The organism is Bacillus sp. JCM 19034 (assembly GCF_001310635.1).
GTDB lineage: Bacteria > Bacillota > Bacilli > Bacillales > Bacillaceae_D > Halalkalibacter.
This window is the reverse complement of sequence record NZ_BAXR01000006.1, coordinates 173,015-230,685: the sequence shown is the minus strand read 5'-3', so window position 1 is coordinate 230,685 and position 57,671 is coordinate 173,015. Positions and strand designations below refer to the sequence as shown.

Annotated in this window: 59 protein-coding genes and 8 pseudogenes (1 of these 67 cut by a window edge); 17 read left to right on the top strand and 50 right to left on the bottom strand. The window is 36.8% G+C overall.

What is annotated here, in order from left to right:
* Nucleotides 1-544, top strand: the 3' portion of a protein-coding gene (locus JCM19034_RS12140; protein ID WP_062050058.1) for a Na/Pi symporter. 386 nt of this gene lie to the left of the window's left edge; only the last 544 of its 930 coding nucleotides appear in the window; its start codon lies beyond the left edge, outside the window; it ends in the stop codon at nt 542-544.
* A 99-nt stretch (nt 545-643) separates the two neighbouring features.
* On the opposite strand, the gene JCM19034_RS12135 is transcribed toward JCM19034_RS12140, so the two are convergent.
* On the bottom strand, nt 644-1,204 hold the full coding sequence (locus JCM19034_RS12135) for a hypothetical protein (protein WP_062050056.1): 561 nt from the start codon (nt 1,202-1,204) through the stop codon (nt 644-646).
* Nucleotides 1,205-1,353: 149 nt separating this feature from the next.
* Here JCM19034_RS12135 and JCM19034_RS12130 point away from each other — a divergent pair, with 149 nt between their 5' ends.
* Entirely contained in the window at nt 1,354-1,806 is a 453-nt protein-coding gene (locus JCM19034_RS12130) for a MarR family winged helix-turn-helix transcriptional regulator (RefSeq protein WP_370621925.1), read from the top strand.
* A 63-nt stretch (nt 1,807-1,869) separates the two neighbouring features.
* On the opposite strand, the gene deoC is transcribed toward JCM19034_RS12130, so the two are convergent.
* The 25 genes and pseudogenes from deoC to gpr form a co-directional block, all read right to left on the bottom strand.
* Nucleotides 1,870-2,544, bottom strand: coding sequence for a deoxyribose-phosphate aldolase (deoC, locus tag JCM19034_RS12125; RefSeq protein WP_062050052.1), 675 nt, complete (start codon nt 2,542-2,544; stop codon nt 1,870-1,872).
* A 156-nt stretch (nt 2,545-2,700) separates the two neighbouring features.
* Nucleotides 2,701-3,357: a YesL family protein gene (locus JCM19034_RS12120; protein ID WP_062050050.1), complete on the bottom strand. Its 657-nt coding sequence runs from the start codon at nt 3,355-3,357 to the stop codon at nt 2,701-2,703.
* 18 nt (nt 3,358-3,375) lie between these two features.
* Entirely contained in the window at nt 3,376-4,473 is a 1,098-nt protein-coding gene (locus JCM19034_RS12115) for a glycoside hydrolase family 105 protein (RefSeq protein ID WP_062050048.1), read from the bottom strand.
* The gene (locus JCM19034_RS12110) at nt 4,470-4,808 is read right to left on the bottom strand and encodes a cupin domain-containing protein (protein ID WP_062050046.1); all 339 of its coding nucleotides are present in this window, start codon (nt 4,806-4,808) and stop codon (nt 4,470-4,472) included. The genes JCM19034_RS12115 and JCM19034_RS12110 overlap by 4 nt, the downstream gene beginning before the upstream one ends.
* Nucleotides 4,809-4,810: 2 nt before the next feature.
* Nucleotides 4,811-6,019, bottom strand: a complete 1,209-nt coding sequence (locus JCM19034_RS12105) for an MFS transporter (RefSeq protein WP_062050044.1) — start codon at nt 6,017-6,019, stop codon at nt 4,811-4,813.
* Nucleotides 6,020-6,177: 158 nt separating this feature from the next.
* On the bottom strand, nt 6,178-6,834 hold the full coding sequence (locus JCM19034_RS25045; protein ID WP_370621922.1) for a hypothetical protein: 657 nt from the start codon (nt 6,832-6,834) through the stop codon (nt 6,178-6,180).
* A gap of 58 nt (nt 6,835-6,892) precedes the next feature.
* On the bottom strand, nt 6,893-7,168 hold the full coding sequence (locus JCM19034_RS25040) for a hypothetical protein (protein WP_370621921.1): 276 nt from the start codon (nt 7,166-7,168) through the stop codon (nt 6,893-6,895).
* 24 nt (nt 7,169-7,192) lie between these two features.
* Nucleotides 7,193-8,068 (bottom strand): carbohydrate ABC transporter permease, encoded by an 876-nt coding sequence (locus JCM19034_RS12095; RefSeq protein ID WP_062050042.1) that lies wholly within the window; start codon nt 8,066-8,068, stop codon nt 7,193-7,195.
* An 18-nt stretch (nt 8,069-8,086) separates the two neighbouring features.
* A complete protein-coding gene (locus JCM19034_RS12090) occupies nt 8,087-9,049 on the bottom strand; it encodes a sugar ABC transporter permease (RefSeq protein ID WP_062050040.1) in 963 nt (320 codons plus the stop codon).
* A gap of 289 nt (nt 9,050-9,338) precedes the next feature.
* Nucleotides 9,339-10,406 (bottom strand): extracellular solute-binding protein, encoded by a 1,068-nt coding sequence (locus tag JCM19034_RS12085; protein ID WP_370621920.1) that lies wholly within the window; start codon nt 10,404-10,406, stop codon nt 9,339-9,341.
* Nucleotides 10,342-10,896, bottom strand: a complete 555-nt coding sequence (locus JCM19034_RS25035) for an extracellular solute-binding protein (protein WP_370621919.1) — start codon at nt 10,894-10,896, stop codon at nt 10,342-10,344. Before JCM19034_RS25035 ends, JCM19034_RS12085 begins: the two co-directional genes overlap by 65 nt.
* Before the next feature lie 396 nt (nt 10,897-11,292).
* Nucleotides 11,293-13,590, bottom strand: coding sequence for a helix-turn-helix domain-containing protein (locus tag JCM19034_RS12080; protein WP_062050038.1), 2,298 nt, complete (start codon nt 13,588-13,590; stop codon nt 11,293-11,295).
* Nucleotides 13,591-13,781: 191 nt separating this feature from the next.
* On the bottom strand, nt 13,782-14,609 hold the full coding sequence (locus tag JCM19034_RS12075; protein WP_062050036.1) for a sugar phosphate isomerase/epimerase: 828 nt from the start codon (nt 14,607-14,609) through the stop codon (nt 13,782-13,784).
* 163 nt (nt 14,610-14,772) lie between these two features.
* A pseudogene (gene mtaB / locus JCM19034_RS12070) lies at nt 14,773-16,118 on the bottom strand (tRNA (N(6)-L-threonylcarbamoyladenosine(37)-C(2))-methylthiotransferase MtaB).
* A 5-nt stretch (nt 16,119-16,123) separates the two neighbouring features.
* Nucleotides 16,124-16,875: pseudogene (locus JCM19034_RS12065) on the bottom strand (16S rRNA (uracil(1498)-N(3))-methyltransferase).
* 17 nt (nt 16,876-16,892) lie between these two features.
* Entirely contained in the window at nt 16,893-17,831 is a 939-nt protein-coding gene (gene prmA / locus JCM19034_RS12060) for a 50S ribosomal protein L11 methyltransferase (protein ID WP_231686932.1), read from the bottom strand.
* Between the two features lie 45 nt (nt 17,832-17,876).
* A complete protein-coding gene (dnaJ, locus tag JCM19034_RS12055; RefSeq protein ID WP_062050032.1) occupies nt 17,877-18,989 on the bottom strand; it encodes a molecular chaperone DnaJ in 1,113 nt (370 codons plus the stop codon).
* Between the two features lie 338 nt (nt 18,990-19,327).
* A pseudogene (gene dnaK, locus JCM19034_RS12050) lies at nt 19,328-21,158 on the bottom strand (molecular chaperone DnaK).
* A 48-nt stretch (nt 21,159-21,206) separates the two neighbouring features.
* Nucleotides 21,207-21,776 (bottom strand): nucleotide exchange factor GrpE, encoded by a 570-nt coding sequence (grpE, locus tag JCM19034_RS12045; RefSeq protein ID WP_062050030.1) that lies wholly within the window; start codon nt 21,774-21,776, stop codon nt 21,207-21,209.
* Nucleotides 21,777-21,898: 122 nt separating this feature from the next.
* Entirely contained in the window at nt 21,899-22,924 is a 1,026-nt protein-coding gene (hrcA, locus tag JCM19034_RS12040) for a heat-inducible transcriptional repressor HrcA (protein ID WP_062050027.1), read from the bottom strand.
* 93 nt (nt 22,925-23,017) lie between these two features.
* Nucleotides 23,018-24,169: a radical SAM family heme chaperone HemW gene (gene hemW, locus JCM19034_RS12035; protein WP_062050025.1), complete on the bottom strand. Its 1,152-nt coding sequence runs from the start codon at nt 24,167-24,169 to the stop codon at nt 23,018-23,020.
* A gap of 89 nt (nt 24,170-24,258) precedes the next feature.
* Nucleotides 24,259-26,078 (bottom strand): annotated as a pseudogene (gene lepA / locus JCM19034_RS12030) (translation elongation factor 4).
* Nucleotides 26,079-26,265: 187 nt separating this feature from the next.
* On the bottom strand, nt 26,266-26,595 hold the full coding sequence (locus tag JCM19034_RS12025; protein ID WP_062050023.1) for a hypothetical protein: 330 nt from the start codon (nt 26,593-26,595) through the stop codon (nt 26,266-26,268).
* 120 nt (nt 26,596-26,715) lie between these two features.
* Complete coding sequence (spoIIP, locus tag JCM19034_RS12020) at nt 26,716-27,885, bottom strand: stage II sporulation protein P (RefSeq protein ID WP_062050021.1); 1,170 nt, start codon at nt 27,883-27,885, stop codon at nt 26,716-26,718.
* Nucleotides 27,886-28,087: 202 nt separating this feature from the next.
* The gene (gene gpr, locus JCM19034_RS12015; RefSeq protein WP_370621918.1) at nt 28,088-29,206 is read right to left on the bottom strand and encodes a GPR endopeptidase; all 1,119 of its coding nucleotides are present in this window, start codon (nt 29,204-29,206) and stop codon (nt 28,088-28,090) included.
* 177 nt (nt 29,207-29,383) lie between these two features.
* Here gpr and rpsT point away from each other — a divergent pair, with 177 nt between their 5' ends.
* Complete coding sequence (rpsT, locus tag JCM19034_RS12010) at nt 29,384-29,650, top strand: 30S ribosomal protein S20 (RefSeq protein WP_062050017.1); 267 nt, start codon at nt 29,384-29,386, stop codon at nt 29,648-29,650.
* Nucleotides 29,651-29,721: 71 nt separating this feature from the next.
* Here the strand turns inward: rpsT and holA are convergent, their stop codons facing one another.
* Nucleotides 29,722-30,735 (bottom strand): DNA polymerase III subunit delta, encoded by a 1,014-nt coding sequence (gene holA / locus JCM19034_RS12005; protein ID WP_062050015.1) that lies wholly within the window; start codon nt 30,733-30,735, stop codon nt 29,722-29,724.
* A gap of 463 nt (nt 30,736-31,198) precedes the next feature.
* Here holA and JCM19034_RS21035 point away from each other — a divergent pair, with 463 nt between their 5' ends.
* Complete coding sequence (locus tag JCM19034_RS21035) at nt 31,199-31,336, top strand: YqzM family protein (protein WP_082394020.1); 138 nt, start codon at nt 31,199-31,201, stop codon at nt 31,334-31,336.
* An 81-nt stretch (nt 31,337-31,417) separates the two neighbouring features.
* On the opposite strand, the gene JCM19034_RS21795 is transcribed toward JCM19034_RS21035, so the two are convergent.
* From JCM19034_RS21795 to JCM19034_RS11990, 4 genes are all read right to left on the bottom strand, one after another.
* Nucleotides 31,418-31,582: a hypothetical protein gene (locus tag JCM19034_RS21795; RefSeq protein WP_156323967.1), complete on the bottom strand. Its 165-nt coding sequence runs from the start codon at nt 31,580-31,582 to the stop codon at nt 31,418-31,420.
* Between the two features lie 20 nt (nt 31,583-31,602).
* Nucleotides 31,603-33,714: a DNA internalization-related competence protein ComEC/Rec2 gene (locus tag JCM19034_RS12000; protein WP_062050013.1), complete on the bottom strand. Its 2,112-nt coding sequence runs from the start codon at nt 33,712-33,714 to the stop codon at nt 31,603-31,605.
* Between the two features lie 5 nt (nt 33,715-33,719).
* On the bottom strand, nt 33,720-34,298 hold the full coding sequence (locus JCM19034_RS11995; protein ID WP_062050011.1) for a ComE operon protein 2: 579 nt from the start codon (nt 34,296-34,298) through the stop codon (nt 33,720-33,722).
* 71 nt (nt 34,299-34,369) lie between these two features.
* The gene (locus JCM19034_RS11990; protein ID WP_062050009.1) at nt 34,370-34,978 is read right to left on the bottom strand and encodes a helix-hairpin-helix domain-containing protein; all 609 of its coding nucleotides are present in this window, start codon (nt 34,976-34,978) and stop codon (nt 34,370-34,372) included.
* 65 nt (nt 34,979-35,043) lie between these two features.
* Here JCM19034_RS11990 and JCM19034_RS11985 point away from each other — a divergent pair, with 65 nt between their 5' ends.
* Nucleotides 35,044-35,298: a DUF2533 family protein gene (locus JCM19034_RS11985; RefSeq protein WP_062050007.1), complete on the top strand. Its 255-nt coding sequence runs from the start codon at nt 35,044-35,046 to the stop codon at nt 35,296-35,298.
* Between the two features lie 88 nt (nt 35,299-35,386).
* A complete protein-coding gene (gene comER / locus JCM19034_RS11980; RefSeq protein ID WP_062050005.1) occupies nt 35,387-36,223 on the top strand; it encodes a late competence protein ComER in 837 nt (278 codons plus the stop codon).
* A gap of 150 nt (nt 36,224-36,373) precedes the next feature.
* On the opposite strand, the gene JCM19034_RS11975 is transcribed toward comER, so the two are convergent.
* From JCM19034_RS11975 to JCM19034_RS11920, 14 genes and pseudogenes are all read right to left on the bottom strand, one after another.
* Nucleotides 36,374-37,165, bottom strand: coding sequence for an SDR family oxidoreductase (locus JCM19034_RS11975; protein ID WP_062050003.1), 792 nt, complete (start codon nt 37,163-37,165; stop codon nt 36,374-36,376).
* Between the two features lie 55 nt (nt 37,166-37,220).
* The gene (locus tag JCM19034_RS24115) at nt 37,221-37,754 is read right to left on the bottom strand and encodes an NAD-dependent epimerase/dehydratase family protein (protein WP_269431698.1); all 534 of its coding nucleotides are present in this window, start codon (nt 37,752-37,754) and stop codon (nt 37,221-37,223) included.
* Nucleotides 37,751-38,143, bottom strand: a complete 393-nt coding sequence (locus JCM19034_RS24110; RefSeq protein WP_269431697.1) for an SDR family NAD(P)-dependent oxidoreductase — start codon at nt 38,141-38,143, stop codon at nt 37,751-37,753. The genes JCM19034_RS24115 and JCM19034_RS24110 overlap by 4 nt, the downstream gene beginning before the upstream one ends.
* Before the next feature lie 87 nt (nt 38,144-38,230).
* Complete coding sequence (locus tag JCM19034_RS11965) at nt 38,231-38,812, bottom strand: TetR/AcrR family transcriptional regulator (RefSeq protein ID WP_062050001.1); 582 nt, start codon at nt 38,810-38,812, stop codon at nt 38,231-38,233.
* Between the two features lie 108 nt (nt 38,813-38,920).
* Nucleotides 38,921-39,673, bottom strand: coding sequence for a class I SAM-dependent methyltransferase (locus JCM19034_RS11960; RefSeq protein WP_062049999.1), 753 nt, complete (start codon nt 39,671-39,673; stop codon nt 38,921-38,923).
* Nucleotides 39,674-39,688: 15 nt separating this feature from the next.
* On the bottom strand, nt 39,689-40,546 hold the full coding sequence (locus JCM19034_RS11955) for a S1 RNA-binding domain-containing protein (RefSeq protein ID WP_062049997.1): 858 nt from the start codon (nt 40,544-40,546) through the stop codon (nt 39,689-39,691).
* Nucleotides 40,546-40,896: a ribosome silencing factor gene (gene rsfS, locus JCM19034_RS11950; protein ID WP_062049995.1), complete on the bottom strand. Its 351-nt coding sequence runs from the start codon at nt 40,894-40,896 to the stop codon at nt 40,546-40,548. Before rsfS ends, JCM19034_RS11955 begins: the two co-directional genes overlap by 1 nt.
* A gap of 7 nt (nt 40,897-40,903) precedes the next feature.
* On the bottom strand, nt 40,904-41,476 hold the full coding sequence (gene yqeK, locus JCM19034_RS11945; RefSeq protein WP_062049993.1) for a bis(5'-nucleosyl)-tetraphosphatase (symmetrical) YqeK: 573 nt from the start codon (nt 41,474-41,476) through the stop codon (nt 40,904-40,906).
* Nucleotides 41,445-41,717: a nicotinate-nicotinamide nucleotide adenylyltransferase gene (locus tag JCM19034_RS25030; RefSeq protein ID WP_370621917.1), complete on the bottom strand. Its 273-nt coding sequence runs from the start codon at nt 41,715-41,717 to the stop codon at nt 41,445-41,447. Before JCM19034_RS25030 ends, yqeK begins: the two co-directional genes overlap by 32 nt.
* Nucleotides 41,718-41,728: 11 nt before the next feature.
* The gene (locus JCM19034_RS25025) at nt 41,729-42,040 is read right to left on the bottom strand and encodes a nicotinate-nicotinamide nucleotide adenylyltransferase (protein ID WP_370621916.1); all 312 of its coding nucleotides are present in this window, start codon (nt 42,038-42,040) and stop codon (nt 41,729-41,731) included.
* A gap of 15 nt (nt 42,041-42,055) precedes the next feature.
* Entirely contained in the window at nt 42,056-42,346 is a 291-nt protein-coding gene (gene yhbY, locus JCM19034_RS11935) for a ribosome assembly RNA-binding protein YhbY (protein WP_062049991.1), read from the bottom strand.
* Nucleotides 42,346-43,182, bottom strand: a complete 837-nt coding sequence (gene aroE, locus JCM19034_RS11930) for a shikimate dehydrogenase (RefSeq protein ID WP_062049988.1) — start codon at nt 43,180-43,182, stop codon at nt 42,346-42,348. The genes yhbY and aroE overlap by 1 nt, the downstream gene beginning before the upstream one ends.
* Nucleotides 43,183-43,196: 14 nt before the next feature.
* The gene (gene yqeH / locus JCM19034_RS11925; RefSeq protein ID WP_062049986.1) at nt 43,197-44,306 is read right to left on the bottom strand and encodes a ribosome biogenesis GTPase YqeH; all 1,110 of its coding nucleotides are present in this window, start codon (nt 44,304-44,306) and stop codon (nt 43,197-43,199) included.
* A 3-nt stretch (nt 44,307-44,309) separates the two neighbouring features.
* Nucleotides 44,310-44,824, bottom strand: a pseudogene (locus JCM19034_RS11920) (YqeG family HAD IIIA-type phosphatase).
* A 448-nt stretch (nt 44,825-45,272) separates the two neighbouring features.
* On the opposite strand from JCM19034_RS11920, the gene JCM19034_RS11915 reads away from it, so the two are divergent.
* A complete protein-coding gene (locus tag JCM19034_RS11915; protein WP_062049984.1) occupies nt 45,273-45,413 on the top strand; it encodes a sporulation histidine kinase inhibitor Sda in 141 nt (46 codons plus the stop codon).
* A 240-nt stretch (nt 45,414-45,653) separates the two neighbouring features.
* Here JCM19034_RS11915 and JCM19034_RS11910 read toward each other — a convergent pair whose 3' ends face one another.
* The gene (locus tag JCM19034_RS11910) at nt 45,654-45,863 is read right to left on the bottom strand and encodes a hypothetical protein (RefSeq protein WP_062049982.1); all 210 of its coding nucleotides are present in this window, start codon (nt 45,861-45,863) and stop codon (nt 45,654-45,656) included.
* Nucleotides 45,864-46,205: 342 nt separating this feature from the next.
* Between JCM19034_RS11910 and JCM19034_RS11905 the strand changes: the two are divergent.
* From JCM19034_RS11905 to mnhG, 7 genes and pseudogenes are all read left to right on the top strand, one after another.
* A pseudogene (locus tag JCM19034_RS11905) lies at nt 46,206-48,622 on the top strand (Na+/H+ antiporter subunit A).
* Nucleotides 48,619-49,059: a Na(+)/H(+) antiporter subunit B gene (locus tag JCM19034_RS11900; RefSeq protein WP_062049980.1), complete on the top strand. Its 441-nt coding sequence runs from the start codon at nt 48,619-48,621 to the stop codon at nt 49,057-49,059. Before JCM19034_RS11905 ends, JCM19034_RS11900 begins: the two are co-directional and overlap by 4 nt.
* Nucleotides 49,059-49,397, top strand: a complete 339-nt coding sequence (locus tag JCM19034_RS11895) for a Na(+)/H(+) antiporter subunit C (RefSeq protein WP_035345628.1) — start codon at nt 49,059-49,061, stop codon at nt 49,395-49,397. The genes JCM19034_RS11900 and JCM19034_RS11895 overlap by 1 nt, the downstream gene beginning before the upstream one ends.
* A pseudogene (locus JCM19034_RS11890) lies at nt 49,390-50,869 on the top strand (Na+/H+ antiporter subunit D). The gene JCM19034_RS11895 and the pseudogene JCM19034_RS11890 overlap by 8 nt, the downstream one beginning before the upstream one ends.
* Nucleotides 50,870-50,874: 5 nt before the next feature.
* Nucleotides 50,875-51,351, top strand: a complete 477-nt coding sequence (locus JCM19034_RS11885) for a Na+/H+ antiporter subunit E (RefSeq protein ID WP_062049978.1) — start codon at nt 50,875-50,877, stop codon at nt 51,349-51,351.
* A complete protein-coding gene (locus JCM19034_RS11880; RefSeq protein ID WP_062049976.1) occupies nt 51,351-51,626 on the top strand; it encodes a Na(+)/H(+) antiporter subunit F1 in 276 nt (91 codons plus the stop codon). The genes JCM19034_RS11885 and JCM19034_RS11880 overlap by 1 nt, the downstream gene beginning before the upstream one ends.
* Nucleotides 51,613-51,957, top strand: coding sequence for a monovalent cation/H(+) antiporter subunit G (gene mnhG / locus JCM19034_RS11875; RefSeq protein ID WP_062049974.1), 345 nt, complete (start codon nt 51,613-51,615; stop codon nt 51,955-51,957). The genes JCM19034_RS11880 and mnhG overlap by 14 nt, the downstream gene beginning before the upstream one ends.
* A gap of 608 nt (nt 51,958-52,565) precedes the next feature.
* Here the strand turns inward: mnhG and JCM19034_RS11865 are convergent.
* Entirely contained in the window at nt 52,566-53,348 is a 783-nt protein-coding gene (locus JCM19034_RS11865) for a phosphatidylserine decarboxylase (RefSeq protein ID WP_062049970.1), read from the bottom strand.
* 104 nt (nt 53,349-53,452) lie between these two features.
* On the opposite strand from JCM19034_RS11865, the gene pssA reads away from it, so the two are divergent.
* From pssA to JCM19034_RS11850, 3 genes are all read left to right on the top strand, one after another.
* Entirely contained in the window at nt 53,453-53,992 is a 540-nt protein-coding gene (pssA, locus tag JCM19034_RS11860) for a CDP-diacylglycerol--serine O-phosphatidyltransferase (protein WP_062049968.1), read from the top strand.
* 268 nt (nt 53,993-54,260) lie between these two features.
* Nucleotides 54,261-54,536 (top strand): HU family DNA-binding protein, encoded by a 276-nt coding sequence (locus tag JCM19034_RS11855; protein WP_062049966.1) that lies wholly within the window; start codon nt 54,261-54,263, stop codon nt 54,534-54,536.
* A gap of 178 nt (nt 54,537-54,714) precedes the next feature.
* On the top strand, nt 54,715-55,578 hold the full coding sequence (locus JCM19034_RS11850) for an SDR family oxidoreductase (protein WP_062049964.1): 864 nt from the start codon (nt 54,715-54,717) through the stop codon (nt 55,576-55,578).
* 45 nt (nt 55,579-55,623) lie between these two features.
* On the opposite strand, the pseudogene JCM19034_RS23235 reads toward JCM19034_RS11850, so the two are convergent.
* The 3 genes and pseudogenes from JCM19034_RS23235 to sigK all read right to left on the bottom strand — a co-directional run.
* A pseudogene (locus JCM19034_RS23235) lies at nt 55,624-55,707 on the bottom strand (RNA polymerase subunit sigma-70); the annotation flags it as partial.
* Nucleotides 55,708-55,761: 54 nt separating this feature from the next.
* Nucleotides 55,762-56,259, bottom strand: coding sequence for an Ltp family lipoprotein (locus tag JCM19034_RS11845; RefSeq protein WP_062049962.1), 498 nt, complete (start codon nt 56,257-56,259; stop codon nt 55,762-55,764).
* A gap of 526 nt (nt 56,260-56,785) precedes the next feature.
* Entirely contained in the window at nt 56,786-57,493 is a 708-nt protein-coding gene (gene sigK / locus JCM19034_RS11840; protein ID WP_062049960.1) for an RNA polymerase sporulation sigma factor SigK, read from the bottom strand.
* Between the last annotated feature and the right edge of the window lie 178 nt (nt 57,494-57,671).

The window sequence follows — 57,671 nt, the reverse complement described above, 5'->3', positions numbered from 1 at the left end:
CTCATTGGGCTGCTTCGCATTTGGTCTTTCTTGTATTTTTATTGCAATGGATGGATTGAAATCTTTAGCTTTTCCGCTCTCTTCCATACCAAATATTCATTCTTTCTTTCATTTAACAAATGAACATCTTTTTTTGGGTGTTAGCTTAGGTGCGATTATGACAGCTCTAATTCAATCAAGTACAGCGACAACTGCTATTGCTATGGGATTTATGAATGACCACATTCTACATTTACCTGCAGGTATTGCCATCATGTTAGGAGCGAACATCGGAACGTGTATTACGGCCTATCTCGCTAGTTTAGGCTCAGGGAAAAGTGCTCGATTAGTAGCCTTTGCAAATATCTGGGTAAATGTTATCGGGGTCCTTCTCTTTTTACCAATTATTGATCTATTAAGCATGGTTACAGATTTTCTTACTCCAGACCCCATGACGCAGTTAGCCCATGCAAGTGTTATATTTAACACGATTTGCTCTCTCATTTTGTTACCAATAGCTAATCGATTCGCCTCACTAATCCAACGGATGCATAAAAGAGGATAACTGCTCGTCATATGGGATTTTAGCTTCAATAAAAATTTGGTTCTAATTAGCTGAACATGTATTGAATGAAGAGTCATTTATAAGTCGTAATCCAATTCATTATTTAGAAGACTGCTGTAACTGCTGTTCCGTTTGTTCTAATTGTTCAGTTAATGTAGTTAACGTTTCCATAGATTGAACAGACTCATCTATTGAATGGAGTAACTGCGTGGCTTGCTGAATCGTTCGCTGTAATTGTGTGTACAATTGCTTCTGCTGGCCCTTTGCTTCTCGATTCATTTGCTGAACTTGCTGTAACAGCATTTGTCGATTGTCATGTTTTGAGTACTGAATAGTTGATGGCTGGTGATTCGACTTCATCCTTAATTGTTGTAATGTTGATTGGAATGAATGTATTTGTTCGTCGATTTCTGGTGTTAGCTCCTCAGCTGTTTCTAATTCGACATCCTGTTGTTGTACATCTTCAAATTGTTGTTTTGCCATTTGATCATTACGTTTCACGGCATATGCACCTTCTAACTGTGGATTCATTTGTGTTTGAACGGGTACTTTAACTGGTGTTGGTTGTTTCTTCGGTAAGAATACAACTAGTCCGATAACTGCTACGAGAATTGCAACGAGAAAAATAGCCATAGATCCATCATTATAAGACCCCTTCATAAGAATTCACCTTATAATAGTATAAACAAGTAACAGGTTCCTATTATTTTTATGCAATTAATAAATTACCTTTTTTTAGAAAAAGTCTTGATCTTATTTCGCAACTAGAATATTATCTCTGTATAAGGTGTAGAAAGGAGTGAAATTCTATTAATATCGATACAAAAGACAAACATGATTTATCTTTAAAGCTCTTCATCGTCCTGTCGAGAGCTTCTATTTGGCTTAGCAAACATTCTGATCGTCAAATTAGCAATCATGGACTTACAACAACTGAGTTCGCTGTTTTAGAACTTCTTTATCATAAAGGAACGAAACCACTTCAACAAATAGGTGAGAAAATATTAACCTCTAACGCCAATACAACCTATGTCATTGATAAATTGGAAAAAAAAGAACTTATAACTAGAAGGCGTTGCCAAACAGATAGACGGACAATTTATGCTGAATTAACTGAAGCTGGGTACGCCTTTATCGAGGAAATTTTCCCAGAACACAAACAAATTATTACAGAGGCAACTGCGGGGTTAACAGAGGAAGAGATGAAACAAGCGATCACATTACTCAAAAAAGTTGGATTATACGCAAAAGAACATTTCTAATCAAACGCTATTCTAAGATACTATCCTTCAACTATAGCGAAAAAGGCGTCATTTCGCCTTTTTCTAATATGTCGTATTCGTTTTTTCGCCATTAACAATTGCGACACCAGCACTTGCCCCTATCCTTGTCGCTCCAGCTTCAATCATTGCTTTCGCCCCTTCAAGGTCTCGTACGCCGCCTGAAGCTTTTACTCCTGTTTTAGGTCCAACTGTTTGACGCATTAATTGAATATCACTAACCGTAGCCCCACCAGTTGAAAAGCCTGTTGATGTTTTTACATAGTCAGCACCAGCTCTAACAACTAATTCACAAGCACGACGCTTTTCTTCGGTTGTTAACAAGCAGGTTTCGATGATAACTTTAACTAAAGCTTTTCCATTCGCAGCTTCTACGACTGACCGTATATCTTTTTCTACAAAATCATTATCTTTTCTTTTTAAAGCAGCCACATTAATGACCATATCAACTTCGTTCGCACCATTTTCAATCGCATTTCGCGTTTCAAACGCTTTAACTTCAGATGTAGTTGCCCCTAACGGAAAGCCAATTACGGTGCATACCTTTACATCATCAACACCATTTAATAATTGTGATGCTCGTTTTACCCATGTCGGATTTATACAAACAGATGCAAAGGAATATTCCTTCGCTTCTTCACAAAGCTTGATAATTTCCTCCTCAGTCGTGTCAGCTTTCAATGCTGTATGATCAATATACCTTGCAATTGCTTTTTCCATCTGATTCATCCCCTCTATGTAAAGACTTTCCTTCATCATAACACAAAGATAAAGGTAGTATTTACATAATTCTCCGAATCATTCATGATTTTGTATTTTTCTTAGTTGAGACTTTTTTTGTATTTGTAATCTCCACATTGTTTCTCTCCACTATTTTTAATATACTTGCACATGCTCCTCATTCTTCGTGACATTTTGAAGATGCCGATCACTAACGACTTTAAATACGATATTTGCAATTTTAGTCAATATGAACGCAATCAAGCTACACGTAAAGAATGGAATTAAACCTGGAATATACATTACTAAATACTGAACAGCTACGACGCTTACTGCCATGAAAATGATATACTGCGGATAGGAGAGCGTCAGCAAGACCGCAACTTTAAACTTCTCGATAGGTTTTACGTCATAGTGAACGTATACAGGAAAAAACATTAGTAGAGTCAGAGAATAAACGACTGTTAGAACGAGCAAGAGATATCGAACGATTTGCATCCATACAATTTGTTCAGCCAATAATACAAAGTTCGCGTAAATGATATATCCGATAAATACGAAGAACACACCAAATAAATTCGCTTTAACAAACTCTTTTTTATAAGTTTGCCAAAACATCTTAAAAACAGATATATCATTTGCACCTCTAATCCCTTTCCTCGTTACAGCAAACATCGCAACCGTTGCAGGCATAAAACCGAATATGACTAAACCGAGCAATGTAAATAACACCCATAAAATGTTGATATAAGCAAGGCGTGAGACGAAGACACTTACCCGATAGAAACCGCCCATTAAACCGCTCATTTCCATATCACACCCACTCCTTCTCTACAAATCCTTTAATTGTAAGCTAGCCATTATAAATGTCCCTACTCCATGTAAATCGTTTACACTTGTTTGGCGATTGACGTAATAGTCATAAACACCTATAGAAGTTCCAATACAAATCCCTGTTAATGCTAGCTTTCCTTCTTCGTCTTCTTCAACATATTGCGATATTATGCCTTCATAGCCTTTTTTAGCGTACTTAGCATACGTTGAATCGATAAAACCACATTTAGCAGCTTTAGCAATCGTATAAACAAACAAGCTTGAACAAGAGCTCTCGAGCCAATTATCCGGTAAGTTCCCTTTATTTATGATTTGGTACCATAAACCTGACTCTTCATCTTGATATCGAACCAAGTTTTTAATTAAATCTTGTAATACACGAATTAATTCAGACCTTTTTTCATGGTCCTCAGGTAATAAAGTTATAAGGTCCACCACCGCTAATCCATACCATCCTAATGAGCGTCCCCAAATTTCTGGTGCGGTATTTGTTTTAGGTACACTCCAGGGAGTCATGCCACTTTCATCCCATCCATGAAAATAAAGCCCAGTTTCAGGATCAAACGTATTCTTTCTCATTAATGCCTCTTGCTTTAATACGAGATCCACGAGTTTAGGTTCATTAAACTGTTGTCCGTACTGTAATGTAAAAGGACCTGCCATATATAACCCATCTAACCACATTTGATACGGATATTTATCTTTATGCCAAAATCCACCCTCAGACGTTTGATTTATTGTCTTTAATAAATTACGTAATTTTGAAGCAGCAACCTTATAGCGATCATCTCCTGTTTGCTCATATAACGGTAGCAATAATAAACCTGGTTGAATCGCATCCAATTGATCGCGCTCAAAATAAAAGTTGCCGTTTTCATCAACTAACTTATCAACGTATTCTTTTACATAATGAAAATAAGCCTCGTTCGCCGTTTCTAAATAAAGCTGATACACTCCACAAAGAAATACCCCTTGATGATAATGCCAGCGGTTTGCGGGTGGTAGCATAATCGGTTCAAACTCATCCATCAAACTTTTTGCAGCATTTTCTGCCCATTCTAATGCACTTTTGCCTTGAATTAGCACTTGATTCATTTCGTTTCCCCCTTGCTTTGCTCTGAATTTAATAAATCTTTCCGCAATGGTGTGAACGTATCTAATAAAATGCCGTCCTCTAATGCAACCACGCTGTGAACTGCATTACTTGGAATGTGAAGTGTTTCACCTTCGTTTAAAACAATTGTGTTGTAATCAACTTTAAATTCGAAGACACCCTTAAGGCAATATGTTAACTGCTCATGCGGATGGCTGTGTTCTTGCCCAATACCACCTTTTTGAAATTGAACTTCCATCATCATTACCTGATCTCCAGGTGGATGAATCTTTCTTTTAACTAATTGATCTACTTCTTCCCATTTTCCAATAGCCACTATCAATCGCTCCTTTTATTTTTTATTAAAAATGGAACCAATAACTGAATTGCTAATACAAAAAATAGAACAAGAGGAACTGTTGTTGGATTTATCTCATTAGCAAATATCATAAAAATGACAACCCCTAACGCTCTGCCCCCATTTATAATGGCTTCTCGCAATACAACTGTTTCTACGCGAAAGTGCTTTTTCAATGGTATGTGATCTAACCATGTAAAGTAATAGACCCCATACGTATTTGCTTGTAATGGTTTAAATAATGAGTTTATCGACATAAATAACATTACCGTCCATATACTTAATTCCCAAAATAAGAAGCTGGCTGAAAGTAACATACCAATGGCTGACACAAATAAATATTTTCGTGAATGTACAGTGTTTGCCAAACGCGAAATAACATAACTAGCTATAATTGATAATGCTAGAAATAACGCATTGGTCATTCCGATAAAGCTCTCGTCAGGAAAGATGACAAATAAGAGAATAGGAGGAACATACATCATAATCCCTTGAGGAAACCCTAATAAAAACCAACCAAAGAGTGAATAACCAAAACGCCTTTCTCTCTTTATAATAAGCGGTAATAGTTTCATATAATATTGAGTATGATGTGTCTCTTCCTTTTCCATTCTAAAGCTTCCAATAGTCGCTAATATAAACATGGCAAACGCAAATGAAAAAACAATCGTATAACCAGCCAACCCCTCCTGAACACTAATGACATACCCCGCTACTGCCGGTCCGATCAAATTGGCAACGCCCATTAATGCTTGATTCCAGCCTAGATATCGATGGCGATTCTGATTATTTGATACTTCGTGAGCTAAAGTAAAATAGCTTAACCAATACGTAGATTGGGCAATCCCACGAATGATCGCAAACAAAACGAAATAATCAACCATACTTTCCCTTGTCGTAATAACACATAGGTAAAAAAATGCTGTCAAAAAGATTCCATATCGATACATAACTAGATGGCCTTTTCTCTTAGCTAATTTACCAATTAGAAGCGTTGTGAGACATTGAGCCATGATTGCGGTTACATTAAACATACCATTAATCATTAAACTTTCAGTTAAACGCCATAAATATAAATTTATAAAAATAAGTGACAATGAGTTACCAAACTGAAAAATAGTATGATTCAATAATGTTATTACAGCTTGCTTTGAGAGTCTTTTCTCTTTCGGTATTCGAAAAAATGTCATACCTCCATAACACTTCTCTCTTATTCTTGAAATAATATAAAACTACTGTACATTTGCTAGATACTCGCTAAAATATTCGGCTTCTTTTAGTGGAGATGGTGTAATACCGGCTAAATGATAGCATTGTTTCCGAATAAGTGTAGCTTGTGTGCTGGCATTCATATCCCTTCTACTAGACCGTTTCCTAGCATAACCGGTTCGGGCATATGGGGATAATATTCGCCTTCCTTTACTTGAGCAACATTAGGTGCTTTTGGTGAATGATTTAATTCTCGGGAAAATCCTCCATCAGCACGTTTTAATTTGCTAATATTGTTTGTCGTTATTTCAATGATTTCAAAAAGCTCTTTTTCCGGTATATCCATATCAAGATAAACTAGGAGATCAATCGGGTTACGAATATAACACATATCAATCGCTTTTTCTGTCCGCAAACAAGTCAAAATACTTTTGTATATGTTTTCTTTATTCGGGATTGGTATTTGGAACCTATTGTAAAATGTGTAAAGCTTAAACGTTCCAGAAATACGAACGTACATACTTCCTTCTCCCCATAACCCCGTCTGTTGATCTTGAATCGAAGCAAAATATTTTGTTGCTGCCTCAATATACGGCTGCCTACGTTCTCTATCCATTTCATTCAAATAAACACATGAAGTAGCTAACAAATCACATCCACGCCAGCTATTGCTTAAATCAATACTTTTCCATTTTTCTATATATGCTTCTACTGATTGTGTAAATGCTGGTGCTGATTTAGCCTTTAAAGGTAGTGGATACAAAGGTTTACTACCTAATCGCTTTAATGCATTCATCGAATAGCCAAGTGCCTTTGCACCATTACTTCATCCTTCTTCATCGCTGGATCGTCATCTAAAAATATCCTGTTTCTTTTACTTGCTTATTTTGAAAGAAGCGAATGAGTTTTTCTTTTATTTGCTTAGGTGAGTTATCTAGTGCCTCATTTCGAATAAGGATATTCATTGCTTGAGCCGTTGATTCTATATCAGGTGTAAAACGATCATCCTCCCTTGAGCTTTTCGCATAATAAAAACCCCCTGTTTTCGAATCGTACTGACCTGCTAACCATTTAAATAATTCATGATACTGTTCATCTAATTGTTGCAGTTGATTATGTTGAACGTTCATATTTCCACCCAATTTCTTTCAAATTTAACCTTTCATTGAGCCTAATAGAGCTCCTTTAGCAAAGTGTTTTTGTATAAATGGATACACGAGTAAAACCGGTAATGTAGCCACTACGATAACGGCCATCTTCACGGTAATTTCCGGAGGTGGAACATTCGTAAATTCTGCACCATCATAGTTTAATCCACTAGCTAATACAACAACCTGTCTTAACAGAACTTGCACTGGCCATTTCGAGGAATCACTAATATATAGAATCGCATGCATATACGTATTCCAATATGTCACAGCGTAAAATAATGAAATGGTCGCAATGGCAGGCATTGAACACGGAATAACAATGCGAAACAGTATGCCAAAGTCACTACAGCCATCAATTTTAGCAGACTCTTCAAGTCCAGATGGGAGGTTTTGGAAGAAACTTTTTAAAATGATCATGTTAAAGGCATTAATTGCGACTGGTATCACAAGAGCTGCCAATGTATTTAATAAACCTGTGTACTGAACTACTAAAAATGTTGGAATCATTCCTCCATTAAATAACAATGTAAATACAATAAAAAACATAATAAACCTTCTACCAACTAAATCCTTCCTTGATAATCCATAAGCAGTTAATGTCGATAGCAACATACTGAAAATTGTTCCTCCAACGGTGACACCAATCGATACTAACATTGCCTTCATGATCGTATCAGTTGAAAAGATATAACGATACGCGTCTAAGCTCCAAACAGTTGGAATTAATACAAAACGTTTATCAGCTAGTTCTGCACTCGTTGTGAACGAAGCAGCTATAACATGTAAAAACGGTAACACACATAATAAAGCAATAATAACTAATAACGTAATATTGGTTACATCGAATAATCGACTACCAATTGATCGATCTTTTACCATGATCCCACACCCCTTTTCTTAGTAAACTCCTTCTTCTCCAGCTTTTTTCGCTAACCAGTTAGCAAATATGACTAAAATTAAGCCGACAATCCCTTTAAAGAAGCCAACAGCAGTACTATAACTAAATTGACCTTGCCTTAAACCTGCTGTATACACATACGTATCGAAAATTTCACCAACTTCGCGGTTTGATGCATTTAGCAATAAATAAACATGTTCAAAACCTAATTCTAATACGTCTCCAATTTTCAATATTAGTAGTACAACAATGACGCTACGAATTGCTGGTAATGTAATATGCCACATTTGTCTAAATCGATTTGCTCCATCAATTCTTGCAGCTTCATACTGTTCCGGATCAACTGCCGCAACTGCTGCTAAAAAAATAATCGTCCCCCACCCAGCTTCACGCCAAATAACTTGAAGAATATACATCGGCCTAAACGTATCTGGATTCATTAAAAAGTTTATTTTTTGAAAGCCCATTGCCTCAATAATCGAATTAATGATCCCACCATCTAATGTCAGCATAACAAAGCTAATAGAAACAATGACAACCCATGACATGAAGTGAGGGATATAAATCAATGTTTGCACACTTCTTTTGAAAAATTGATTGCGAACCTCATTTAACATTAAAGCTAGTATGATTGGAATTGGAAAATACACAAAAATCTGCAATGCAAATAAAACTAGTGTATTTCGAAATATCATCCAAAAATCAGGACTCGAAAATAAACGTTCGAAATGCTGAAAACCAACCCACTCACTCCCCATAATCCCAAGAAAAGGCTTGTAATCTTGAAAAGCAATAACCAAACCATACATTGGAATGTACTTATAAATGAAGAAATAAAGAATACCAGGAGCGATCATTAAATATATCCATTTATTCTTTTTTAACCTCTTCATGAGTTCAGAACGCCTACTAAATTCCGGTTCCGGAACTGGTGTTTTTTCTACAGCTACTTGATTTTCCATTGTCATCTCCCTTTCAAGAAACTCTTTTGTAAACGCTTTCTAAAACAATCTTAATAGGAAATCAAAATTACAGCTATAATCATTTCACCATAACAGTGTAAAAAACGTTGATTAATCAAGGTTTTTTACTAAATCAAAGATAAAGATTATTCATTAATGCTAGATAAGATTATAATTAGTCCAACCGTTTCATTTTGCACAATGCTTTACATTAATCATATTGTAATGTCTATATAACTATTAAAAAAACAGAGGATTGACCCTAAATGAATCAATCCTCTTCTACTTATCAATTTAATGCTTTATACGATTCATTTATTTCTTCAATAATAGCGTCTCCACCTTGAGCACGCCAGTCTTCTATTGCCTTCTCAAATCCCTCTTTATCTGTTTGACCGAGTATATAACGAACTGTTACATCTTCAATCATTTGATTTAAACGCTCTCCATCACGAATAAATGTTTCCGAATCTAGTGTTACAGCTGGATTATGAATTAGATAATTATTGTTATCAATAACTAATTCGTCTGCTTTCTGGCGAACCTCATAATCTGTATATCCCTCATAACGTCCTGTCGTTTCTGGCTCACCAATTTCTAATGTTAAATATGGCCTAACCTCTGTATCAGTAATGCGTTGTTCTGCGATCGAATTATCAGCACGACCGTCTTTTAATTCATAATGTTCTCCTTCAATACCCCAGTATAAAGTATTGATCACTTCAGGGGATGCTAACTTATCATAAAATCCTAAAATTTTCTTTAAATCTTCTTCTGTTTCAATAGATGTTTTAGAAAATATAATTATCTCGCCAAATCCCGGTATTGCCCAAACACCAAATTCTCCATGCGGTCCTTCAACACGGTTTTGAACATCGAATTCTAAATCAGGGTTAAGGGCGATAGCATCATTATTTAACGATGTCACATCATGTAAAGAACCAACGTATACACCAGCAGTTCCATTTGTTACAAGGGCAATTTGATCGTCTTTACTCGTAACAGGGAAATCTTGGTTAATATAGCCGTTTGAGTGCATTTCTTTATAAAAGTCTAATGTATCCATATATTCATCAAACATAAATTCAGGAAGTAACTCCCCGTCTTTTTCTCCCCATTCATTTGGAGTCCCAAACCAAGAAGCAATCGTCTTAAACCCTCCATATATTAAATCACTACGATCGGCAAGTCCAATCGTATCATTACTACCCGATCCGTTTGGGTCATCTTCTGTAAACGCACGAACCATTTCCATAAACTCATCAGTTGTTGTTGGTGCTTCTAATCCTAAATTATCTGCCCAATCCTTCCGATAAATAATTCCTTGTCGTGATAATGGGCGCTTGGTAAATTCCATATAACTTACCGTCAACCATTGTATTGGCCATAATATCTTCATTTAAATTACTCAAATTTTCAAACTCGTCTAAATATGGACCAATTTCCCAAAATTGATCATTCCGAATAGCATCTTTAAATTGATTCATTTGGTTAAACCCAATTCTCACAACATCTGGTAATGAACCTGTAGCAAATGCTGTATTTAATCTTTCTTCATAGTTACTATCTGGGACCCATTGTATATCAAGTTTGTACCCCGTCATCTCCTCAATTAACTCTTGAATTTTTGGATCAGGTGTTTCCGCTGTGTGCAAATTCGTCATTATTGAAAATTCATACTGCTCATCTGACTCGTCTGCTTCACTAACTGTTCCTCCATTCGTATCATTTGAATCAGAAGGTGTTTCATCACTATTTGAAGCGTTTTCATTATTACATGCAATTAACATCATTATTAATAGTGCAAAACTGCAAACAACGACAACATACTTTTTTGCAATCATCATTTTATAACCCCCAATTTTTAATTTTCTTTTCGATCATAACACACATCTCAGCTAACGTTTTCACTTCAGGATAATTAAGAATAACGTAACAACTCCTAAACTAGTGAGACTAAGTGTCACCCCCTAAATCAATTTAACAACGTTGGTAAGTTTTTGATATAAGTGATTAGTTGTTACTTACGATCATATTCAAAAGTAATCATGATTCATATAATCACCATCTCATTATGTAAGCCCTTACAACGCTTGCGCAGTGTCATTTTCATTCTATCTGATCTAATGATTGTATGGGTTATTATGGCAATTCCAGAATGGCTTCATTCAATTATAATTCACATGAAAAGGTCCACATAGAAAGCGTTATCCGCCTTTCTAAATGGACCTTTATCCTCTCTGCTAAGAAATCTTTTGATACTTCTTTCGATATTGTCCAGGTGTCATTTCTTCCTGCTTTTTAAAAGATCTTATGAAGTTCTGTGAATTTTTGTATTGTAATTGATCAGCGATTTCTTTTACTGTCATCGACGTCTCCACTAACCACTTTTTTGCCATTTTAAATCGAAACATTGACAAATATTCACTAAATGTATAATTTGTTTCTTGTTTAAATACACTGCTTAAGTAGTTAGCATTATAGTGAAGCTCCGCTGCACATTCTTCTAATGTAATCTCCTCATCATACCGTTGATGAATCATATCGATAATTTTCTCAGAGAGATTATGGAACTGTGACTCTTTCCGCTTTTGAAAAATTTGAATAAGTGGTTGAATCAGTCTTGTTAAAAACCATTGCTCTACTTCCATCCTCATGTTCAATTGAAGTAATTCTTCATATAATGAAACGTGGTAAATATTTAATTGTTCAAAGCTAATTTGACTCTCTTGCTTTAACATTAATAAATTATTTAGAAGTTCCATCATAAATATTTGATATTCCTGTGGTGATTGTGCCTTTTTAAATACTTTTTCTATCCATATTTTCAATTGTTGTTTCGCTTTATCCTCTTCACCTAATTTGATCGCAATCAGCAACTCTTCTTCTGTTCTTTTAGGATAGTCAAATACTGCAGCTTGTTTTTCTGAATATAGTGCTGAAAAATGAACAATAACTCCTGTTCCTAAAGTCATACGGTGTTTCAATGCATCTATTCCTTCTTTATAGCCCTTATTTGCTGCTTTAATATCTGCAAACTTTCGACTTACACCAATACTTACACATATATTTAATGTTTCATGAATATTCGTTTGAACCTTTTCAGTTACATTAAACAACTGATCTGCCTGTATTTCTTCAACACTAAAACCTAATAATAAAATTAACACTTTGTCTGTCCAAACAGTTGGCAAACGCTTTTCCACTGGCACTGTTTCTTCAACAATATTTTTAACTGCAAATGAAATCCTTTCTAAATCATGTGATTGATAATTCAACTTATCTAAGTTATCAATATGAATTGTACAAACGACCATTCGTTCCCATGATTGCACTAAGTCACTTAATTCAAAATCTAATAATTTCTCCTGAATTTCGCTCCTTTTGTAATCTCCGGTAAATAACTGATTTATAAAAATTGTTTTCATTTGTTGCGAATGCTCTCTTAGCTCTTTCTCTAGATGTGACTTCGATGAGAAGAGCTCACTAATATGATCTTCAATGATTTCTATTTCATTTCGCTTTTTTACTGTCTGTTCTGGTAGGTGCTCTTCAATATAAGCTACTAACTTATTAACTGGCGAATATAATTTTCTACTAATGATAAAAATGTATAAAATACATGTTAAGACGATAAACGTAATCATTAAAAAGGTAATCCAGCCAATATTTTTACTTTCCTGCGTTAAAACATCAATTGAATTAAAAGAAATATAATTCCAATCATTAAAATCAGACTTATGGTACGTAACTGTATAAAATTCTTCATGGTTCAAAACGTCAAATTGACCTGATCGCTCTGAAAATCCCTCTAATGACTCAATGTAATGAGTGTCAACTAACGATTGTCCAATTAGGTTAGGATCACGGTGAACAATAATTGTATAGTCCTCATCGGTAATCATAACTTCGTCGGATAGTTCATCAACATTAATCATCTCTGCTAAACTACACGTGGGTATGTTTGTAAAGGCAAGCCCATATTTTTCGCTTAGTTTAGGAGGAAGCTTCTTAACCAAACTAATCGTATACGGACAATGTCCAAGTAAGATCGGCTCTTCAAAGTCGGCATTATTTAATAAAATCCAAGTAGAATTATGTTCCAAATCTAAGTAAGATAAAAACAGCTCTTTATCAGGATGATCGCCTAATCTTGAGATTCCGGTATAATCAACTATCCAATCTTCTTGTAAGTTTAAGAGAATTACTTCATCTACTTTCGTATCGTATGACCTTAAATTACTTAACTCTTGACGTAACTCTCGGTAAATCGAGAAATCTTCTGCTAATAATGGACTACGTATAACAGATTCCATCAGTGGTGAGTCGGTTGTTTTACTAACACTATGGTGAACCGTTACTAAAACTTGTTCAATATTGGATTGTATTTGCCGTATTACTTGAGTCTTTTCGTGATTGACTTTTTCTTGAATATGTTTAGATGATTGCATATATGAAAATACACCGACAACAATAACTGGAATAATGCTGACGATACTCGCAAATACTATCAGCTTCGTTAATAGACTTTGATTTTTCATAGTAAACCTCCTTCACTCCATTATGTAAGGGTTTACAAAATGAAACAATAATAAAATATCTTTTACATATTATGTAGATTATTATAACATATGACCATGCGATTAAATCATATACGATCATTAACGTTCTAATGTAAATAAGGACTGGAAAGTCTATCTCTAGTAACACTAGAAATAGACTCAATCTTCAATCATACATATTTTGATCTTTTTTGTTCGATATACTGTATTACTCGTTTCATATCACTTGGCTTTGTATGCTCAATAATAATGGGGCATTCTGGTTTATATTGATGTAATCGTTTTAAAAATAGATCATAATTTAACAATCCTAACCCAGGACTTGTTTCTTTCAGAACACCCGAATCATCTATAAATCGATCTTTGGCATGACAAGCAACAATTCGGTCACCTAATAGCTGAAACGCTTCTTCTATAACTTCATCTTGTTCTAGATAATTTTCTTGAGTTAATAAATTTCCAGGGTCAAGAACGACACCTACTTGAGAGCTGTTTAATTCATCAAGCATTTGTTTTAACGTTGATGCGGAGCCGATTAAATGGCCATGTGCAGCCTCTAACCCTACAATAACACCCCACGCTTTCGCCTCTTCTATTAACTCAAGTAATGAATGATATAATTTATCCCAATCCTTTTCAAACACCCCGTTCGGACGAGGACGACCTACCTCCGTAGCGATCATCGGGGCACCAAATTGTGATGCATAGCGAATTAGTTCTTTATACCGTTGTAAAAAGACTTGATGATTTAATTCATCCTCGTCGAATAAATGTAAATAGCAAGCAATAATCGATATATCAACACCGTTTCGATCAAATTCTTTTTTAATATTCCTCACTAAACCAGGGTTTAATATTCCTGGATTTGTAAAGTCATAATCATTAAACGCTTTCCATATAGCCAATTGAACATGATTAACCTCATAATCCCCTAATGTTCTAGCCATCTCTTTGTAAGAATGCGTTCCGAATAAATGAGCAAGTGCTCCTACCGTCAATGCTAACTCCTCCTTAATGATTGCTATTTATGTATTCTTTATTTAACAACGTTGTTACATACTTTAATAGTAAGCGTTTACTTCTTTGTTTGTCAATCATGACTTTTACTATTACATTAATAAACACTTAGCAATGCATTGGCATTACTAAGTGCTTAACTGTTTATGAAGAAAGTAATCCTACTGACTCTTCGTCTAAAACACGAACAAACTCACCCTCATTATAAGGATAACCAGGTTTTGTTAGTTTCACTTTAACAAGCTTTCCGATTAAATTATCAGTTCCAGGTACTTTTACTTTCAAGTAGTTATCAGTATAACCAACGTACATGCTGCTTTCTTCGTTATCCTTGTCACGCTCTTCAGGAATCATTTCAAGTACTGCACCCTCAAATTGAGATGCATATTCCTTCGCTAATTGATTTGATAGTTCAATTAAGCGGTGAACACGTTCATTTTTCACTTCTTCGTCAATTTGTTCTTCCATCCGTGCTGCTGGTGTTCCTGTTCTCTTAGAATACGGGAAAACATGCAGCTCACTGAATTTATGTTCGGCGATAAATTGATACGTTTCTTCAAACTCAGCTTCTGTTTCACCTGGGAAGCCAACAATTACATCTGATGTGATGGCTACTCCCGGCATTATTTCCTTTAAACGCTCAAGCCGTTCAGCAAAGAAAGACATCGTATATTTTCGACGCATCCGTTTCAAAACCGTATCCGAACCCGATTGTAGTGGAATGTGCAAATGACGAACAACCTTTTCTGACCGATCTATTGCTGCAATTACTTCATCAGTCAGCTGGCTAGCCTCAATGGATGAAATTCGTATTCTCTTTAACCCTTTTACTTCTTCTAAATCCGCAAGCAAACGTGCTAAACTATAATCCTTTAGATCTTCACCATATCCACCCGTATGAATTCCAGTTAAAACGATTTCTTTATATCCGGCATCAACAAGCTGAGTTGCCTGCCTAATAACATCCATTGGGTCACGTGAACGCATTAAACCACGTGCCATGGGATAATACAAAATGTACAGAAATTGTTGCACCCTTCTTGAATCTTTAAAGAAGCTCGCGTGCGGTCTGTAAATGATGGTACATCCAACTCCTCATATACACGTGACTTCATAATATTACCAACACCATTAATTGGTTCACGTTTCTGCTTGAACTCTTCAATGTAGTCAAGCATTTTCACACGATCTTGTGTCCCGACAACAATATCAACACCTGGAATCGCCATAATTTCTGCTGGAGATGTTTGAGCATAACAGCCCGTTACACAAACAACGGCATCCGGATTTTTCCGAATCGCTCGTCTAATCACTTGGCGACTTTTCTTATCCCCTGTGTTTGTTACCGTACATGTATTTATAACATATACATCTGATGTTGCTTCAAATTCGACTTTCTCATACCCAGCTTCCTTAAAAAGTTGCCAAATAGCTTCTGTTTCATAATAATTTACTTTACAACCTAGTGTATGAAAGGCAACCGTTGCCATGAACTTCACCCCATTAATTCAAAATGATACGAAATTGCAGATAGAGCATATAGAGCTGCCGTTTCTGTTCTTAATATTCTAGGACCGAAACTACATGTTACAGCACCTAGCTCTTGTAATTTCTGCACCTCGTCTTCTGTAAATCCACCTTCTGGTCCGATGATAATCAGTAACCGTTGTCCATTTAATAATGACTTTAGTGTCGTACTAAAGGCTGAATGCTTGTTTTTTTTGCTTCTTCCTCATAGGCAATCATGATTTTATCATAGTTTCCAACTGTTTTTAAGAGCTCTGCCACCGAAATGACATCAGCAATAATTGGAATATTCTCGCGATACGATTGCTCTGCAGCTTCCTTGGCAATTTTCTCTAGTCTTTCTCGCTTTTTCTTTGCTTTTTTTTGATCCCATTTGACGATTGAACGTGATGCTAAAAATGGTTGAATGGCATAAGCACCGAGCTCGGTCCCTTTTTGAACAATTAAATCAAGCTTATCTCCCTTCGGTAAAGCTTGAGCAATTGTAATTTTAATCGGGAGTTCTGTTTCTGGATATAACTCCTCTGTAATACTTGCCGTTACCTCATCTTCTGCAATCGTTGTAATACGGCAACGAACGGTTCGTGATGAATTATTACTGCATATGATGTTATCCCCTACTGACATTCTCATAACCTTTACGATATGTTTAACGTCTTCCCCGTTAATTCTGACGTCAGTTTCTGTCATTTGTTCTCGTAATACAAAATATCGCTGCATAATGTTCCCTCGTTTCGTTATCGTTTCAACGCTACGATCGCAACCCAATCTTCCATTTCAACAACTTCCTCTATTTTAAAGCCACCGTGCTCTAATGCTTGCTTTACTTCATCTTTTTTTCGATTTATGATTCCAGAAGTGATAAATGTCCCATTCTCTTTAAGAACCGCTGCCGCATCTTGAACGAAAGTCATAATGACTTCGGCTAAAATGTTAGCTACAACTAAATCATACTGTCCTGAAACTTCCTTTAATAGATCATTTTGCTCTACTTGAACAATATCAGCTACATCATTTCCGGTTACATTTTCTTTGGCACTTCGAACTGCAACATAATCTAAATCTAACGCTAACACTTTTTCTGCACCAAGTTTTGCCGCAGCGATGCTTAATACTCCAGATCCAGTACCAACATCAATCACATTTTCATAACCCTTAATATACTTTTCTAAGGCTTGAATACAAAGGACCGTCGTTGGGTGAGTTCCTGTACCAAATGCCATTCCTGGATCTAATTCTATAATTAGCTCCCCATCACTCGGTTCATACTCTTCCCAAGTTGGTTTAATCGTAATTGAATTTGATATTCGAATCGGTTTATAGTATTTTTTCCATGCTGTTGCCCACTCTGATTCATCAACTTCAATGAGATGAACTTTGTTACGCCCAAGATCAATATCATGCTTAAGGAGTCCATTAATGGACTCCTTAATACCATCAATTGTATCAATTAAAAAGCTATTCACAGGGAAATAAGCTTTAATCATTACCCCATCCTCAGGATAATCATCAGGAGATAGCTGATAGATTTCACCAAAGCGATCGCCCCAATCTTTCACTAAATCACGTGGGTCTTCAATGACAACACCACTCGCCCCAGATTCATGTAAAATATGACAGATGGGCTCTACCGCTTCTTCACTCGTATGAATGCTAAACTCAGACCATTTTAACACCAAACTCACTCCTTCATTAAAGCTCCCTAATCTACTAACATGTAGTTATTCACCTTTAAATGCACGCTTCACCTTTGCAAAGAAACTATCATTTTGCTCATCAGGTTGCCCACCTGTCATTTGGGAAAACTCACGTAATAAGTCTTTTTCCTTTTCTGTCAAGTTTTTCGGAGTCACAACACGAATTTTTACATGCTGATCACCTTGACCACGTCCGTGAACATTAGGTACACCTTTATTACGCAAACGGAAATTTGTTCCTGTTTGTGTTCCTGCTGGAATCTTTAATTTTACTTTTCCAGTCAATGTAGGTACTTCAATTTCATCACCAAGAGCTACTTGAGCGAAAGTTAACGGCATTTCACAATAAATATCATCACCATCTCGTTCAAAAAATTCATGTGATTTTACGTTAAAGACGACAAATAAATCTCCCGGTGGTCCACCGTTTGTTCCCGCTTCCCCTTGACCTGATACGCGCAATTGCTGACCATGATCAATACCAGCAGGTACTTTCACACTAATTTTCTTACGTTTTTTCACTTTTCCTGTTCCGCCACAAGTAGAGCACTTATGTTTAATCTGTTTTCCTGTACCGCTACAATAGTGACAAACACGACGATTTACTACACGGCCAAACGGTGTATTTTGCTCGACATTTAACTGACCAGAGCCTCCACAATGAGAACACGTCTCAGGCTTTGTACCAGATTTTGCCCCTGACCCTGAGCATGTTTGACACGTTTCTTCTCTTGGAATTTCAATTTCAGTCTCTTTTCCAAATACCGCTTCTTTGAACTCTAATGTCATCGTATACTGTAAATCGGCACCTTGTCGAGGTGCATTCGGGTTTCGACGCCCACCTCCACCACCAAAGAACATATCAAATATATCACCAAAACCTCCACCAAAGTCTCCGCCGCCGCCAAAACCTTGGTTTGGATCAGTGTGACCAAACTGATCATAATGAGCCTTTTTCTGTGGATCACTTAACGTATCATATGCATCCTTTACCTCTTTAAATTTCTCCTCAGCATCAGGTTCTTTATTAACATCAGGATGATATTTGCGTGCAAGCTTTCGGTACGCTTTTTTCACTTCATCAACTGATGCATTGTTATCAACACCGAGGACTTCATAGTAATCTCGTTTACTCATGTCATCCACTCCCGATTCTTTTACATAACGTTCATCTTACCATTTCACAAACGTATTCCGCAATAAAAAAAATGCAAATAACTTAACTCATTAAACTGTGTTGTATAGCCGTATATAAGAGTGTATACCTTTTTAAACTCTCACTCATGTAACTAAGAAAAAAGGGTGTCTCAAAAGGGCGGTTTTGACCTTTTGAGACACCCTCGAAGTAATGTGTAAAACCGTCGGCTTGATTAAATAGCACATTCAGAACAAGCTTAAGGTGGAGTGTGCCATCACCGACCCGTTAGAAGTAGTTTTAATCGATAGAAGACAGCCCCTTTGTATCTAAAGGGTTATTATTTCTTTTCGTCTTCATTCACTTCTTCATAGTCTGCGTCAACTACATTATCATCAGCTTGTTCAGCTTGACCTTCAGCTCCCTGAGCTTGCTGTGCTTGGGCAGCTGCTTGCTCATACATTTTCGTCGTTAGAGCCGTTAATACTTCTTGAAGTTCATCCTTTGCTGTACGAATATCATCAATGTTATTCGCTTCAATTGCTGATTTTAATTTATCTTTAGCAGCTTCAGCTTTCTCTTTCTCACCTTGATCAATATTATCGCCTAAATCTTTGATCGTCTTTTCTGTTTGGAAAACAAGCTGATCAGCTTCGTTACGTAATTCTACTTCTTCACGACGCTTCTTATCTTCTCAGCATTTGCTTCGGCATCCTTAACCATTTGTTCAATCTCCTCATCAGATAAACCTGATGAAGAAGTAATCGTAATAGATTGCTCTTTATTTGTACCAAGATCTTTCGCTTTTACATTTACGATACCATTTGCATCAATATCAAATGATACTTCAATTTGCGGTACTCCGCGTGGTGCTGGTGGAATATCTGTTAATTGGAAACGTCCAAGTGTTTTATTATTTGCAGCCATTTCACGCTCCCCTTGAAGAACATGAATATCAACTGAAGGTTGATTATCTGCTGCAGTTGAGAACACTTGTGATTTCGAAGTCGGGATCGTCGTATTACGCTCGATTAACTTTGTAAATACACCACCCATAGTTTCAATACCTAATGAAAGTGGAGTTACGTCAAGTAAAACAACATCCTTTACATCACCAGTTAATACACCTGCTTGAATTGCCGCACCAAGTGCTACGACTTCATCAGGTTAACACCTTTATGAGGCTCTTTTCCAGTTAGTTTTTTAATTTCTTCTTGTACAGCTGGAATACGTGTAGAACCACCGACTAATACAACTTTATCAATCTCATTAGCTGAAAGACCAGCATCTGCTAATGCACGACGAGTTGGCTCAAGTGTGCGCTCTACTAAATCTGCAGATAATTCTTCAAACTTAGCACGGGTTAACGTTAATTCTAAGTGTTTAGGTCCTGTAGCGTCAGCTGTAATAAACGGTAATGAGATTTGTGTTTGAGTAACTCCAGATAAATCTTTCTTAGCTTTTTCCGCAGAATCCTTCAAACGTTGCATTGCCATTTTATCTTGAGATAGATCTATTCCATTATCTTTTTTAAATTGTTCAACAAGGTAGTCAATTATAACTTGGTCAAAATCATCTCCACCAAGCTTGTTATCACCAGAAGTAGCTTTAACTTCGAAGAAACCGTCTCCTAGTTCAAGAATTGACACGTCAAAAGTACCACCACCAAGGTCATAAACAAGGATCGTTTGATCATCTTCCTTGTCAAATCCATAAGCAAGAGCAGCAGCAGTAGGCTCATTGACAATTCGGTCAACCTCTAAGCCTGCAATCTTACCAGCATCCTTAGTTGCTTGACGTTGAGAGTCGTTGAAATATGCAGGTACAGTTATAACCGCTTTTGTTACCTTTTCACCTAAGTAAGCCTCAGCATCAGCTTTTAATTTTTGTAAAATAATAGCTGAAATTTCTTGTGGAGAATATTCTTTTCCTTCAATATTCTCTTTATAATCTGTACCCATATGACGTTTAATTGAAATAATCGTGTTAGGGTTTGTAATCGCTTGTCGCTTCGCTACCTCCCCAACTTGACGTTCACCATCTTTAAATGCCACAACTGATGGAGTTGTACGATTTCCTTCTGGGTTAGGAATAACTGTAGCCTCCCCACCTTCCATTACTGCCACACAAGAGTTTGTTGTACCTAAATCGATACCAATAATTTTACTCATTGCCCTAGTTCCTCCATTCATTAACTAAATTAATCTTCCTAATATTAATTATGCATTCACTTTAACCATAGCTGGTCTTAGAACACGATCCTTTAATTTATAGCCTTTTTGCAATTCTTCCACAATTTGTCCAGATTCAAACCCATCTTCTTCAACCTGCATCACAGCTTGATGTAAAAGTGGGTCAAATGATTGACCTTCAGTTTCTATAGCAGAAACCCCTTCATTGCTTAATGTATCTTGTAATTGGCGATAGATCATTTCCATTCCCTGTAAGATAGTTTTAGCTTCCTCTGATTCAGGCTCTACTAATAAAGCTCGCTCGAAGTTATCCAAAACAGGTAATATCGTTTCAATAACTGATTGTGATTTATATTTAGCCGCAGCCTCTTTCTCTTCACGAGAACGGCGTCTGAAATTATCATAATCTGCTTGAGTGCGTAAAAGACGATTATTCAATTCAGCTATTTGTGACTCATATTGTTCTTCCTTGGACACTACAACTTCAGTCTCTACTTCTTCATTGCTTTCCTCTTGCTGATTCTCTTCTTGCTCACTTACTTGATCCTGATCAACAGTTTCCTCTTGTTCAACTGTTTGTGTCTCTTTCTCAGCCATCTCGTTCACCTCCTAAATAAAATACGGTTCAATATGTATGTAGAAAAGTAGACATAGTGAGGTGTCAAAAGACGTTATAAAGCATGCCTTTTGACATTTCTTCTATGCTACCATTTCTCCAATTAGCGATACAAATTCGTTAAAATTTTTGATAAGTCTTTAGCTAACGTATCTACTACACCAATAACACGACGATATTCCATTCTAGTCGGGCCTAATATCCCAATTGTCCCCATTTGTTTGCCACCAATAGTGTAAGTAGCCGTAATTAAACTACAATGATCGAAAGCCTCAAGCTGGTTTTCTTCACCAATTTTTACTTGTACACCTTTATGTGGTGTCTTTAAAATTTGTAGCATCGTATCATCTTCCTCAAGCATGTTCAGTAGCAATCGAATTTTTTCAACATCTTTAAATTCTGGTTGAGATAACAAGTTCGTTTTACCACTGTAAAACAATTTCTCATGCTTTTCCATTTCGAAAGAAGTTAGCAGAATGCTCATGACGTGCTTATAATCACGTACATGCATACGTAATACATCAGCAACCTCAGAGTGAAGTTTCTTCCTTAGCTTAAATAACGGTACACCTTTCAATCGTTCATTTAATATATTCACGGTACGTTCTAAGTCAGATGCTTCAATTCCTTCTGGTACTGCAATAGTTTGACTTTCTACATGCCCTGAATTTGTGACTACAATAACCGTAGCCGAACGTTTACTTATCGGAATGATTTGGATGCTTGTAAGCGTAGCTTCAAACATTTCCGGTCCTAAGACGACTGAAATATAGCTAGTCATACTAGATAGAACACGTGCAGAATGTTGTATCACTTCTTCAAGCTCTCGAATTCGTTCGTCAAAGCTTGAACGAATATTCATTCGTTCAGCAGTTGTTAAGTGATGGGGTAACAACAAATGATCCACATAGAAACGATAACCTTTTTGAGAAGGGATACGACCCGCAGAGCTGTGCGGCTTTTCTAAAAAGCCCAATTCCTCTAAGTCTGCCATATCATTACGAATCGTTGCTGGACTAAACGTAATATCTTCACGTTTTGAAATACTTCTTGATCCAACAGGTTCAGCCGAACGGATATAATCATCAACGATTGCATGTAGAATAAGCAATTGTCTCTCTGTTAACATCCCCTCACCACCCTCTGTTAGCACTCCCTTTATTCGAGTGCTAAATCTAATGATAAAGTACCAAATGGGCACACATTTGTCAATGATCAGTACTTAATAAATTAATTCTTCTTCTAAAACCGCAATAAATTGTTCAAATACTTCATTACCTAACAATAACCCAGCTTCTGTTAATTGAACATTATCCCCAACTTCTATTAACAAACCTTGCTCCTGTAGTGTATGAAGTTGTTCGGAAAAGCAATCATGCAAAGCTATACCAAATTTTTCTTGGAATTCCGCTATACTAATACCCTCACGTTTTCTTAACCCTAAAAACATCTGTTCTTCAATTTGCTCAACTTTGGTAACGTTGTGTTCTAACAAAATAGGTAAAGCATTTTGATCAATAGCTCGTAAATACTTCGGGAGTGGACCATGATTTTGATACCTAACACCATTTAAGTATCCATGTGCACCAGCCCCATATCCGGCATATTCTTCATTATTCCAATACACTAAATTATGCTTGCTTTCAAACCCATTTTTAGCAAAGTTGCTAATCTCATATTGCGACAATCCTGCCTTCTCAGTTAATGCACGAAGGTCATTATACATACTCACTTCCGCTTCTTCTGGCGGAAGTGTAAGCTTACCTAGACGCTGCCGGTTAAAAAAGATCGTCTTTTCTTCAACTTTTAAGGAGTAGGCTGAAATATGTTCTACTTCAAGCTCGATTGCCTCTTTTAACGATTGCCGAAAATGAGCAGGCGTTTGTTTTGGTAATCCGAACATTAAATCAAGAGAGATATTCGTGAAACCATACGTTCTGGCACGCTCAACAGCATCATAAACACTTGAGCTCGTATGCGTTCTACCTATCTCTTTCAGCAGCTCGGAATCAAACGATTGTACACCAATACTAAGACGATTAACACCATACTCTTTTAGTACGGCTAGTTTTTCATCATCAATACTGTCTGGATTTACTTCAATTGTCCATTCCTTTACATGATCAAGCAAAAGCTCCCGATGCATTCCGTCTAACAAACGTTTTAGCTGCTGAGCTGATAACGCGGTTGGTGTTCCTCCACCGATAAAAATGGTTTCAAATTGGTTATTAGAAGAATCTGAGTACTTCATTTCTAATAGTAGCGATTCAATATATTGATCTACTGGCTGGTTTTTTAAATACATTTTATTAAAATCACAATAATAACATATATGCTCGCAAAAAGGGATATGAATATAGACTGCTTTTACCATTTTCTATCCCCCCTTTCTATCATGATGAATAGGATGTCCAAATAGGAGTTTCCTTTTTAGACATCCCAAATTGCCATAAAGACATTCTCTTAATCATCCATACGCAAGACAGCCATAAAGGCTTCTTGAGGTACTTCAACATTTCCAACTGCTTTCATTCGTTTTTTACCTTCTTTTTGCTTTTCAAGAAGTTTACGTTTACGCGAAATATCGCCACCATAACATTTAGCTAAGACGTTTTTTCGCATCGCTTTAATCGTTGAACGGGCAATGATTTTTGTACCAATACTTGCTTGGACTGGAACTTCAAATTGTTGACGCGGTATTAATTCTTTTAGTTTCTCAACTATTACTTTTCCACGTTCAAAGGCAAAGTCACGATGAACAATAACGGATAAAGCGTCAACCTTTTCACCATTTAATAATATATCCATTTTCACGAGTTTGGACGCTTTGTAGCCAATAAGTTCATAATCGAATGACGCATACCCTTTTGTACTTGATTTTAATTGATCAAAGAAATCATAAACAATTTCTGATAATGGGATTTCATAGACGATTTGAACACGAATATCATCTAGATATTGCATATCGATAAAAATACCACGTTTGCCTTGACAAAGCTCCATAATAGCACCAACATATTCATTAGGTACCATAATTTTTGCTTTTACATAAGGTTCTTCAACTTGATCAATTTTTTGTGCATCAGGCATATTCGATGGGTTATCAATCGTTACCTCCTCACCGTTTGTTGTTAACACTTTGTACACAACACTCGGTGCAGTCGTAATTAACGTTATACCAAATTCACGTTCAATTCGCTCTTGAATAATCTCCATATGAAGTAGCCCTAAAAAGCCACAACGGAAGCCAAATCCTAGTGCTTGCGACGTTTCCGGTTCATATTGCAACGATGCATCATTTAGCTCAAGACGTTCCAAAGCCTCGCGCAAATCGTTATAATCGTTCGTATCAACTGGGTACAGCCCGCAATAAACCATCGGTTCATTCTACGATATCCAGGTAAAGGTTCGTCAGCTGGTTTCACTGCATCGGTAATTGTATCACCAACACGTGTATCACTAACATTTTTGATCGATGCCGTTAAAAAACCAACATCTCCAACTGTTAATTCGTCACGTTTCTCAGCCTTTGGCGTAAATACACCGATTTCCTGTACTTCAAATTCTTTTCCAGTAGCCATCATTTTAATTTTTTGCCCTGGTTTAACTGTCCCCTCGACAACCCGGATGTAAGCAATAACACCTCGATAGGAATCATACAATGAATCGAATATTAACGCCTGCAAAGGTGCTTGTGGATCTCCTTCAGGGGGAGGAACAAGCTCAACGACTTGCTCTAAAATATCTTCGATTCCAATTCCATTTTTCGCAGAAGCTAACACAGCATCTGAAGCGTCTAGGCCAATAACATCCTCAACCTCTTTCTTAACTCGTTCAGGCTCAGCACTTGGTAAGTCAATCTTGTTAATAACCGGCAAAATTTCTAAATCATTATCTAGTGCCAAGTAAACATTCGCCAATGTTTGTGCTTCAATCCCTTGAGCAGCATCAACGATTAACAAAGCTCCTTCACAAGCTGCCAAACTGCGTGACACTTCATATGTAAAATCGACGTGTCCAGGCGTATCAATAAGATGGAAAATATACTCTTCCCCGTCTTTGGCTTTATACGTTAACTGAACGGCATTTAACTTAATCGTAATTCCACGTTCCCGTTCTAAATCCATTGCATCAAGTGTTTGATCCTTCATTTCACGTTCAGTCAATGCACCTGTTTTTTCTAAAATTCGATCAGCAAGTGTCGACTTCCCATGATCAATATGCGCGATGATTGAAAAGTTCCGTATCTTAGATTGTCGCGCCAACCGCTGTTCATTATTCATCACATGATCACTCCTACAAAATCGTACAAAACACTACTCTGTATTATACCTTCCACCCACCTATCTATCAACTAACAATAAATTAGAGGCACGTTGTCGTTACTCAGCAATGCTTGTACACATGATCCTACGTTCTTCGAAATAACTATTTTTTTAAGATCATTAGCAGTAAAATGGCTAAATTCATTTAGCCAAGCGTACCACCATTTAAATAATGGATAAAGGAAATCATCCTTGATAGACAAGCTCTGCTTACATGATTCAGACCATTTGCAATGCTTTCTCCTAAGTCAGAAAAAAAATTAAAGCGGCCGACATTTCCGGCTTTATTTGCTTTATCCACTAATTCACTGTATGGTATATCATCCTTTTCCTGATTGTCCGTTTGCGATATACTCATCTCCATCGGAACAGGCTGAAACATTCCCAGTTCATCGCTGACAAGTTGAATACCAAATAACATGCCAAATAATAGAATAAAACCGACCGAAAAAATCGAGATGATTATCCGTTTCATATTTATACCTCCTCTTATCATCCATTTGAATTTAAGAAACTGAGATGTCCGTTAAGTCTATCAGGTAGAGACTAGCTCTAATCTGATAGACTTTGACCTTATCTACTAAAAGCATTAAGTTTACTCATCAACAGGATGTGCATCCCAATAAAACTCAGCAAAAATTTCTGCCACAGCTTCAGCCGAACGATACGTTTCTTCTAATGTATTATCAACTCCACCAAATTCAATTAGAACCGAATTTCTTGATAAATCTTGATTGAATCGACCATTTGTATATGGACCATCTTTTAAAATAACACCACGACTGAGTCCAGGGTACTTCTCTTCAAGCTTATTATGAAGCGTTTTTGCAAGCTCATAGTTATCTTCATAGTTTTCATGATTACCACCAATTACAAATACCGTTCGAGCAAACTCTTCATTATTAATTGTCACTGTTGTACGTTCTCTTGGTAGCGAATCACGGTGAATATCAAAGAAATAATGAAGATCACTGTTTTGCTCCATGGCTTCGATAACGAAATTACGAGAGGCATCGTACGATTGCGGATAGTTCCAGCCCTTTTCTCGTAAAGTATCTTGGATATCACGTTCCTCTACTTCTGAACCAATCCCACGCTTCTCTAATTCTTGTGATAATTTCTCTCCAACTAATGTGATGTTCACTTTATTATGGTACGCCTCATTAGGCTCGTCCGTCTCTAATTCTGGCAAGAAAGATTCTGTATTATGTGAATGGATAATGTGTACAACCTTTCGTCCATCGGTTGTTTCTTCTATCTCTTCTCTTTCATTTTCTAATTGCTCTAGCCGCTCTAAGCTTTCTTGAGTCGCTTCACGTTCAGCCAAAATAACATCCATTGGTGGTGCTGACTCAACTGGTAGATTTGTATAATCGGTACCTTCCCCTGCAATTAAAATACTACCATCAAACAGAGCAAATCCTGGTAGTTCTCTACCAAGCAAACTTCTTGGGTCATTCGGATTTATGCTAGTTGCAATTTCAAAAAGCAATGAACTAATTCTAGGTGGCTCACTATCATTTGGTAAAACAGATTTGAAATATTGGTTCTCCATCCCGATTAAATAAAGAAAATGCTCACCCTTAATATCTGAGGACCATTCATGAATTTGACTTGAAGTTAAACCGTGTCCAGGTTCAAAGGATGTTAACACCCCTGTTAAAATAAACAGTCCCATCATCCCAATAATAAATAATGAAAAAAGTTTTCGAAGGCTTGTCCGATTGACTGGCACTCCAAACTTTAATAGTTTCCTTTGTTTCATCGTCTCATCTCCTATCAGCTAGCTACATTGAAAACGACATCGATTCGGCATATGAAAGAAACGACCTTATTCCACGTTATGAAAAACACAAAAAAATAGAACAAAAAAAACTACGGAAATCTTATTTTCCGTAGTTTGAATAATATTGAAAGATGTTAGTCGAGAGACGTTTCAATAGGCCTCATGTTTTTTCTCAAGCAAGTTAATGTGTATAACCACCAACATTTTGCTGGTTAATATGCTCATGCAAAGCTGCATTTAAACCTTGAGCAAGCACGTTTGCCATATCATCGATAAATACATCCACTTCTTTTGGTGTTACCATTAAATTATGACCGAGTGGAGCTAGCACTTCTTGAATTAGCTGACGCTTCTCTTGTTCTGGTAGTGTTCCAATCATCCCCATTATCGTTTCTCGTTTTTTTTCGCTAGGTAAATCTTCCTCTTTTAACGTTCGTTTTTCTCCAAAGGTCATCCCAGCAGGAGCAAGCAATCTAGATGGTTGATTGGACTCGCGTATTTCACGACCAAAGTGCTTTAAAACATAGTCGATTGTATCACTTGTAATTGATACGGCATCAACCACTGTTGGAATACCTATGGCAATGACAGGAATCCCTAATACTTCTTTACTAATTTCTTTTCTCTTATTGCCAACCCCACTTCCAGGGTGAATACCTGTATCACTAATTTGAATGGTTGAATTCACTCGAGTAATCGAGCGGGAAGCTAGTGCATCAATGGCAATGACGAAATCTGGTTTCGTTTTTTCAATTACCCCGAAAATAACATCACTCGTCTCAATACCTGTTAAACCCATGACACCTGGTGAAATTGCACTAACTGGTCTAAATCCATCCTCAACTTGTTCTGGAGCTAATTCAAACAAATGTCTTGTCACTAGCAAATTTTCAACAGCAATAGGTCCGAGAGCATCCGGTGTGACATTCCAATTTCCAAGACCAACGACTAGACACGTATCCTTTTTGCTAATTCCAATCTCTTGCATAAATTCGCTAAATTGTTTTGCAAATACCCTTTCGATCCTCTCTTGAAGATCTGTATCCTTTTTTCGGATTCCTAATGATTCAAATGTTAAATAATTTCCTGGTTTTTTCCCAAGTCGTTTAGCCCCATCTTGATCAATTACTACCCGTGTAATGACTACATCATCAATTGTCTCTTCATTTATTTGCACACCTGAAATATGAGATTCTTTATTATTATTTTCTGCTTCTTCGACTGCTATTTGATGTGCTTCTACCGCCAAATCTGTTCGTATTTGAAATTGTTCTAAATTCAACTCATCTGACACATCCATCACTCCCTTTAAATACGAAGAATTCTTCTTAGGTCTTAGCGTGTACCATCCATATAGTTTTCATTCTTCTATTGCATTTATGCACTGTTTTTGGTAAAATCCTTCTTGTTGTATAATCGCCTGTAAAATAGGTTTTTGGACCGTTCATGATAGGTGATGACTCAGGAGGTGAAAGAAATGCCAAATATTAAATCTGCCATTAAGCGAGTAAAAACAAACGACAAAGCTCGTGCTCAAAACATCGCTGTAAAGTCAGCTCTTCGTACTTCAATTAAAACATTTGAAGCAAAAGTAGAAGCAGGTGACAAAGATGCTGCAACAGTAGCTTATAAAGATGCTGCAATGCGCCTTGATAAAGCTGCTAGTAAAGGTCTTATCCATAAGAATGCAGCATCTCGTCAAAAGTCTCGCTTATCAAAGCGTCTTAACGGACTAACTGCATAAAAGCACAAAAAAAGCCGGCATTAGCCGGTTTTTTTTAATTTCTTTCTAAGAAGAAAATAGACGGTACATAGCTATTCATCAGCAAGCTTCATCAAAAGCAACTCTACTGCAAATATTTTATCCATTCTACCTGATTTAATCGCATAATCCGTATCGGCAGCCGCTTCCAGCATTTTTAACAAAAACGGTTCCGAAAATCTTCTAATCTGCTCACTTGCTAATTTCACAACGTATGGATGGAGCTTTAGTTGTGAAGCTATTTCACCTTGTGAATACGAACGCTTCACCATTTCCTTAACCTGGTAATAAATACGAATTTGCCTTGCAATTAGTGCGAGTATCTTTAAAGGTTCTTCTTTCAGCTTTAGCAAATCATGGTAGATGATGAGTGCTCTATCCACTTTCTTTATCACAGCATATTCAATTAAAGCAAAAATATCCTGCTCGAGTGAACGAGCCACTAATAAATCAACATCGTCTTCCGTAATTTCTCCATCCTCACCGACATATAAAGCTAATTTCTCTACCTCTGATGAAAGCTGGAGAAGTTGAAACCCAACTCGCTCAATTAACCTTTCTTTCGCAACACCAACAAACCTTACACCTTTTTCGTTTACTTGCTCGTCCAACCAACGTTCCGTTGAGCGAAGATCAAATGGTGAGCAATCAACTACGGTCTGTTTCTTCAATAATTTAGTTAACTTTTTTCTTGCATCAAGCTTCTCATAAGGGGCACAAAGGAATAAAACTGTTTCTTTTACTGGATTTTCAACGTAGCGTTCAAGAATATTTATATTATGATCAAGCTTTGTTTCTGGTTTAGCCAGTACAAAACTACAATCCTTCACAATAACAACTTTAGTACCGCCGAAAAACGGAACCGTTTCCGCTTCCTCAATCGCTACTTCAATTAACGTATCCTGACAATTGTATGTAATTATATTAGGGTCTTCAACAGAGCCTATCTTTTGCTGAATGACCGTTTGGATTATATCTTCCATCAGAAAAGATTGTTGACCAAACATAAAATATACAGGAGCAATTTTACCTTTTAATATATCGTTTTTGATTGTTAAATAAGACACCGCACATTCCCCATTTTTCATACATAGTTTTTCAAACATTGGAAAAGCTACGCATGGAATCAAATCCCTGTGTCTATAGCTTAGACAATCAATAAGAAAATGACAAGTATTAGTTTAGGCAAAGGGGACTTATGCCGGAATAGCCAAGTCCCCATTTATAATAAACGCTATGAACATGACCCCGGGTATTCATGCTCATAACGAGTAATCGCCTTTACACTAGTTATAGTATCCTATGCGATTTAAAACTATAGGTGACAACTCTTTACAGTTCCTCAAAAAGGCTTCATTACCTGTTTAATTTCCGCATTCTAAAGCGATTACTCGTCTTATATTCGTACATTTAGCAAAATAATCTACTGAAAATGTAAGATTTCATGAATATGCATTCGATTTCATTGAATCGGTCTAGCTTTTTTTCAACTCTTCACTTATACTTATGATGGAAAAGGAGGGGTGCCAGATGAATCAATTTGAAAGAGAAGTACAAAGTAAACGTAATGATGCAATTGACTCTGGTGTTGCCTTTGTTGTATCTTTTGGTTTTTTTGCCACACTTTTTATCATCGCAACAATTGTTGATATTTTCTCAGGTTTTTAAAATCAAAAGCAGGCAATGAAAAGAGGGGTTGTTCTAAGGGTTAGACCTTTTAGGACAGCCCCTCAACCATGTAAGCACTCATCATTTCATCGCTCGTTTTACTTTTACTTTTCCATTTTCAATTGATAACTGAATTGCCCCGTCACGATCGCTTCTCCATATCAATACACCTCGTTGTTCTAGACGATCAATGACCTCATCATGTGGATGATCATATCGATTTGAGCGTCCAGCAGAAATTAACACAGCGTGTGGATCAATTTTTTCTAAAAAAACTCTGTCGTAGATGTTCTACTACCATGGTGTCCTGCTTTGAGAACATCTACTTGTAAATTGGGATAGCGCTGCAGGAGCATACGTTCTCCACTCTCTTCTAAATCGCCTGTAAATAAAAACGTCACTCCTTCAAGCTCTACATATATTACAATCGAACGATCATTTAACCCTTGCTCACGACCAACTGGAGCTAAAATGGAAAAGGTAACATTATGATCCGTCCATTCCATACCATCTTTTACAAAATGAATGGTTGCTCCTTGATTAACTAACGTAGATAGTACTTCCCGCTCCAGTTCCCCTTCTACCTCTCCGACACTGTAATAAACATCATTTACTACCATCATACGTGCAATTGCTTCTGCACCACCTATATGATCAGCATGTCCGTGCGTTAGTATTAAACCATCAATGTTGCTAATTCCTCTTTGTTTTAAAGTTGGGATCAAAATATCTTGACCAACGTCAAAGGTTGTTTTTCGTTCTCTCCATTTCTCATTTACAAAAAATATCGATCCACCAGTGTCAATCAAATAAACGCCACGGCGATACGGAAGTTCTATGAGAAAGCTATCGCCTTGGCCGACATCTATCATCGTTACATTCGCATGTGAATCTAAATACGGTTTTCCTATTTGAATGATAAATATCAACAATAACAAACTACCCGGCCTTATCCACCAATGCATCTTCCTTCGTTCAAAGCAATACATCCCGTATATAATTACGACATACATTAGAAAAATCAGCAACTGTGAAGGTTCACCCACTATTAAAGTGGTAAAGCTATGCGTCGATAAAATCGTTAATATTTGATTATTAAATGGGATTATTAATTCTAACAGGTGAAATGGGATATTCCAGTTTATTGGGATAAAAAGTGAGCTTATAAAACCGAGAAAGCATAAAGGCAGCAAAATCATTGTAATTAGAGGAATAAAGAGTATATTGGCAGGTAAACTTAACCATGGGATTTCATATACGTTAGTTAATAAAATTGGGAGAGCTATGAACTGAGAAACGCTCGTTACGATCATAAGCTGCTTCCAGTACGAATGATACGTTCGGATTGTTTTAGCTGATAAAATCAAGCTAAAAGATACGAGAAAAGAAAGTTGGAATCCCAACTGAAATAACGAATAGGGTGAAATAATTAAGTACAGTAAATATACGATCGTAATTCCTACAAGAGGAGGCAATTTTTGTTTAAACCGTAAGGAAGCGAGGACTACTATAGACATTGAAGACGCCCGAATTACCGAAGGGGCACCGCCAGCTACAACGATATATATCGGTAACAAGAGCATTAAACACTCCATTGCACGTTCTCTTGTCACCCCGATTCGAATAAGTAATAAGAAACTAGTAGCAACGATTAAACCAACGTGCATCCCTGAAACAGCTAGTAAATGAATAACACCTAACCGTTGATATGCTTCTAAAACCGTTTCATCCATCAATGTTCGATCTCCAAAAACAAGGGCATGGACAATACTTGCAACTTCATGACTTAATTGCTCTTCGATTCTCAACATTTGTTGCTGTCGCCAACGTTCCAGCTTTTCTGGCAATGTATACGAATCTGATGGGACACAAGAAACTTGCTCTGCGTGCATCACCCAATAAATCTCCTGCTCCTGTAAATAACGGCGGTAATCAAATTGAGCAAAGTTTGTAGGTGTACTTGGAATTGTTACTGTACCAAAAACACGGCAATAATCACCTGGTCCGAACGATAAAGCTTGTTCCTTTTCTTCTTCTTTCAAAAAATAATGACGCACTTCAATTTTTTCCTGCTCTACTGTCTTTAATCGAAGAGCCAAACGATCACCATCTATGTTCGGAATTTGGTTGATTGTTCCTACTAATAATTGTTCTCCACTATCATATATCGTCTCATGCTGGCTAGCAAAATAGCCAACACAAGTATAAAAAAGAAAAGGAACTACTAAAACGGGAATGAGCGTTCGAAAAGAATGTGTCCTTACAAGTAGGATAAAGATGGGGATTAAAAGTAGGTAAAAGAGGACGCTCGGTCCACGTAGTGAAAAGAAGAGACCAAGCGTAGCCATGTAAGGAATAAGCGGTAAATACACAAGCATACTCGTTATCCTTTAATAGGGGCTTGCATGAAAAGTGTATTCGCTTCATTACGTAATTGTTGTAATTCTTGTTGTTCAACTCCTGCTTGTTCAAGTCGTTCTAGAAGCTCAGCAGTAAGCTTTAGCTTGTCCAAATGATGTTGGTCGATACTGACCATTTCAAGCTCAACCTGATTTACTTCAACCCCCGCTGCTTGAAACAGTTCTTTGGCGTAAGGATGGTTTTTATAATCATTCGCGTAGAAAATTCTCTTAATCCCAGCTTGTATAATCGCCTTTGAACAATGCACGCACGGAAAGTGAGTCACATACAATTCCGCACCCTCTGTTCCAACTCCAAATTTAGCACATTGTAATAGTGCATTGACTTCTGCATGAATCGTTCGAATACAATGGTTATCGACGACATAGCATCCCTCATCAATACAATGAGCTCCTCCAGATACCGATCCATTGTATCCCCCAGCGATAATCCGTTTTTCGCGTACAATTGTTGCTCCCACCATTAGCCTTGTGCACGTACTTCTTAATGCTAGTAAATGGCTTTGTGCCATAAAATATTGATCCCATGAAATTCTCTCCATTATGATGCACTCCTTCTCTATTCCTTACGTAAGTGTAGAAAATTTACGAAAAAACGTCAATTGTTAATTGTTTAACGAAAATCAATTTCTCCTTCTAAACGCTCAATCGATTTTTCACCTATCCCCGAAACATTTTGTAGTTCTTCAATTGATCTAAAAGGCCCATGTTCTTCTCGATAGGCAATAATCGCATCAGCTTTTTTCGGTCCAATACCTGGTAGTGTTTCTAACTCCTTTACATCAGCTTTATTTATCAATACTTTTCCATTACTCTCACTCGTTTGTTGATGAATTGTCGTAGCATCCCACAGTTCATCATAAGTAGGAACGTATATGACCATCTCATCTTCTACCAATTGAGCGAGATTTAATTGCCGTTCATCAGCTTGATCTGTCAAGCCTCCCGCCATATCAATCACTTCATACATGCGACTTCCTGCCGGCAATAAATAGACATCAGGTTTTAATACTTCCCCTTTGATATCTACCATTATTTGTTCTGGTGTAGTCTGAAACTCCTCAGGACCATCTTCAACAATACCAGTCTCTAATGTGGTCTCGTCCCAATCAATCGTAACAGTGGTTTCAGTCGAATTTATAACCATTATTAAAACAATAACTAAGATGACTGCAATAATGCCTACGAAGTAACGTTGATGGCGTTGAATGTTCTTGAACATTTCTTACACATCCTTTATTCTGTAACATACAGATATTTAATTTTAACTAAGAGGAGAGCATACGAATGGCCGTACACTTACAAATTGCAGAGCAAGTTAAAAAACATCGTCAAGCACAAAAGGATTATTTAGCACTTGATGCCAAAAGAGAACGAGCAATTGAAACGGTGGTTACACTGGCTAAAGCTGGAAAACCATTTGACACTGTCGAAATTAACCGAATTACAACGGAGATGAATACGATAGCATCATCATTTCAATTTCCAATGAGGAAGCATGTTACGGTGAAAATGGTAAAAGGTTACATTTCTAAACAATAACTTCTTTTCTTTCGCATAGTTTCTTTCCTGGAATCATATAGTTGATTATGACGAGTTCGTGAATATCGAATTGCAGGAGGAATGCACGATGGAAATCGGAGTAATTGGAACAGGAAGTATGGGGACAATTTTATTGGAATCCTTCGTCGATGCTCGTGTCTATATTGAGCACGACTTAAAGATGACAAACCGCACAATTGGAAAAGCCTACGAGTTATCGGAGCAACTCCCAATGATTGAGGTCGTCAATAGTAGCACTGAACTCGTGCAACATTGCGACCTCATCTTCATTTGTGTCAAACCACTACAATTTCCAGATTTATTACGTGAATTGAAAAACCATGTAACCTCGGATACGATCATCATTTCAATTACAAGTCCTATCACTGTAAATCAATTAGAAGATATGATCCCATGTAAAGTTGCAAGGGCCATTCCAAGCATATTAAATCGTGCCTTGACGGGGCCTTCTCTATTGAGCTATGGAAATCGTTTGACTGAAAACGATCAAGAGTTCATTCATAGTCTTATGTCAAAAATCTCCAAACCGCTCGTGATCGATGAGTCTATTACCCGAGTTTCATCAGATATCGTTAGTTGCGGTCCAGCTTTCATGAGTTATTTACTTCAGCAGTTTATTGATGGTGCCACAAGACAAACACAGATATCTAAGGAGGACGCCACAACACTAACAACAAATATGATTATCGGTCTTGGAAAGTTACTCGAAAAGGAATTTTACACATTACCGACACTTCAAGAACGGGTATGTGTACCTGGTGGGATTACAGGTGAGGGTATAAAAGTGCTTGAGCACGAAGTTGGTTTTATGTTTGACCACCTCTTCCAGCAAACACATGCTAAATATTATGAGGATCAGGAGTTAATTAGTAACTCTTTAAATGAGCATACAAAGAAAGGGTAAATGGATTTCATGAAGAGGGGAATATTTTTTAGGAAGGAAATTCCCCTCTTCTCTTTACATTGAATAATACGCCATAAAATATCCTATTCCTGCCTACTTTACATATTTTTTGTTTTTTCTTTAACTAACTTTTCTTCTCCATAGTCTCAGCTATATTGATTTTACCATCCCACCGTCAATTAAAAATGTACTTCCAGTCATATAAGTATTAGCTTCAGAAGCTAAAAACGCAACAACTTGAGCAAATTCTGAGGGTGTCCCATAACGATTAAGCGGTATTGTAGCAATCGAGGCCTTTTGTACTTCTTCTTTTGACTTATTTAGTTTATCAGCTGTATACTGATCTAACTGTTCAACGCGATCCGTCGCGATTTTCCCAGGAGCAACTGTATTAATTAATATGTTATATGAACCAAGCTCTTCTGCTAGTGTTTTCGCTAAGCCGACAACACCTGTTCGAAACGTGTTAGATAATAATAAACCTGGAATAGGTTGCTTGATCGACGCTGATGCAATATTAACAATCCGACCACCAGATTTCTTCATATCTGCTAGGACAGCTCGAATAAGCCGTACATAGCTCATTAAATTTAATTGAAATGAATGCTCCCAATCTTCGTCTGTAATCTGTTCAAACGTACCAGCTGGTGGACCACCTGAATTATTCACAAGTATATCGATCTTTCCAAACGTCTGCTGTGTCACTTCGACTAGTTGTTTAATATCATGCGGATTCGTTAAATCACACTGTACATAGTCAATTTTCCCTTCACCTGTACCATTCGATAGAATTTCTTCTTTTACCGCTTCTAGCTTATTAGAATCACGTCCACTTATCATCACATGTACACCTTCTTTAACAAGTTGTTTTGCACAAGCTTTCCCTAACCCTTGACTTGAAGCAGCTACAATCGCTACTTTTCCGTTCACTTGTAAATCCATCTTAATCCACCACCAGTTCTTATTTTATTTTTTATTGCAGTTTTATTTTTTATATTTACTGTTCATGTTGCTTTAACCATTCCAACGTTTCAGCTACCCCAACATGATAAGGAGTTCTCGGCAACTCACCTATGTTTTGTTCGTATTTCTTTCCACTTAATATGATCGGTGTTTTCGTAATGTACATCATTTCGACTAATTCACGCATTAGTGGTGAGAACCACCCTAGTAATTGGATATTCCATTTTGAAATCGGAACAATTGTCTTATGATAAGAATATACTTCCCTAAATAACTCAATCATTTCTTTACCTGTAATCGCATTTGTTGAAGGAATGTTCCACACTTGATTGTACGTATCTTCTCTTAGTGCAAGCTCTACCATCGCTTTAGCTCCATCCTTCGTATAGAGAAATTCACGCTTCGTCCTGAGATTACCGATAAAAATCGTTGACTTCCCTCTTACCACGTTTTTAAGTGTTTCGTGTAGAAGAGTTCCATTTGCATTAGGACCGTAGACATCAGGCATATGGACGAGTAACGTATCAACATGGCTATTCAATAATAATTTCTCTAACTTTAATCTCATTTTTCCTTTTTTCGTATGCGGTTTTTTGGTGTCTCTTCAGTTATGGGAGATATAGCAGGAATCCCGTATGCATACACATTATCAACATAAGCAAGCTTTGCCTGACATTTTTCAGCTACGCTTACTATATTATTTAAATAGTTTACTAAATATGGATCCCACTTGTGGTACGGAACGTTTAAAGAATGAACTATGATATCGACATCCTTTGCAGCTTGTTCTAGGTCATATTCATTGCCCGCATCCCCTTTATAAATCATCACTTCCTCTACATCGGTAAATAACCTTCTTAGTTTTTCCTCATTACGTGCAAATGCGACGACTGTTAATCCCCTATTCACTAATTCATGAACAATAGCAAAACCAATACTCCCAGATGCACCAACCACTAACGCTTTTTCATGTTAGTCCTCCTTATTAACCACTGGTCAATTTAATATATGATTTAGTACTCTGATTATTAGAATCAGAATACTTTAATCCACTCCTATTAACCCTCTTACTACGAATTTCACATATGATAGAGCCGCATCTTCTGCTTCTGCAAAATTATTGACATAACGATGTTGGTGAATAATGAAACCTTGCAAAGCAATAAAAGTAGCGTATACTTCTTGCAAATGCAATGTATGATCATCAATTAATTGGTGAACTGCTTTTGAAAAAGTCTGATAACAAAGATGAGCAGACTGATGGGTTAAGCTATCCACCTCGTTATGACGAATAGTAAACATCACTTCAAACTCACTTTGATGATCTAGCCCAAATTTAATGATAGAAAGAAATAGGTTCATTAATTTATCACGATTGTCCCCTTCTTCTTCCATTACGTTTTCAACAATTGTATTTAACCGGGTAAAGTCAGATTCGACGATCATATAAAATAGTTCAGCTTTGTTTTTCACATGATAATACAACGCTCCATGTGTACAGTTCAGTTCGTTAGCAATGCTTCTCATTGAAACGTGCTGATAGCCATTTTTCACAAATTGTTTTCTCGCTATTTGTAAAATCGTATCTATTGTTAATTCTTCAGATGCTCGCTTACGTGGTGACATGATTGACCCCTTTTGACCATTGGTTAATATTAGTATAAAAAATTCGAATTTCATTGCAATCAAAACTTTCCGGAGTTTTCTAAAAGGCCTAATTTAGACCTTTTAGGTTTACTCCTTTTTCAAACAGACAAAAAACAAGCGTTCACTCTTATCCGTCGCTTGATATGCTGTAAAATCTTCTTCTACCGCATCAATTTTTAAACCAGCATCGTCTAGCCACTTTTCATATGTTTTAATCGGGTATGTTCTCTGCTTATGTAATTCCTCGAAACGATCGTAACGTCCATCTTCCCCACGCCGAAAAAAGGTTAATTCGTGTTCTACACTATAATCGTACTCTCCAGCAAACGAGTACCAAATATAAGAAACGGACTCGTCAACATCTGTATAAGTTTCACCAATAAACTGTTCAATTTTAGAAATAGAATGGCAATCAAAAAGAAGCAAACCATCTTCCTTCAAATGCTGAGAAAGAAGATGGAACGTTGACTGAACTTCTTCTTCCATCTCTAAATAATTTAGCGAGTCACAAAAAATCGTTATCAAATCAAACTGTTGACCAGCTTCAAACTCAGCCATTGATTGTTGTAGAAGTAAAGGTGAAAAGGAAGCTTGTTCACATTTTTCACGGGCAATTGATAACATTTCCATAGAGAGATCAATACCAGTTAATTGATTTGCACCTTGTGCATGAAAACGTACAAGCATTTCTCCTGTACCACAGCCAATATCTAAAATTGCCGAGTTTCTAATCAATTTGCCTCTCGATTCAAGCTTTTGTTTTGTATAGGTTAACCATTGGTCATAAGGAGCCCCAGCCATTAAATGATCATAAAAGCTTGCAAATGATTGATAACTCATTTTTTAAACTCCTTTTTATTTTTTTAGCAAGTAAGTCCAGCCATCTCGCTGCTCAATTTTCTTTTCCTTTAATAGTTTTCCGATTGCTCGTTTGAACTTCGCCTTACTGATTTTAAAACGAGCTTCGATATCTTCCGGTGGGGTTTTATCCCAATATGGCATAGCCCCGTTTCGCTTTTGTAAAAAAGCAAGAATCATTTCGGCATCTTCTAGCTGTTGTTCAGAACGTTTTGGCATCATTGTTACGTTAACACGGCCGTCATTACGAACAAAGATTACACGAACAGTTAGTTTTTGACCATATCGGATCGTTTCCATAACTTCATCATGATGTAAAAAAGCAATGTAGCCTTCTTCTGAAAAAAGCAATGTTCCATCATCTAGAAAATGATAGGCGTGAGCTGTGATTTCTTCGTTTTTAACTGATTGATCAGCAAACACTGCATCTTTTTCAACAGCTTGCCCCCTCATAATTTTAGCCATTAACCTTCCTTTTTTATCCCAAGTATAAGACAATGGAAGCTTGTCTCCAGGCTTGGGCCAAAGACTTCGATCAGAAGGTAATTCATCCATTGATACAAATAAGTCGCGGGAAATGCCATTATAAAAGAAAACTCCGTGGCCTGTTCTTACGGTCACCGCTTCTAGCCAGGCTACTTCTCCGTCCTTTAATAGCGGTTCCTCCATCGTAGCTGCTAAACGTTGCTTATGGTCATGGTATAAAAACAAATGAAGATTATCTCCAACTTCAACATTACCTTTTACGTCACGTTGATGCAGCAGTATATCTGTTTGACCGTCACTAACAAAAAATCCAAAATCTGATTTACGAACTACTTCTAATGTAACGGATATCCCTGGCTTTAACGTCATTAATCTATAACTCCTTCGAGAGCGACTTCAGGTGCATCCCCCCAAAGTTTCTCTAAATTATAGTAATGTCTTTCATCTTTATGAAATACATGAGTAACGACATCTCCTAAATCAATCAATACCCATCTAGCTTGATCAAATCCTTCCAAGCGTTTGATCTCAATTCCTTCTTTTTGTGCTGATTTTTTTACTTCTTCTGCAATCGCCTGTACTTGTTTATCAGAATTTGCATGGCAAATAACAAAATAATCAGCGATAACTGACACACCTTTCATATTTAAAGCAACAATGTTTTCGCCACGCTTATCATCCATTGCTTGAACAACTAGATGTAAAATTGTTGATGTCATGTATGCATCACTTCTCCTTTTTATTTTTATTAATTAAATCATTATATGTTGCGATTGTTTCTGGGAAAATCAGTTGTCGACGCTTCATTAAAAACTGTACCGTATTCTCTAAAGATTTAATGATTGCTTCATCTAAATTCCTCTTTGCTAGCTCTCGCACTTCTTCAACACCGGGAAATTGTCGATTCGGTTCAATATAATCAGCCAAGAACACAACTTTTTCTAATGTGCTCATCCCAACACGCCCAGTCGTATGATATCGAATGGCATTAAGCACATCTTCATCTGTAATTCCTTGTTCCTCTTTTACGTAAAATGCTCCACATGGTGCATGAAGTAATTCGGTTCCATATTCTAATATCGAATGATCCTGAAGCTGTTCTTTAACCAATGTTCGCATTTCATCCTTATTACGAAACTTAGCATAATCATGAAAAATTGCTGCCAGTTCTACCTTTTTTTCATTTCCCCCATAACGCTTAGCTAATTCAAGTGCGGAATCAACTACACCTAATGTGTGAACATAACGATGCTCTGTTAAATGTTCTTTAACGATCGTCAATGCTTGTTTGCGATCCATATAATCCCCTCTCCTTAATGATCGTTGCGACTTCCCTTTGAACCATATACATAATTGGTTTACCTTCCTGAACTCGTTTACGAATCATCGAAGAGGAAATATCAACTTGGGCGATCTCAAATTGCTTGACAAGATGTGCATAGCTAGAAGTTGATGTTGAGCCAGGACGCTTTACTCCAATAAATGTTATTAATTCAATGAGCTCATCAATCCTATTCCAATGAGGTAAATACTCAATCATATCTCCTCCGATTAAAAATAAAAGTGATACGACGGATAGTTCTCCTTCAATATCTTAACAGTATCAATCGTATACGACCGACCCTCACGTTCAAACTCAACCGTTGAAATATGAAATGAATCTTGTCCAGCTATACTCGCACTCAGCATTTCCAATCGAACCTGATTTGATGCCAGCTCGTCATCTGACTTATGTGGAGGTCGACCAACTGGTAAAAACCATATTTCGTCAAGATCAAACGCAACCATTGCTTCTTGAGCCATCAACATATGACCAAGGTGAGGAGGATTAAACGATCCTCCAAATAAAGCTACTCGCTTCACAGTTTCCCCTCCATTTTACGGTAGGACAATTTCTTTATTTTCTTTAGATTCTTTATATAAAACGATCGTATGACCAATAATTTGAACAAGCTCAGCACCAGTAGCTTCTGTTAATGAGCGAGCCACTTCATTTTTATCCTCATCACAATTTTGCAAAATACTAACCTTTAATAACTCCCGTGCCTCAAGAGCATCGGAAATTTGTTTACTCATATTTTCGTTAACGCCACCTTTCCCAACTTGAAAAATCGGTTGAAGATGGTGTGCTTTGGCTCTTAAAAACCGTTTTTGTTTTCCAGTTAACATTATTTTCCTCCTAGCTGTTGTAAAACAAGTTGTTCCATTCTTTTACGATTAGGCTTTTGTCCTGTCCAATATTCAAAAGATAACGCCGCCTGATTAACAAACATTCCTACTCCATTAAGCGTTTGTATCCCTTTATTTTTCGCTATTTTTAAAAAGGTTGTTTCAATTGGATTATAAATTAAATCACTTACAATAGCATGCTCTTTTACAGTTTCTAATAAAAGCGGAGACTCTTCTATATTTGGACTCATTCCAACAGAGGTTGTGTTAATAATAATATCAAATTCCACTAACCGTCTAGTTGCTTCCTCTTTTGTCAATAAGACAATTTCCGTCTTAAAAAGGTCAGCTAACTGCTTAAAAGGCTCGGCTTTTGATAATGTTCGGTTCGTTATGGCAAGAGCTGCAATTCCTTCATTTAACAGTGAAGTTACAATCCCACGAGCAGCCCCTCCGGCACCAATTACAAGAACACGCTTATTTTGAAGCATTTGTTGGCAACCAAGCAATGATTCAACATAGCCTCGTCCATCCGTATTATATCCAATCAAACGACCGTTATCATTTACTATCGTATTAACCGCTCCGATCAGTCGGGCTTCATTATCAATTTCATCCAAATAATCCATCACTGCCACTTTATGTGGAACGGTTACGTTACATCCAGCAATCCCAAGTGCACGTATCCCATCAATTGCTTGCTTCACAACTTGAGGTGCAACATCAAACACATGATATTCCGCTTCAATCTCTAACGATTGAAACGCATCATTATGAATGAGTGGAGACATCGAATGCGAAACGGGATGACCTAACAATCCAAATACAGCTTTCACTTTCAACTCCCCCTTTAAATGATCGATTCACGGATTGATACACCGACCCCTTTAGGTGCATATGCTTCTATCCGTAAATTTTGACCATGAACTGTTACCCAACCGAGCCCTGAAAAGACAATATCCATTTTCTCCTCACGGATGAGAAATGTCGATTTAACTAGAGGAGGTAACGTTTCTTTCGATTTTGGCCCAGGAGGCACTAACATGTCCCCAATATGCTGTTCGTACAAAGATTCGGCTTTTTCTCTTTTTGTCCGATGAATCATTAGCTCATTTGATAAGTAACATGTAAACGAAGAACGTTCGCCTTCAACAAAGTCAAACCTACATAAACCGCCAAAGAACAATGTCTGTTCCTCGTTTAATTGAAACACTTTAGGCTTTATTTCTTTTTTCGGCGTTATTACCTTTAATTCTTCACTATCAACATAATGAGCCATTTGATGATGATTAATAATCCCTGGTGTATCATACAATGTTTTCCCGTCATCTAATGGGATATCGATCATATCAAGGGTTGTACCTGGAAAATGCGATGTTGTAATTAGTTGTTCCGTGTCACCACCATATGCTTGAATTAATTGATTAATAAAGGTCGATTTTCCTACATTTGTACAGCCAACGATAAAGACATCTCGCCCATTCCGATAAGAATCAATTGCTTCTGCTACTTCTTCGATTCCTTTGCTTTTCTCTGCACTCATTAAACGAACATCAATAGGTCGTAAACCTAGCTCTTTTGCAGACTTCTTCATCCAATTTACTAAGCGGTTATGATTCAACGATTTAGGCAATAAATCCACTTTGTTCCCGACTAACATCACATCATTTTTTCCAACAAATCGGTGTAGACCTGGAAGCCAACTTCCAGTAAAATCAAAGATGTCAACAATCTTTACTATTAAAGCCTCTCGTTCTCCCAACCCATGTAGAATTTTCAAAAAGTCATCATCTGTTAACGAGATATCTTGAACTTCATTATAGTGCTTTAATCGAAAGCAACGTTGGCAAGTGATAATATCTTTTTCTAAGGCAGAAGGAGGGGTATAGCCTAGTCGATTCTTATCTCTTGTTTGTATTTCAATTCCGCAGCCGGCACACGTGATCGTTCTCTCTTCCATCCCTTAGTCCTCCCATTGGATTAATCCACGTTTTTTCATCCATTTAAGAACAATACGTTCCATTGTTCGATTGATTTTAGTTGCGATCCCATCCGTATTTGTAACCGGAACAACAAGTATCGTATGAAGCCCAGCACGATTTCCACCTAATACGTCTGTAAACATTTGATCTCCTATCACAACTACTTCACTTTTTTTCAAGCCCATCTGTTCACACGCTTGAAAAATGAGCGTTTTCTCGGCTTTTGTGCACTATGAATAAAAACCGCGTCCTCAGGATCAGCAAATGCTTTAACTCGCTTAAGATTATTATTCGAAACGATTGTTACCTTCATGCCCATATCTTTTAAATCTTTAAACCACTTTTGTACTTCAGGAGTTGCGAGCGGACGATCCCACTCTACTAATGTATTGTCTAAGTCGGTAATAACACCTTTAATACCTCTAGCCTTTAATTGGTTAAAATCAATATTATATATACTCTTTTCATATTGATTTGGTAACAGCTGTTTAAACAAAACGCCACACCTCTTTAATTTATTTCCAAATGTCTTTACCAAACTTTAACTATACCTGTTTTTTTGCTTAATTTCAATATAACTAGTCCATTCTCACGAGTAAATACTCAACTAATATTGACAAAATTCCTCATGAATCAAAAAAAATGAAAAAAGTTTTCGACAAAAGTGCGTATCAACCTACATTGTGGATATCTTTATACACATATAAAACCATTAAACATACAGGTTTAAACAACCGATAAACAGGATATTAACAACTTATACACCTTTTATTGTGGATAAACAGAACGGTTGTTCTAATTTTAGGAACATGTTAGGATTGAATTAATTAATAAATATACTAATTTATTCCCAATAATTAATAAATATTCCTTAAATATTTCCTAAATAAATATATTATAAAAGGAGGTGAACCTGTCTACCTTAAACTTAGACAGGAGTAGTCATGAAGAACCTTTCAGATGAGCTATTAATTGAGACGTACTATAAGGCTATTAAATTAAACTTAAGCCGCGACTTTATTGAATTAATTCGTCTTGAGTTAAATCGTCGTTCACTTAATGATAAAATAAAACTAACATCCTAATTGCAAAATTTCTGCCTAAAAAAGGTTGTCCAAGCTTCTGATCTTGGACAACCTTTTTTATTTTTAAATATACAATTATTAGATATTTGTATTCTGACTAGAAAAAAGGGATGACGATTGCCATCCCTTGTCTAAAAAGACTCCTGCCTAACACTAGGCACGACCTTCACATATGATTGAGCCACGTAATATTCTATGCAAGTTAGACTCCACAATAATTACTACATGTTTCAATTAATATTAGCGCCTCTCTCTCGGACCGATGCGAATATATTCACGAGGTTTAAATGGCCCCATCCGATCAACGCCGTCATCTAACTGTTGGATTTGATAATTATCAAGACCTTTTAAATGAATTTGACGTTCATTATATTCATGAGCGTACCAGCCCCCAGAAAACAATACTAAAAATATACTAACAGCAGCCAAACATTTCTGTCTTTTGCTCATAATGTTACACTCCAGTTTGGATTTGTTTCTTATCAGTTTCTATTAGAGTTGCTTAGAATAACGATTTCTATACATCATTTTCCAAATTAAAAAAAGTTCTGTTTAATTGTAAGCGCTTTAGAATTCTCCCAAAAAATTTTTATTTTATTTTTTCTTATTATCTACATATTTATAAGTTTCATAAAAAACACACATCCTAACATGTACATCAGATGCATCAGTTTTCGTAATAGGTTATAATTTCAATTAGTCTGAGAATAAAGCTGTCTTAAGAGGTAAAGAAAGGAGCAGAACTTAACGTAGCTTAATTATCACTACATAATATAAAAGGAGGTATATCTGTTGACGCTTTTACATTGGGCTACAATCTCCCCTTTTTTGTTAGCCATTTTAATACCGTTTTTGTATAAATATTTAAGACCGATACATACAGGCTGGTTCGTCTTAGCCTTACCAGTTGCACTTTTTATCTATTTTATTAACTACTTACCGATCACTTCAAATGGTGGAGTAGTACAAGAAGTGGTTCCGTGGGTTCCTTCACTTGGAATCAACTTTACGGTTTATGTAGATGGTTTAAGTTTATTGTTCCTATTACTAATCACCGGTATAGGTGCTTTAGTTGTGCTTTACTCCATCTATTACCTTTCGAAAAAGACAGAGAAGCTTAACAACTTTTATGTTTACCTATTATTGTTTATGGGAGCAATGCTTGGGGTTGTTTTATCCGATAATTTAATTGTTCTATACGTTTTTTGGGAAATAACAAGTTTAGCTTCAGCTTTATTAATTAGCTATTGGTTCCACCGAGAAAAATCAACGTACGGTGCACAAAAGTCAATGCTCATTACGGTGATGGGTGGACTCTCCATGCTAGGTGGATTTTGCCTCGTTTATGTGATGGCAGGTACTTTTAGTATTCGTGAACTAATTGCAAATGTTGACCTTTTGACAGGGAGCACATTATTTATACCTGCGATGATCCTAATATTATTAGGGGCATTCACCAAATCAGCACAATTTCCGTTTCATATTTGGCTTCCTGATGCAATGGAGGCACCTACTCCAGTTAGTGCATACTTGCACTCAGCGACGATGGTTAAAGCAGGTATTTATTTAGTAGCACGTTTAACACCTGTATTTGGCGGGGTACCTGAATGGTTCTGGATTTTATCTGGCTTTGGGATAATCACATTATTCTGGGGATCATTATCTGCCGTTCGCCAAAAAGATCTGAAAGCCATTTTAGCTTTCTCTACAATAAGTCAACTAGGTTTAATCATGTGCTTGCTAGGACTCGGTTCAGCATCGATGTATTTTGGCATGGGTGAAGATTATTTCACTATGGCCATCTTAGCTGCTATATTCCACCTCATTAATCATGCAACATTTAAAGGTAGTTTATTTATGGCAGTAGGAATTATTGATCATGAAACTGGAACACGTGATATTCGCAAACTTGGTGGGTTAATGACCATAATGCCAGTTACTTTTACTATTTCATTAGTTGGAGTAGCATCAATGGCCGGATTACCACCATTTAATGGCTTCTTAAGTAAGGAAATGTTCTTCACTGGTGTACTACGTGCATCTGAATTAACAATTTTTAATATGGAAACATTGGGACTACTTTTCCCAATTTTGGCCTGGGTGGCAAGCATTTTCACCTTCGTCTACTGTATGATTATGTTATTTAAAACATTTACAGGTAAGTTTCAGCCTGAAAAGTTAGAAGTGAAACATGTGCATGAAGCTCCAATCGGTATGCTTATTAGCCCAATTGTGTTAGCTTCTTTAGTCGTTATTTTTGGGTTTTTCCCGAATATTTTTAGCTTATACGTTAATCCAACCAGCAGTAGCTGCTATATTGCCGTCCTTATTACCGGACGGAGAAGTGTTTCACGTTGATATTTACCACTGGCATGGCTTTAATACAGAGTTATTAATGACATTTGGAGTCATTATTTTTGGGACAGTCATTTACTTGCTCATGAAAAAGTGGTCTAAATTGAACATTTATATGCGTGAGCGTGATCCACTTAATTGGTTTTATGATAATGGAGTAAGTGGTGCAATCAGTGGCTCTCAATTCATTACGAGAATTCAAATGACGGGGGTTACTTCGTGACTATTTCGCTTATATGTCAGTATTTATTGTTCTATTAAGTAGTTACACGATGTTTAAATATAATGCCTTTACGATTGAAACAACGAATCTTTCAAGTATTGACCCGTTCATGTGGATCTTAGCGTTTTTATTTATCGTAGCAACGATTACGATACCTTTTATTCATCATCGTATGACGATCGTCATTGTTGTCGGTGTACTCGGTTTCTTATTGGCCCTATTGTTTGTCGTATTCCGTGCACCAGATTTAGCGTTAACGCAGCTATTAGTAGAAACCGTAACGGTCGTTCTGTTTATGCTTGCATTCTATCACTTACCTGAACTTAGAAAAGAAAAATTCACACCACGCTTTAACATTGTTAACCTTATTATAGCGTTAGGAGTAGGTGGACTTGTCACAGCGATTGCATTCAGTTCATTTGCTCTAGGGACTGAAGCGAATTTACCGTCTATTTCTGAGTACTTTATTGAAAATTCAAAAGAGCTTGCCGGTGGTTACAACATGGTAAATGTTATTCTTGTTGATTTCCGTGGTCTAGATACATTACTAGAAGTTCTCGTTCTAGGTATTGCTGCTTTAGGGGTTATTGCACTTGTTAAGCTTCGTCTAACAGGGAGGGAAGATGTATGAAGCAAAACCAAATAAAAACAAATGACGTGATGCTCCATTCGATCACACGGTTTGTAACTTTTATCATCCTTTCCTTCTCCGTATACTTATTCTTCGCCGGTCATAACAACCCTGGCGGAGGCTTTATTGGAGGATTAATGACTGCCAGTGCTTTTCTGTTAATGTACCTTGGATTCGATATGAAAACGATCAAAAAAGCACTGCCGATCAACTTTGCATCAATGATTGCAATTGGCTTATTAATCGCAATAGGAACAGGGGTTTCTAGTATGCTTTTTGGCTACCCGTTCCTCACTCAATTTTTTGAATACTATCAACTCCCTATTTTAGGGGAAACCGAGCTTACAACAGCTCTCCCGTTTGATTTAGGTGTATATTTAGTTGTCGTAGGTGTTGCATTAACGATTATTTTAACGATTGCGGAGGATGATAAGTAATGGAAATATTAATGTCCATCACTGTAGGTGTCCTCTTTACAGTGGGAACGTATATGATACTAACAAAAAGTATGTTACGTGTCATAATTGGTTTAATTCTTCTTTCACACGGCGCTCACTTACTGTTATTAACGATGGCTGGTTTACAACGTGGAACACCACCACTTTTAAGCCTTGGATCGGAAGCTTACGCCGATCCGCTACCACAGGCACTTATATTAACAGCCATTGTCATTAGTTTTGGGGTCACGTCCTTCTTACTAGTACTGGCATATCGTACGTACAAGGAACATAAGACGGATGATTTAGACCAATTGAGGGGATCTGCTGATGAGTAATTTAATTTTATTACCTGTATTAATACCGTTTATTATTGGGACTGTTTTAATTTTATTTTCAAAACAACATACAATCCAACGAGTCATAAGTGCTATCACAATGACTGGGATGTTAGCCTTAGCAATTTACCTAGCAATAGATGTGTTTCAAAATGGCATAACAACACTTGAATTTGGAAACTGGAAAGCTCCGTTTGGGATCGTTTTTGTTGCGGATATGTTTGCAACGATGATGGTTGTCCTTGCAAGTATAGTCGGTTTTGTCTGTTTGTTTTTTGCCTTTCAAACGATTTCTCCAGAACGGGAAAAGTTTTATTTTTACCCATTTTACTTTTTCCTTCTCGCTGGGGTTAATGGTTCTTTTTTAACAGGGGATTTATTTAATCTGTTTGTATTTTTTGAAGTAATGCTGATTGCATCCTATATCCTTATTGTTCATGGAGGAACAAAATACCAGCTTCGTGAGTCGTTAAAATATGTCATTATTAATGTTTTTGCATCAGTTTTATTTATTATTAGCATAGCCTATCTCTATGCTGTAACAGGAACATTAAATATGGCTCAGCTTGCTGAACGTGTTGCACTCCTAGAACAAACAGGTGTATTGAATGTTATAGCTATATTGTTTTTACTTGTTTTTGGCATGAAGGGTGCTCTTTTCCCTTTATATTTCTGGCTACCACGTTCATATTATGGACTCCAGCAGCGATTGCTGCATTGTTCGGAGGTTTATTAACAAAAGTAGGAATCTATGCAATCATTCGAATGTTTACGCTCATCTTCACTCATGACCCAAGCTTTACACATTACATTATTGTAACCTTAGCAGGTCTTACGATGATATTTGGAGTTTTAGGTGCCGTATCACAATTTGACTTTAAACGTATTTTGTCTTACCACATTATTAGTCAGGTCGGATATATGGTGATGGGACTAGGTATTTACACACAGCTAGCGATTGCAGGGGCGATTTATTATATTGCTCACCATATAATCGTTAAATCAGCCTGTTCCTTTTTGCTGGAGCGGCCCAGAAGGTTACAGGCACAACCGATTTAAAGAAAATGGGCGGACTTTTAAAAACACACCCTTACTTAGGTTGGATGTTCTTTATATGTGCCATCTCACTAGCTGGAATACCTCCATTAAGTGGATTTTTTAGTAAGTTCCCTATTATACTAGCTGGCTTTCAAGAAGGTGGATATGTTATTTCCGGCGTAGCTTTAGCCGTTGGTCTTTTAACGCTTTTCTCGATGATTAAAATTTTCATGTATGCTTTTTGGGGTGAACAAAAGCATACGAAGGAACAGGCACAGTATCGAGTAGGAAAGCTACTTTTACCGATTGTTCCACTGGTAGCTTTAACGATCATATTAGGTTTTGCTGCTGAACCTGTTTTCCAATATTCATTGCAAGTAGCTGAACAAATCTTAGATCCATCAATCTATATCGAATCTGTGCTAAAGGAGTAGTTGCCATGGCTTTTCAAATTTTAATTAATATTGTCATCGCTCTCGTATGGGTGCTATTACAGAACAGTTACACAGGTGTCGATTTTCTAGTTGGATATGTCATTGGGATCGTAGTCCTTTTCGTGTTACGTCGTTTTCTCCGCTTTGATTTTTACTTTCGCAGAGTTTGGGCGATCTTTAAACTAATACTCTTATTTACAAAAGAGTTAATATTAGCGAATATCGATGTAATAAAAATTTTACTAAGTCCGAAGATGAACATACAACCAGGTATAGTTGCTGTTCCAACGAAGTTAAAATCGGAATTTGAAATTACTCTTTTAGCGTCGTTAATTTCACTAACTCCCGGGACACTTTCGATGGACTTCTCTTCTGACAGCCAAACGATATATATTCATTCGATTCATGTCCCTGATAAAGATGCGATGATTAAACAAATTCATGATACATTTGAACGAGCTATTATGGAGGTGACGAAATAATGTTTGAATACATTCTAATGTTCGTACTCGTCGTTATGTCTACCTCGTTACTCGTTTGTTTTGTTCGCACAGTTATTGGACCAACAATGCCCGATCGCATTGTTGCGTTAGATGCATTTGGAATCAATTTAATTGGTTTCATCGCTGTGCTAATGATTTTACAAGAGACGATCGCTTATTCTGAAGTCATTCTAGTTATTAGTATTTTGTCGTTTATAGGAACGATAGCATTATCAAAATTTTTAGAGAGGGGTGCTGTATTTGACCGCGACTGAGATTGTCATTAGTATTTTTATTTTAATTGGGGGCTTTTTAAGCTTGCTTGGTTCAATCGGTCTTATTCGGTTTCCTGATGTGTACGGGCGTACACATGCAGCAACAAAAAGTGCCACTCTCGGCGTTATCTCACTAGTTATTGCTACCTTTCTCTTTTTCTTACTCGTACAAGGGGAATTTATAATGAAGCTTCTACTGGCGATTATTTTCGTGTTTTTAACTGCACCAGTAGCAGCTCTCATGGTTGCTCGATCAGCATATAAAACAAAAGTACCTCTATGGGAAAAAAGCGTTCAAGATGACTTAAAAAAAGTACAAAAAGAATCATAAAGCTAATTCAATAAATAAGGCGATCTAAAAAAGGCTCTAAATAAAGTCCTTTTTAAGATCGCCTTATTATTATAAAGCCTAGCCGTCTATCCTTCTCAACTATAGTTAAGAAATAGTGTAAATTCATGCACTTGAATCTCTCTTATCATCATAGCTTCTTTTGAATCTTCTCCTTAGGTGCGGATGATTTGTTCCACTTTACGACAAATCAAGAAGACTCCCATCTACCCCATTGCTTTACTTCAGGATGAATTTGACATGCTCGTTCATATAGTTCCTTATTTGGTGGCATTTCACCCCAAGTGGTTATCAAAATTTTTTTCACGACAATGCATAACACCCTGCCAATAACTCCCTATTTCATCAGACAGCCCTTGTGAAATAGAATGTAATAAATGTAATTGATCTTTCCATAACAGCGATCCTGAACGATCGGCCATCGAAGATATCGGTGAACTGTGCTCATTTTTGACTATGTCAGCATGTGAAAAATTCATAACATCTTCTGTTACTCCACTATCCATTCTTGCTCTGGACATAGCAGTGGTAAAGGAACTCGATTGGAAAGTCGTTGAATTAGCTAAAATATAGATCCATTCCTTCTCCTCCTATGTTTTAAGATAGCCTATCCTTTCTCCCATGAAAACGGTTCGTCCTTCTTTTAAACCGTCCGACGTAAGCAAGCCTTCCTCTGCTAAAAGAACGACAGTTGAACCGAACGAAAAGTATCCTAACTCCTCCCCTTTTTGAATTGTTTCTTCATGATGTGTCAACTCTATTGAATTAATATTCATTGCACCCACTTTCACGATAGCCATATCTTTCCCTATATTCGTTTTTACTTCTGTAATTACTCTATAATTGCGTGATAATGGACGTTTTCCATATTTAAGACCAATATCATTAACAGGATAAGATCGTTTCCCTAAAGCCCATTTACTCAACACTGTCGCCGTAATAGGAGCATGAATACGATGGTAATGACTCGGACTTAAGTAAATAATCATATAATAGCCTGATTTATATTTACTCGCCTTTTCTAATGAGCCAAGCATCTCTTCTAAACGATAATGTTGCCCTTTTATAAAAAAGGTCTCCCCTTCTCTTATTTTACCATTTTTTGCAACAACTCCATCAACAGGACTTATGACACTTTCTTCTTTTTTATCTATAGTTCTACTGCCATCTTTTAATTTTCTTGTAAATAATTCATGTAAATTATTATAAGAAAGTAATGGCCGGTCCATTTCGTTTTCGTTTACGTTAAACGTACGCACGAAATGTGGTATTAGTGGTTTACTCAATGATGAAGTGGTAAACTTTTTTATGATGATTGAAAAATAATAATGATTCGTCAACTCTACGCATAAACGAAATAAAAACTTTTTCATAATTTTTAAATCTCCTAAAGTCTTGTTCTAGTTTAAAAAGTAACTATATGGTATGATTGTAGAAATGGGTATTATTTGTATCATACAACAAAGGAGTTGATGATATGTTCCTATTACACCAGTTGGATCAAACAGCAAAAAGAATTAAAAGCCAGTTGGCTAATGCTCTAACACTTGTTAATTTATGTTTAGGAGCTTTTGCAATTATATTTGTTATACAAAATGAACTACGCATCGCGTTACTATTGATCACGATAGCTGCTCTTTGCGACAGACTCGATGGTGCTGCTGCTAGAAAATTTAATGCTGTATCAAGTTTTGGTAAACAACTAGATTCTTTGAGTGATCTTGTTTCTTTTGGTGTTGCACCTGCATTTCTGATTTATCAGGCAAGCTTATACTTATATGGGGTACCGGGAATGATTCTTACGATCTTTTTCATATTATGTGGAGCGATTCGATTAGCACGCTTCAATGTAACAACTCCATCATATCATTTTGTTGGATTACCTATAACAGCCGCTGGGTGTATATTAACCTTACAGCTATTAATTGTACCTTATTTCCCCCCATATTTCTTCATGTTTAGTATATTGATCTTATCTATACTCATGATTTCAACATTTAAGGTACGAAAAGTATAGACCAAAAATCTTCAAAACTATATAATATTTGACAAGTTTATAAAATTATGCTTTTTAATTAAAATGGCACTTTTTTTGCACAGTTTGTCAAAAAAGTGCATTTTTTTTAGGTATTTTTGGGTAAAAATCATTGTTTTTCCGTTGAAAGTCTTGACACAACAAGGCTTTCGTGAGAAATTTTAGTTGCAGCATTTTTTTGAACTGCTTGTCTAAAAAAATAAGTAGACAATTAGTTTTTCAATTAAAGGAAGGAAAGGGAGTTATATTAATGAATAAGACTGATTTAATTAATGCCGTTTCAGAACAGGCTGAACTATCAAAGAAAGATGCTTCAAAAGCAGTTGACGCTGTTTTTGATAGTATTACCAATGCATTAGTTGAGGGTGGAAAAGTTCAACTTGTTGGCTTTGGAAGTTTCGAAGTTCGTGAGCGTTCAGCTCGTAAAGGTCGTAATCCACAAACTGGAGAAGAAATCGAAATTCCAGCAACAAAAAACCCAGCATTCAAACCTGGTAAACAACTAAAAGATGCTGTAAACGAATAAAGCTTCGAAAACAACCGGCAAAGTGGACAACCACTTGTCGGTTGTTTTTATATAGATAAGGAGCAGAAGGTAAGCCTCTCAATCCGAAAAATAGCTCTTCTCATGTTTAGATTTACAACTTCGTGGAACGATACATATAAAGTATTCATTTTATCTAAGTTGAAGAAAGGAGCTAAACATGAACCTAGATCAAACGCAACAAAAAGGACAGCCTCAACAAGCCCAAGCACAGCAACCTGGTATAGAGAGCCAAATGAACCCATTGCCGATCTTTGATAACCCTAACTATAAAGGTAGTGATAAATTAACTGGAAAGGTTGCAATTATAACAGGTGGCGATAGTGGAATTGGAAGAGCAGTTTCTATTGCATTCGCCAAAGAGGGAGCGAACATTGTTATTCCGTACTTAAACGAACATGAAGATGCGAAACAAACAAAAGAAGAAATTGAAAAGTATGGTACCTCCTGTACCCTTCTAGCTGGAGATATTGGAGATGAGACTTTCTGTCAGAATGTCATTAAACAAACCATTGATAAGTACGGACAAATACATGTTCTAATCAATAATGCTGCAGAACAGCACTATCAAGAACAGATTGAAGATATCTCTACTGCTCAACTAGAACGCACCTTTAAAACTAACATTTTCTCTTGTTTTCATTTAATAAAAGCTGCGATGCCTTATTTAGAAAAAGGAAGTTCTATTATAAACACGGCATCTATTGTAGCATTTAAAGGAAATCCTGTTCTCATGGATTATACTGCTACCAAAGGGGCGATTGTTGCTTTAACAAGAGCTTTGTCACAAAACCTTGCTTCAAAGGGGATACGTGTCAACGCGGTCGCTCCAGGGCCTATATGGACCCCTCTCATCCCAGCATCGTTTCCAGCAGATCAAGTTGCGACATTCGGTACTGATACTCCACTAAAACGTCCTGGACAGCCTGTCGAGCTTGCACCTACGTATGTTTATTTAGCTTCAGAGGATTCTACTTACGTAACAGGTCAAGTACTACATGTAAATGGTGGAGAAGTCATTTAATCGATAAGCAAAACCTGCCAACACAATTATTGGCAGGTTTCGCTTTTACGCTTTCCCCTTACTTCTTTTATAAAACTCATGAAACAGCTTCATTAACGCTCTTTTTTCAATTCTGGACACATAAGTACGCTCCTTTTATAAAATAAAAAAGACACCCAGTTAAGAGTGTCTTCTTGTTTAAAATTAATTTGGTAAATTATCAACAGCATATTGCGCTTGTTCTTCTGTATATTGATCACCGTATTCTGACGTAAGTTGATCAAATAATTCTTTATCAGACATCGGCATAAGCTCTTGATACGCTTCAGCTGCTTTAAGGGCTTGCTCACGATAATCCACTTCCAGATTATCAATTGCGTATTGTGCAGCTTCATCTGGATATTGATCCCCATACTCAGATGTCAATTGCTCAAAAAGTCCTTTTTCTGAAAACGGCATTAGATCGATATAATTTTGGGCAGCTCTTAAAGCATTTTGAAATTCACGCGGAACGTCATCCGATTCTTCTTCAGATGATTCAGCCTCTTCCGCTTCTTCCGCTTCTTCCGCTTCTTCCGCTTCGTCCTCTTCTTCTACCCCTTCAACTTCTGGTTCTTCATCAACATCAGCATCAGCTTCAATATCTTCTGTTTCCTCTGGTTCGACTTGCGCCTGTTCTTCATCTTCACCACATGCTGTCATAAAGCGATCAATAAAGCCATTAAGGTTAAGCTTAGTAATTTTTTCATAGGAATAGCCCCCTGTTATTTTTAGTACAGGAACTATTATACTATTTTTAAAAATTAATGGAATACCCTCAACAAAATTTGATATAAAAAAGAAGCACCGAACCCTAAAAAGGTCGCTACTACTTCTTCACACTACCATCTTATAACATCCATAATTCAGTGACCAATGGTACAATTGTGAATATTATGCTGCCATCCCAAGATCTACGAGGTCAACGCTACCTTTGTATACATTTATTTATTGATTTTGTAACCTTTGATGATAGGATACTTTAACTTGTTGTTAACGCATAATTCCACTTCCAAGCAAAAAAACAAGCTTTAATGAACTTAGAAAAACTGAATTTAAGAATGTTCACTGCCCAACAGCTATGGTAATAGAAAAATTAACATGCAAAATAGAGAAAGGTGAATTTGAGCGTGCTCAAATTCACCTTTTTCATTATTTAAAGCTAGTTATGTCGCAGCCCCTATCGCTTTTACGCTTTCCCCTTACTTCTTTTATAAAACTCATGAAACAGCTTCATTAACGCTCTTTTTTCAATTCTGGACACATAACTTCTTGATATGCCAAGTTCCTTTGCTATTTCTCGTTGTGTTCTTTCCTCCTCTAAATTTAATCCAAATCGTCCAATGATAACTTCTTTCTCTCTCTCATCTAATACATGAATAAACGTATAAATTTGACTCTTTTCCATTTTCGTTTGGATGATATCTACAATGTCTTCCTCTTCCTCTTGAAGAACATCAATTAGGGTGATTTCATTCCCTTCTTTATCCGTCCCAATCGGATCATGCAAGGAAACATCCTTCTTTACCTTTTTTAGAGCTCGTAAATGCATGAGAATTTCATTTTCAATACATCTCGCCGCATATGTTGCCAATTTCGTTCCTTTTTCTTCAGAATAGCTCTCAATTGCTTTAATAAGGCCAATCGTCCCGATAGAAATTAAATCCTCCGTATCTTCGCGTGTATTTTCAAATTTTTTCACAATATGTGCCACTAAGCGAAGATTATGTTCGATTAATAAATTTCTCGCCTCTGCATCGCCTTGCTGCATGAGACTTAAGTATTTTTTTTCATCTTCTTTACTTAATGGTTGTGGAAAAGCATTATTTTTCACGAATGATACGAAAAAAATGAGTTCTTTCACAAAAAAGGTAATCGTTGCTAAAATTGTTGACATCATTCCACCTCCAACCTTTCTTTACTTATCCTTATGAAAAGTTGGGCTTATTCGTGTCTGTACTCATTAAAAAACTTGGAACCATTATTAATATACGTACATCGTGAAACGTTTTTGCCATTTACATTCCCTCAACATAGTTTCATTTTTCTACTGAATCCTCATGTATTCATGTAAA

Coding starts and splice junctions, on each gene's coding strand:
- JCM19034_RS11855 (WP_062049966.1), top strand. CDS start 54,261: ATGAATAAGACTGATTTAATTAATGCCGTTTCAGAACAGGCTGAACTA.
- JCM19034_RS12120 (WP_062050050.1), bottom strand. CDS start 3,357: ATGGAAATGAGCGGTTTAATGGGCGGTTTCTATCGGGTAAGTGTCTTC.
- JCM19034_RS21035 (WP_082394020.1), top strand. CDS start 31,199: ATGAATCAATTTGAAAGAGAAGTACAAAGTAAACGTAATGATGCAATT.
- JCM19034_RS11850 (WP_062049964.1), top strand. CDS start 54,715: ATGAACCTAGATCAAACGCAACAAAAAGGACAGCCTCAACAAGCCCAA.
- yqeK (WP_062049993.1), bottom strand. CDS start 41,476: ATGGATCGCAAACAAGCATTGACGATCGTTAAAGAACATTTAACAGAG.
- JCM19034_RS11995 (WP_062050011.1), bottom strand. CDS start 34,298: ATGGAGAGAATTTCATGGGATCAATATTTTATGGCACAAAGCCATTTA.
- JCM19034_RS12025 (WP_062050023.1), bottom strand. CDS start 26,595: ATGAAACGGATAATCATCTCGATTTTTTCGGTCGGTTTTATTCTATTA.
- JCM19034_RS12095 (WP_062050042.1), bottom strand. CDS start 8,068: ATGGTAAAAGATCGATCAATTGGTAGTCGATTATTCGATGTAACCAAT.
- JCM19034_RS11865 (WP_062049970.1), bottom strand. CDS start 53,348: ATGAAAAAGTTTTTATTTCGTTTATGCGTAGAGTTGACGAATCATTAT.
- deoC (WP_062050052.1), bottom strand. CDS start 2,544: ATGGAAAAAGCAATTGCAAGGTATATTGATCATACAGCATTGAAAGCT.
- JCM19034_RS11960 (WP_062049999.1), bottom strand. CDS start 39,673: ATGAGTTATCAATCATTTGCAAGCTTTTATGATCATTTAATGGCTGGG.
- rsfS (WP_062049995.1), bottom strand. CDS start 40,896: ATGACATCAACAATTTTACATCTAGTTGTTCAAGCAATGGATGATAAG.
- JCM19034_RS11955 (WP_062049997.1), bottom strand. CDS start 40,546: ATGACGTTAAAGCCAGGGATATCCGTTACATTAGAAGTAGTTCGTAAA.
- JCM19034_RS11915 (WP_062049984.1), top strand. CDS start 45,273: ATGAAGAACCTTTCAGATGAGCTATTAATTGAGACGTACTATAAGGCT.
- pssA (WP_062049968.1), top strand. CDS start 53,453: ATGTTCCTATTACACCAGTTGGATCAAACAGCAAAAAGAATTAAAAGC.
- JCM19034_RS11900 (WP_062049980.1), top strand. CDS start 48,619: ATGAAGCAAAACCAAATAAAAACAAATGACGTGATGCTCCATTCGATC.
- JCM19034_RS24115 (WP_269431698.1), bottom strand. CDS start 37,754: ATGAGATTAAAGTTAGAGAAATTATTATTGAATAGCCATGTTGATACG.
- sigK (WP_062049960.1), bottom strand. CDS start 57,493: ATGTCAACAATTTTAGCAACGATTACCTTTTTTGTGAAAGAACTCATT.
- yhbY (WP_062049991.1), bottom strand. CDS start 42,346: ATGTTAACTGGAAAACAAAAACGGTTTTTAAGAGCCAAAGCACACCAT.
- JCM19034_RS11990 (WP_062050009.1), bottom strand. CDS start 34,978: ATGTTCAAGAACATTCAACGCCATCAACGTTACTTCGTAGGCATTATT.
- JCM19034_RS25035 (WP_370621919.1), bottom strand. CDS start 10,896: ATGATGATTGCAAAAAAGTATGTTGTCGTTGTTTGCAGTTTTGCACTA.
- JCM19034_RS25040 (WP_370621921.1), bottom strand. CDS start 7,168: ATGAACGTTCAACATAATCAACTGCAACAATTAGATGAACAGTATCAT.
- gpr (WP_370621918.1), bottom strand. CDS start 29,206: ATGGATGTGTCAGATGAGTTGAATTTAGAACAATTTCAAATACGAACA.
- dnaJ (WP_062050032.1), bottom strand. CDS start 18,989: ATGAGTAAACGAGATTACTATGAAGTCCTCGGTGTTGATAACAATGCA.
- JCM19034_RS11845 (WP_062049962.1), bottom strand. CDS start 56,259: ATGACAGCATGTGGTGAAGATGAAGAACAGGCGCAAGTCGAACCAGAG.
- rpsT (WP_062050017.1), top strand. CDS start 29,384: ATGCCAAATATTAAATCTGCCATTAAGCGAGTAAAAACAAACGACAAA.
- comER (WP_062050005.1), top strand. CDS start 35,387: ATGGAAATCGGAGTAATTGGAACAGGAAGTATGGGGACAATTTTATTG.
- JCM19034_RS25030 (WP_370621917.1), bottom strand. CDS start 41,717: ATGATTGAGTATTTACCTCATTGGAATAGGATTGATGAGCTCATTGAA.
- JCM19034_RS11985 (WP_062050007.1), top strand. CDS start 35,044: ATGGCCGTACACTTACAAATTGCAGAGCAAGTTAAAAAACATCGTCAA.
- JCM19034_RS12090 (WP_062050040.1), bottom strand. CDS start 9,049: ATGGAAAATCAAGTAGCTGTAGAAAAAACACCAGTTCCGGAACCGGAA.
- JCM19034_RS12115 (WP_062050048.1), bottom strand. CDS start 4,473: ATGAATCAAGTGCTAATTCAAGGCAAAAGTGCATTAGAATGGGCAGAA.
- JCM19034_RS12105 (WP_062050044.1), bottom strand. CDS start 6,019: ATGACATTTTTTCGAATACCGAAAGAGAAAAGACTCTCAAAGCAAGCT.
- yqeH (WP_062049986.1), bottom strand. CDS start 44,306: ATGGAAGAGAGAACGATCACGTGTGCCGGCTGCGGAATTGAAATACAA.
- JCM19034_RS11880 (WP_062049976.1), top strand. CDS start 51,351: ATGTTTGAATACATTCTAATGTTCGTACTCGTCGTTATGTCTACCTCG.
- JCM19034_RS11885 (WP_062049978.1), top strand. CDS start 50,875: ATGGCTTTTCAAATTTTAATTAATATTGTCATCGCTCTCGTATGGGTG.
- JCM19034_RS11910 (WP_062049982.1), bottom strand. CDS start 45,863: ATGAGCAAAAGACAGAAATGTTTGGCTGCTGTTAGTATATTTTTAGTA.
- hrcA (WP_062050027.1), bottom strand. CDS start 22,924: ATGTTAACAGAGAGACAATTGCTTATTCTACATGCAATCGTTGATGAT.
- JCM19034_RS11975 (WP_062050003.1), bottom strand. CDS start 37,165: ATGGATTTACAAGTGAACGGAAAAGTAGCGATTGTAGCTGCTTCAAGT.
- grpE (WP_062050030.1), bottom strand. CDS start 21,776: ATGGCTGAGAAAGAGACACAAACAGTTGAACAAGAGGAAACTGTTGAT.
- JCM19034_RS12000 (WP_062050013.1), bottom strand. CDS start 33,714: ATGCTTGTGTATTTACCGCTTATTCCTTACATGGCTACGCTTGGTCTC.
- JCM19034_RS12080 (WP_062050038.1), bottom strand. CDS start 13,590: ATGAAAAATCAAAGTCTATTAACGAAGCTGATAGTATTTGCGAGTATC.
- hemW (WP_062050025.1), bottom strand. CDS start 24,169: ATGGTAAAAGCAGTCTATATTCATATCCCTTTTTGCGAGCATATATGT.
- spoIIP (WP_062050021.1), bottom strand. CDS start 27,885: ATGAAACAAAGGAAACTATTAAAGTTTGGAGTGCCAGTCAATCGGACA.
- JCM19034_RS25045 (WP_370621922.1), bottom strand. CDS start 6,834: ATGAATGCATTAAAGCGATTAGGTAGTAAACCTTTGTATCCACTACCT.
- JCM19034_RS12085 (WP_370621920.1), bottom strand. CDS start 10,406: ATGGAATTTACCAAGCGCCCATTATCACGACAAGGAATTATTTATCGG.
- JCM19034_RS11895 (WP_035345628.1), top strand. CDS start 49,059: ATGGAAATATTAATGTCCATCACTGTAGGTGTCCTCTTTACAGTGGGA.
- JCM19034_RS12135 (WP_062050056.1), bottom strand. CDS start 1,204: ATGAAGGGGTCTTATAATGATGGATCTATGGCTATTTTTCTCGTTGCA.
- JCM19034_RS11965 (WP_062050001.1), bottom strand. CDS start 38,812: ATGTCACCACGTAAGCGAGCATCTGAAGAATTAACAATAGATACGATT.